At 71.3% G+C, this 57,671-nt stretch carries 47 protein-coding genes (2 of these 47 running past the window's edge); 16 read left to right on the plus strand and 31 right to left on the minus strand.

All coding sequences use genetic code 11. From position 1 onward, the window contains the following. The 12 genes in view from INQ48_42285 to INQ48_42340 are tightly spaced (at most 57 nt apart) and all read left to right on the plus strand, a layout consistent with a single transcriptional unit that may run on beyond the window. Positions 1–49, plus strand: partial view of a polysaccharide biosynthesis tyrosine autokinase gene (locus INQ48_42285; protein ID QRF61986.1) — the 3' end only. It extends 2,243 nt beyond the left edge of the window; the window shows 49 of its 2,292 coding nt (coding positions 2,244–2,292); its start codon lies beyond the left edge, outside the window; its stop codon occupies positions 47–49. After that, positions 46–705, plus strand: coding sequence for a sugar transferase (locus INQ48_42290; protein QRF61987.1), 660 nt, complete (start codon positions 46–48; stop codon positions 703–705). The genes INQ48_42285 and INQ48_42290 overlap by 4 nt, the downstream gene beginning before the upstream one ends. Positions 706–757: 52 nt before the next feature. Then, the gene (locus INQ48_42295) at positions 758–1,735 is read left to right on the plus strand and encodes a GDP-L-fucose synthase (GenBank protein ID QRF61988.1); all 978 of its coding nucleotides are present in this window, start codon (positions 758–760) and stop codon (positions 1,733–1,735) included. 42 nt (positions 1,736–1,777) lie between these two features. After that, entirely contained in the window at positions 1,778–3,088 is a 1,311-nt protein-coding gene (locus INQ48_42300) for a hypothetical protein (protein ID QRF61989.1), read from the plus strand. A gap of 8 nt (positions 3,089–3,096) precedes the next feature. After that, positions 3,097–4,176, plus strand: coding sequence for a glycosyltransferase (locus tag INQ48_42305; GenBank protein QRF63201.1), 1,080 nt, complete (start codon positions 3,097–3,099; stop codon positions 4,174–4,176). Further along, the gene (locus tag INQ48_42310) at positions 4,173–5,150 is read left to right on the plus strand and encodes a hypothetical protein (protein ID QRF61990.1); all 978 of its coding nucleotides are present in this window, start codon (positions 4,173–4,175) and stop codon (positions 5,148–5,150) included. The genes INQ48_42305 and INQ48_42310 overlap by 4 nt, the downstream gene beginning before the upstream one ends. Before the next feature lie 32 nt (positions 5,151–5,182). Continuing rightward, positions 5,183–6,115: a hypothetical protein gene (locus tag INQ48_42315; protein ID QRF61991.1), complete on the plus strand. Its 933-nt coding sequence runs from the start codon at positions 5,183–5,185 to the stop codon at positions 6,113–6,115. A gap of 28 nt (positions 6,116–6,143) precedes the next feature. Continuing rightward, on the plus strand, positions 6,144–7,418 hold the full coding sequence (locus tag INQ48_42320; GenBank protein QRF61992.1) for a polysaccharide biosynthesis protein: 1,275 nt from the start codon (positions 6,144–6,146) through the stop codon (positions 7,416–7,418). Continuing rightward, on the plus strand, positions 7,415–8,686 hold the full coding sequence (locus tag INQ48_42325; protein QRF61993.1) for a glycosyltransferase WbuB: 1,272 nt from the start codon (positions 7,415–7,417) through the stop codon (positions 8,684–8,686). Before INQ48_42320 ends, INQ48_42325 begins: the two co-directional genes overlap by 4 nt. Then, on the plus strand, positions 8,683–9,813 hold the full coding sequence (gene galE, locus INQ48_42330; protein QRF61994.1) for a UDP-glucose 4-epimerase GalE: 1,131 nt from the start codon (positions 8,683–8,685) through the stop codon (positions 9,811–9,813). Before INQ48_42325 ends, galE begins: the two co-directional genes overlap by 4 nt. Then, a complete protein-coding gene (locus INQ48_42335) occupies positions 9,786–10,571 on the plus strand; it encodes a response regulator transcription factor (GenBank protein ID QRF61995.1) in 786 nt (261 codons plus the stop codon). The genes galE and INQ48_42335 overlap by 28 nt, the downstream gene beginning before the upstream one ends. A gap of 57 nt (positions 10,572–10,628) precedes the next feature. After that, positions 10,629–12,161 carry a mannose-1-phosphate guanylyltransferase/mannose-6-phosphate isomerase gene (locus INQ48_42340; GenBank protein ID QRF61996.1) on the plus strand — a complete coding sequence of 511 codons (1,533 nt, stop codon included), beginning with the start codon at positions 10,629–10,631 and terminating at the stop codon, positions 12,159–12,161. Positions 12,162–12,174: 13 nt separating this feature from the next. On the opposite strand, the gene gmd is transcribed toward INQ48_42340, so the two are convergent. Beyond that, positions 12,175–13,215, minus strand: coding sequence for a GDP-mannose 4,6-dehydratase (gmd, locus tag INQ48_42345; GenBank protein ID QRF61997.1), 1,041 nt, complete (start codon positions 13,213–13,215; stop codon positions 12,175–12,177). Positions 13,216–13,424: 209 nt separating this feature from the next. On the opposite strand from gmd, the gene INQ48_42350 reads away from it, so the two are divergent. Next, positions 13,425–14,222, plus strand: a complete 798-nt coding sequence (locus INQ48_42350) for a response regulator transcription factor (GenBank protein QRF61998.1) — start codon at positions 13,425–13,427, stop codon at positions 14,220–14,222. A gap of 16 nt (positions 14,223–14,238) precedes the next feature. Here INQ48_42350 and INQ48_42355 read toward each other — a convergent pair whose 3' ends face one another. Next, positions 14,239–22,443, minus strand: a complete 8,205-nt coding sequence (locus INQ48_42355) for a hypothetical protein (protein ID QRF61999.1) — start codon at positions 22,441–22,443, stop codon at positions 14,239–14,241. After that, on the minus strand, positions 22,440–22,658 hold the full coding sequence (locus tag INQ48_42360) for a hypothetical protein (GenBank protein ID QRF62000.1): 219 nt from the start codon (positions 22,656–22,658) through the stop codon (positions 22,440–22,442). Before INQ48_42360 ends, INQ48_42355 begins: the two co-directional genes overlap by 4 nt. 280 nt (positions 22,659–22,938) lie before the next feature. On the opposite strand from INQ48_42360, the gene INQ48_42365 reads away from it, so the two are divergent. Both INQ48_42365 and INQ48_42370 read left to right on the plus strand, forming a co-directional pair. Next, positions 22,939–23,097, plus strand: coding sequence for a hypothetical protein (locus INQ48_42365; protein QRF62001.1), 159 nt, complete (start codon positions 22,939–22,941; stop codon positions 23,095–23,097). A 110-nt stretch (positions 23,098–23,207) separates the two neighbouring features. After that, the gene (locus tag INQ48_42370; protein QRF62002.1) at positions 23,208–23,462 is read left to right on the plus strand and encodes a DUF1488 family protein; all 255 of its coding nucleotides are present in this window, start codon (positions 23,208–23,210) and stop codon (positions 23,460–23,462) included. Between the two features lie 43 nt (positions 23,463–23,505). On the opposite strand, the gene acs is transcribed toward INQ48_42370, so the two are convergent. The 25 genes from acs to INQ48_42495 form a co-directional block, all read right to left on the minus strand. Then, entirely contained in the window at positions 23,506–25,527 is a 2,022-nt protein-coding gene (acs, locus tag INQ48_42375) for an acetate--CoA ligase (protein ID QRF62003.1), read from the minus strand. 38 nt (positions 25,528–25,565) lie between these two features. Then, a complete protein-coding gene (locus INQ48_42380) occupies positions 25,566–26,870 on the minus strand; it encodes an MgtC/SapB family protein (protein ID QRF62004.1) in 1,305 nt (434 codons plus the stop codon). Positions 26,871–26,873: 3 nt separating this feature from the next. Continuing rightward, positions 26,874–28,478 carry an alkaline phosphatase D family protein gene (locus tag INQ48_42385; GenBank protein QRF62005.1) on the minus strand — a complete coding sequence of 535 codons (1,605 nt, stop codon included), beginning with the start codon at positions 28,476–28,478 and terminating at the stop codon, positions 26,874–26,876. A gap of 50 nt (positions 28,479–28,528) precedes the next feature. Further along, positions 28,529–29,551, minus strand: coding sequence for a porin (locus tag INQ48_42390; GenBank protein ID QRF63202.1), 1,023 nt, complete (start codon positions 29,549–29,551; stop codon positions 28,529–28,531). A 157-nt stretch (positions 29,552–29,708) separates the two neighbouring features. Beyond that, positions 29,709–30,968 carry an alkaline phosphatase family protein gene (locus tag INQ48_42395; GenBank protein ID QRF62006.1) on the minus strand — a complete coding sequence of 420 codons (1,260 nt, stop codon included), beginning with the start codon at positions 30,966–30,968 and terminating at the stop codon, positions 29,709–29,711. Then, positions 30,965–31,765 carry a phosphodiesterase gene (locus INQ48_42400; protein QRF62007.1) on the minus strand — a complete coding sequence of 267 codons (801 nt, stop codon included), beginning with the start codon at positions 31,763–31,765 and terminating at the stop codon, positions 30,965–30,967. The genes INQ48_42395 and INQ48_42400 overlap by 4 nt, the downstream gene beginning before the upstream one ends. Further along, positions 31,762–33,468, minus strand: coding sequence for an ABC transporter ATP-binding protein (locus INQ48_42405; GenBank protein QRF62008.1), 1,707 nt, complete (start codon positions 33,466–33,468; stop codon positions 31,762–31,764). The genes INQ48_42400 and INQ48_42405 overlap by 4 nt, the downstream gene beginning before the upstream one ends. A gap of 14 nt (positions 33,469–33,482) precedes the next feature. Then, positions 33,483–34,328, minus strand: coding sequence for an ABC transporter permease (locus INQ48_42410; GenBank protein QRF62009.1), 846 nt, complete (start codon positions 34,326–34,328; stop codon positions 33,483–33,485). A 3-nt stretch (positions 34,329–34,331) separates the two neighbouring features. Beyond that, complete coding sequence (locus tag INQ48_42415) at positions 34,332–35,288, minus strand: ABC transporter permease (protein ID QRF62010.1); 957 nt, start codon at positions 35,286–35,288, stop codon at positions 34,332–34,334. Between the two features lie 49 nt (positions 35,289–35,337). After that, positions 35,338–36,903, minus strand: a complete 1,566-nt coding sequence (locus INQ48_42420; protein ID QRF62011.1) for a hypothetical protein — start codon at positions 36,901–36,903, stop codon at positions 35,338–35,340. Positions 36,904–37,012: 109 nt separating this feature from the next. Beyond that, on the minus strand, positions 37,013–38,458 hold the full coding sequence (gene phnY, locus INQ48_42425; protein ID QRF62012.1) for a phosphonoacetaldehyde dehydrogenase: 1,446 nt from the start codon (positions 38,456–38,458) through the stop codon (positions 37,013–37,015). Then, a complete protein-coding gene (locus INQ48_42430; protein ID QRF62013.1) occupies positions 38,455–39,552 on the minus strand; it encodes an iron-containing alcohol dehydrogenase in 1,098 nt (365 codons plus the stop codon). The genes phnY and INQ48_42430 overlap by 4 nt, the downstream gene beginning before the upstream one ends. Positions 39,553–39,562: 10 nt before the next feature. After that, the gene (gene phnA, locus INQ48_42435; GenBank protein QRF62014.1) at positions 39,563–40,801 is read right to left on the minus strand and encodes a phosphonoacetate hydrolase; all 1,239 of its coding nucleotides are present in this window, start codon (positions 40,799–40,801) and stop codon (positions 39,563–39,565) included. A gap of 172 nt (positions 40,802–40,973) precedes the next feature. Next, positions 40,974–42,515, minus strand: a complete 1,542-nt coding sequence (locus tag INQ48_42440; GenBank protein QRF62015.1) for an amidase — start codon at positions 42,513–42,515, stop codon at positions 40,974–40,976. A gap of 55 nt (positions 42,516–42,570) precedes the next feature. After that, positions 42,571–43,263, minus strand: coding sequence for an ATP-binding cassette domain-containing protein (locus INQ48_42445; GenBank protein ID QRF62016.1), 693 nt, complete (start codon positions 43,261–43,263; stop codon positions 42,571–42,573). Further along, a complete protein-coding gene (gene urtD / locus INQ48_42450) occupies positions 43,257–44,015 on the minus strand; it encodes an urea ABC transporter ATP-binding protein UrtD (protein ID QRF62017.1) in 759 nt (252 codons plus the stop codon). Before urtD ends, INQ48_42445 begins: the two co-directional genes overlap by 7 nt. Next, positions 44,012–45,127, minus strand: coding sequence for an urea ABC transporter permease subunit UrtC (gene urtC, locus INQ48_42455; GenBank protein ID QRF62018.1), 1,116 nt, complete (start codon positions 45,125–45,127; stop codon positions 44,012–44,014). The genes urtD and urtC overlap by 4 nt, the downstream gene beginning before the upstream one ends. Positions 45,128–45,132: 5 nt before the next feature. Continuing rightward, a complete protein-coding gene (gene urtB / locus INQ48_42460) occupies positions 45,133–46,026 on the minus strand; it encodes an urea ABC transporter permease subunit UrtB (GenBank protein QRF62019.1) in 894 nt (297 codons plus the stop codon). Positions 46,027–46,102: 76 nt separating this feature from the next. Then, positions 46,103–47,347 carry a transporter substrate-binding domain-containing protein gene (locus INQ48_42465; GenBank protein QRF63203.1) on the minus strand — a complete coding sequence of 415 codons (1,245 nt, stop codon included), beginning with the start codon at positions 47,345–47,347 and terminating at the stop codon, positions 46,103–46,105. 261 nt (positions 47,348–47,608) lie between these two features. Beyond that, the gene (locus tag INQ48_42470) at positions 47,609–48,208 is read right to left on the minus strand and encodes an ANTAR domain-containing protein (protein QRF62020.1); all 600 of its coding nucleotides are present in this window, start codon (positions 48,206–48,208) and stop codon (positions 47,609–47,611) included. A 16-nt stretch (positions 48,209–48,224) separates the two neighbouring features. Then, positions 48,225–49,334: a transporter substrate-binding domain-containing protein gene (locus INQ48_42475; GenBank protein ID QRF62021.1), complete on the minus strand. Its 1,110-nt coding sequence runs from the start codon at positions 49,332–49,334 to the stop codon at positions 48,225–48,227. A gap of 192 nt (positions 49,335–49,526) precedes the next feature. Next, positions 49,527–50,780 carry a cation:proton antiporter gene (locus tag INQ48_42480; GenBank protein ID QRF62022.1) on the minus strand — a complete coding sequence of 418 codons (1,254 nt, stop codon included), beginning with the start codon at positions 50,778–50,780 and terminating at the stop codon, positions 49,527–49,529. 20 nt (positions 50,781–50,800) lie between these two features. Beyond that, positions 50,801–51,463 (minus strand): prepilin-type N-terminal cleavage/methylation domain-containing protein, encoded by a 663-nt coding sequence (locus INQ48_42485; GenBank protein QRF62023.1) that lies wholly within the window; start codon positions 51,461–51,463, stop codon positions 50,801–50,803. After that, the gene (gene gspI / locus INQ48_42490) at positions 51,464–51,844 is read right to left on the minus strand and encodes a type II secretion system minor pseudopilin GspI (protein ID QRF62024.1); all 381 of its coding nucleotides are present in this window, start codon (positions 51,842–51,844) and stop codon (positions 51,464–51,466) included. A 3-nt stretch (positions 51,845–51,847) separates the two neighbouring features. After that, positions 51,848–52,363: a prepilin-type N-terminal cleavage/methylation domain-containing protein gene (locus INQ48_42495; GenBank protein QRF62025.1), complete on the minus strand. Its 516-nt coding sequence runs from the start codon at positions 52,361–52,363 to the stop codon at positions 51,848–51,850. A gap of 144 nt (positions 52,364–52,507) precedes the next feature. On the opposite strand from INQ48_42495, the gene INQ48_42500 reads away from it, so the two are divergent. Then, the gene (locus tag INQ48_42500; protein ID QRF62026.1) at positions 52,508–52,945 is read left to right on the plus strand and encodes a hypothetical protein; all 438 of its coding nucleotides are present in this window, start codon (positions 52,508–52,510) and stop codon (positions 52,943–52,945) included. Positions 52,946–52,947: 2 nt separating this feature from the next. On the opposite strand, the gene INQ48_42505 is transcribed toward INQ48_42500, so the two are convergent. From INQ48_42505 to INQ48_42515, 3 genes are all read right to left on the minus strand, one after another. Next, on the minus strand, positions 52,948–53,580 hold the full coding sequence (locus INQ48_42505; GenBank protein ID QRF62027.1) for a transposase: 633 nt from the start codon (positions 53,578–53,580) through the stop codon (positions 52,948–52,950). A gap of 114 nt (positions 53,581–53,694) precedes the next feature. Beyond that, positions 53,695–54,336: a sigma-70 family RNA polymerase sigma factor gene (locus INQ48_42510; GenBank protein QRF62028.1), complete on the minus strand. Its 642-nt coding sequence runs from the start codon at positions 54,334–54,336 to the stop codon at positions 53,695–53,697. Positions 54,337–54,457: 121 nt separating this feature from the next. Next, a protein-coding gene (locus INQ48_42515) for a filamentous hemagglutinin family protein (GenBank protein ID QRF62029.1) crosses the window boundary here: on the minus strand, positions 54,458–57,671 show its 3' end. 9,641 nt of this gene lie beyond the right edge of the window; the window shows 3,214 of its 12,855 coding nt (coding positions 9,642–12,855); the start codon falls outside the window, past its right edge — the gene reads right to left on this strand; its stop codon occupies positions 54,458–54,460.

Here is a 57,671-nt window from a genome sequence, read left to right on the forward strand (position 1 = left end):
CCTCGCGCCGCCGCTGGCCGCGCCGGGCACCGCGGGAGCGGCCGCATGAGCCTGCTGCAGACCGCGCCGGCCGCGCCTTCGCTCGAGGGGCGCGCGCTGATGGCCGCCAAGCGCGGTGTCGACATCGCCATGGCGGGCAGCTTCTTCCTGCTGTTCGGCTGGGCCTATGCGCTGGTGTGGATCGGCGTGCTGCTGAGCTCGGGCCGGCCCGCGATCTACATGCAGCCGCGCTACGGCAAGAACGGCCGCGTGTTCCGCTTCTACAAGTTCCGCTCGATGGTGGCCGACGCCGACGGGGTGCTGGCGCGCCACCTGCGCGAGGACGCGGCGGCGCGGCTGCAGTGGGCCAAGTACCAGAAGCTGGACCGCGACCCGCGCATCACGCCCTTCGGCGCGATCCTGCGCAAGTACAGCATCGACGAGCTGCCGCAGTTCTGGAACGTGCTCAAGGGCGACATGAGCATGGTCGGCCCGCGTCCCTGCATGTTCTCGCAGAAGGACCTGTACGGCGGCTACTGGGGCCACTACTGCGCGGTGCGCCCCGGCATCACGGGCCTGTGGCAGATCAGCGGCCGCAGCGAGGTGAGCTACCGCCGCCGCGCCGCGATGGACGCCGACTACGTCGCCACGCTGTCGCTGCGCCACGACGTCGCCATCCTGTTCAAGACCTTCGCCGTGGTGGCCGGCGCGCGCGGCTCGGGCTAGCGAAGCTGCCGCATCGATCGATCCCGGATTTTTGAACTTCACGAAAGAACCTATGCGTATCTACGTTGCAGGCCATCGCGGCATGGTGGGCCAATCGCTCTCGAGGCGCTTGCGCGCCCTGGGCCACGAGGTCGTCACGCGCGACCGCGAGGCGCTCGACCTGCTCGACCAGGAGGCGGTGCGCCGCTTCTTCGCGAGCGAACGCATCGACCAGGTCTACCTGGCCGCGGCCAAGGTCGGCGGCATCCACGCCAACATGAGCTACCCGGCCGAGTTCATCTACCAGAACCTCATGATCGCGGCCAACGTGACGCACCAGGCCTTCCTCGCGAACGTCACGCGGCTGCTGTTCCTCGGATCGAGCTGCATCTACCCGCGCCTGGCCGACCAACCGATCGCCGAGGAGGCGCTGCTCGGCGGCCGGCTCGAGCCGACCAACGAGCCCTACGCGATCGCCAAGATCGCCGGCATCAAGCTGTGCGAGAGCTACAACCGGCAGTACGGCGCCTCGCACGGCATCGACTACCGCAGCGTGATGCCGAGCAACCTCTACGGGCCCGGCGACAACTACCACCTCGAGAACAGCCACGTGGTACCGGCGCTGATCCGGCGCTTCCACCTCGCCAAGTCCACCGCCGCGCCGAGCGTGCTGATCTGGGGCACGGGCCGCGCGCGCCGCGAGTTCCTCTACGTCGACGACATGGTCGACGGCTGCATCGCGGTGATGAACCTCCCGCGCGCCGTCTACGACACGCACACCGAGCCGATGCGCGCCCACATCAACCTCGGCACCGGGGACGACCTGTCGATCGCCGAGCTGGCCGATCACATCCGCGAGGTGGTCGGCTACCGCGGGCGGATCGAGTTCGACACCTCGCAGCCCGACGGCGCGCCGCGCAAGCTGCTCGAGGTGTCGCGCGCCGCCAGCATCGGCTGGCGCGCCACGATGCCGCTGACCGACGGCCTGCGGCGCACCTATGCCGACTACAGCCGCGCGGTGCGGCCGGTCGAGACTCTCGCGCCGGCCTGAGCGCCGCCGCCCGCGAACGAACGAACGAACGGCGAGACGCTCATGAGAATCCTGTGCTTCTGGTGCGGCCTCGCCGCGGCGATGCTGTGCGGCCTGCTCGACCCGGTGTGGGGCTACGTGGCGGTGTTCCTGCTGTCGCTGCTGCAGCTCGCGCTGCTCGGCGGCCCGGGCGCGAGCGTGTTCCTGCTCGTGCACTACACCACCCTGCTGACCTACTTCTCGCTCGCGCCGGCGATCCAGATCGCGCAGGACCTGAGCTTCTGGGAAGCCGGCGTGATCGGCACGGTGGCGCACACGCAGGCGCTGATGCTGCTGCTGCTGTACATGGCCGGCGTGGAAGCGGCGCGCTTCGGCGTCGTCGATCCGCCGTTGCGCCACGCCGCGGGCACCGCGCCGGCGCCCGGCGTGGCGCATCCGCTGCTGCTGCTGGGCCTGCTGGGCGCGGCCTTCGCGGTGCTGTTGGCGCGCGCCGACCTCAACTTCGTGGCGCGCGGCCTGCCCGGCGAGATCGAGAATGCGCCGCTGGACTTCATCGTCTATTCGACGCTGCCCAAGATGGTGGTGCTGATGTGCTTCGTCGCGCTGGCGATCCATGCGCTGCGCCAGCGCACGGCCGCCGCCTGGTGCCTGGCCGCGCTGGCGCTGGCCGCGGCCGCGATCGCGGCGAACCCGGTCAACACCGCGCGCCAGATCCTGCTGATCGGCCTGCTGCCGCTGTTGATCCATGGCCTCGGCCGCTCGCGGCGCTGGACCCTGGCGTTCGTCGTCTTCGCCGCCATCGCGGGCCTGGGCCCGGTGTTCAACCTGCTGTCGCGCGGCAGCATGTGGGGCGAGTCGCTCGCGACCTTTCCCTACAGCCCCGACTTCGATGCGATGTACGTGGTGGCCGGCGTGCTCGAGCGCGCGCCCGCGCCCGATCTCGGCTTCGGCCGCTACCTGCTGTCGGCCTTCTCGTTCGTGCTGCCGCGCGATTTGAAGCTGTTTCCCGACTTCGACCCGCTGGGCTGGCCCGCCATCCTCGGCAACTTCTCGCAGAGCAACCTGTCGCTGGCGCAGTTCGCCACCGTCTTCTTCGACTTCGGCCTGCCGGGCCCGCTGGTGTTCGGCTTCCTGCTGTCGAGCCTGTTCCGCCGCATCGACCGCGCGATCGACACCCACGGCCCCGTCTCGCGCGGCTATCTCGCGGCGCTGGTGCTGCTCGCGGCCTACGTGCCGTTCATGCGCGGGCCGATCCTGGGCTGGGGACCGTTCGCGGCCTCGGGGCTGATCGCGGCGCTGCTGGTCGGTGCCCTGTGCACCGGCTTCGGTCCCGCGCGCCGCGCGCTTGCCCCACGTCCCGCCGCCCACGCATGAGCTCCACGATGCCCGACTATCTCTTCTACGACACGCTGCGCCTCAACCGGGGCGCCGGCGGCGTGCTCAACGTCTCCGAGGTGCTGCTGCGCGGCATGCGGCTGTCGGCCGGCCAGGCGATCGCCTCGGCCAGCGAGCGGCATCCGCGGCTGTTCGAGCTCGCGCGCCGCAGCGGGCTCAGCCGCTTCGTGCTCGAAACCCTGCTCTACAACGCCCACCAGCTGCGCGCCTGGCTGTCGGGACGGCGGGTGTGGTCGCTGTTCCCGAACTACTTCCTGCCCTTCGCCCCGTTCGGCCGGCACCGCGACGCGATCGTGATCGTGCACGACCTGCAGTACAAGGCGCACCCCGAGCACTTCAGCCGCACCAAGCGGCTCTGGCTCGACTGGAACCTGCGCCGGCTCGCGCGCAGCCACGCGCAGGTGGTGTTCATCAGCCGCAGCAGCCAGCAGGACTTCGAGCGCCATTTCGGGCCTTGCCGGCACTCGACGGTGATCTTCAATCCGGTCGACGCGGTCGCCACGCCGGTCCCGCCCGACGCCCCGCCCGCCGGCGAGCGCTACCTGATCGCGGCCTACCACTACTACCCGCACAAGAACTTCGGCGGCACCTTGCGGCTGTTCGAGCGCATGAAGCGCGCGGGGCTGGTCGACCGGCTCGACATCACGGGCAACGGCGCGGCCGAGGTGGCGCGCATGGTGGCGGCCGAGGCGCCCGCGCTGCGCGGCTGCGTGCACCACCGCGGGCTGGTATCGCGCGAGGAACTGATCGGCCTGTACCGCGGCGCGCAGGCCTTCATCTCGCTGTCGCGCTTCGAGGGCTTCAACCTCTCCGCCGCCGAGGCGGCGACTCTGGGCGTGCCGCTGCTGCTGTCGGACATCCCGGTGCACCGGGAGCTGTTCGGCGGCTATGCCTTCCTCGTCGACGAGCGGCGCTGCGACCTGGAGGCGCTGTCGCGCTACCTCGCGTCGCACCGGCAGGCACGCCCGGCGTGGGCGAACGCGCCGGCCTGCACGCCCGCGGCGGTGGCGGCGCGATATCTCGGGCTGCAGCGCACGGCCGCTTCCTTCGAGGGCGCACTGCCATGACCCGCACGCTTCGTTCGTTCCTGGCTCGGACCCTGGCGGCGACGCTGCTCGCCGCGACGGCCGCGACCGCCCAGACCACCGTTCCCGCCGACCCGGCGCTCGCCGCCCCATGGCCCGCGCTGGCGCCGGCGGGCTTCGGCGTGATGGTCCACTACCTGCCCGACCGCCGTTCGATCGCCGACGTGGGGCGCTTCGACGTCGAGGCCTTCGCGACCCAGCTGGCCGAGATGCGCGCCTCGTACCTAGTGCTCACGCTGGGGCAGAACAGCGGCCAGTACATCGCGCCCAATGCCGCGCTCGAGGCGCTGTGCCCGGCCAGCGCGCGCGACCGCCCGCCGCGCGACCTGCCGCTGGAGATCGGTCGCGCGCTGCGCCGCCGCGGCATCGCGATGGTGCTGTACCTGCCGTTTCGCGCGCCGCAGGACGATCGCTACCTGATGGGCTGCCTCGGCGACATCTCCGAACAGCAGCCGCCGCCCGCGCGCTTCATCGCGGGCTGGTCGCAGGTGATCGCCGAGTGGTCGCAGCGCTACGGCACGCTGGCGCGCGGCTGGTGGTTCGACGGCACCTACAACACGCGCGACATGACGTCCTCCGAATGGAACGCGCTGTGCGGCGCCGCGCGCAGCGGCGCGGCCGACCGCTGGCTCGCCTTCAACGCGGGCGAAGGACCGCAGCGCTTCAGCCTCAAGGCCGCGCCGTGCCAGAACCTGATGGCCGGCGAGTTCATGGATCCCCCGGCGCAGCTCACGGCGCCGCCCTCGGACCTGATGTTCCACGTGCTGACGCCGCTGGCCGCCTCGTGGGGCCGCGAGGCGCCGCCGCGCTTCTCGGCGGCCCAGGTGCGCGCCTGGATCGCCGAGGCGCGCGCGCGCAAGGGGCTGCTCACGCTCGATCTTCCGCTCGACGCCGATTTCCACTTCCTGCCCGCGCATGTCGCGCTGGTGCGCAGCGCGACCGCGCCCGCTCCCTGAACCCACTGCCCCCGCTCCAAGGCTCGCCGACCATGACCCAACCGCTTCCCTTCATCGTGGTGGAAGACCGCCAGAACAAGACCCTGGCGCTGTGCCGCGCATCGGCGGCCCGCGCGCGGGAGAACCTGCTGGTGCTCGCGGGCACCGAGGCCGGCGCGGACTACGAGCGCCTGTGCCGCAGCTACGTGCACCTGTCGAGCAACACGCCCGCGTTCGAGAAGATCTGCTTCCGGCGCTACTTCCTGCTGGCCGCCCACCTCGAGGCGCGGCCCGAATGCCGCGAGTTCGTGCTGCTCGACAGCGACGTGCTGCTGTTCCACGGCCTCGGCGCGCACGTGCGCCGCCTGGTCGGCGAGGCCGACTTCTCGGGCTCGTTCATCGAGCCCATCGACGGCTGGGACCCGTGCCAGATATCGCCGCACGTGAGCTACTGGAGCGCCGCGGGGCTGGCCGGCTTCGTCGCCTTCGTGCTCGACACCTACACCACCCACGCGGGGCGCGCGACGCTGCGCGAGATCGCCGCGCGCTTCGCGGCCCGGGGCGAGCGCGGCGGCGTGTCCGACATGACGCTGCTGTACCTGTGGGCGCACGCCAGCGGCAATGCGCGGCCGATCAACCGCGTGTTCGGCGGCCGTGTCATCGACCACAACATCAGCAGCGCCCACAACCTGCGCGCCAACGAGTTCCGGCTGCTGGGCGGCGCCAAGCACCTGGCCTATCGCGACGGCCAGCCCTGCCTCACGACCCAGGCCGGCGAGTCGGTGCAGGCGCTGGCGCTGCATTTCCAGGGCCGCGCGAAGCTGGCCATGGGGCAGGCGCTGCGCGGTGGCACGCGCCGGGTCGCGCTGCTGACCTACGGGCTGCAGTTCGCGCGCCGGGCCAAGAACCGGGCCTTCGGCATGGGCCTGCTCGCGCGGCGCGTGCCCGCCGCCCATCGGCTCGGCGACCTGCCGGGCTCGAAATAGCGTGTCGCCGCAACGATCACGCCCCGCCATGCCGATCAGACCGCTCCGCCTGCCGTCCGCGCTGCCCCTGCAGGGGCTGGGCGCGCTGGCGTCGCGCTTCTACGTCTACCTCTCGGGCTTCCTCGCCGTCTTCCTGCTGGCCGCCAACGTGGCGCCCGCGCGTTTCGGCGCGTATTCGGTCTACCAGTCGGTGCTCGAGGCGGCGCTGGTGGTCGGCACGCTCGGCAGCGCGCTGCTGTTCTCGCGCCATGCGGCCGGACCGGGCCCGCGGATCCGGCGCGGCGACCTGGTGCGCACGCTCGCGATCGGGCTGCCGATCGCGCTGCTGCTGGCGCTCGGCATGCTGGCGCTGCAGCGCGTGCCCGCGTCCGCCATGGCGCTGGTGCTGATGGCCGCCACGCTTGCCGTGTTCTCGTTCAACAGCCTGCGTCTGGCCTACAGCCGCGGGCTCGGCCACGCGGGCCTGCTCAACCTCGAATCCGGCCTGCGCTCGAGCATCCTGGTGCTGGGCGTGGTCGGCTTCGCCGCGCTGGGCCACGCGGGCGACGCCCTCGACGTGCCGCAGCTGCTGGCCATCAACCTGTTCGCCTTCGTGCTGGTGGCCGCGGCCATCGTGCGCACGGGCCGCGCCGGCCGGCCGCCGCGCGGTGCCGCCACCCTGGCGCTCTCGGCGCAGGGCGGCGCGACCGTCTATTCGCTGCTGCTGTTCCTGCTGCGCAAGTCCGACCTGCTGGTGGTGGCCTTCTTCATGCCGCTGGGCTACGTGGGCGCCTTCAAGCTCGCGTTCCTGCTGGCCGAGGCGCCGTCGCAGTTCGTGCAGGCCTTCCTCTACACCCGCACGCCCGCGATGCGCACCGCCAGCGCCGGGCAGCTCGAGGCCTCGGCGTTCCGGCTCGCGCGGCAATCCTTCCTGCTGGGCTGCGGCCTGTTCGCGGGGCTGGCGGCGCTGATCGTGCTGGCCGCGCCGCTGCTGAAGGTCGGCCACGAGGCGCTCGAGATCTTCCTGTGCATCGCGCCCTACTTCCTGCTGCGCACCTACACCGTGCACCACGAGATGCTGCTCGCGCTGCGCGTGCCGGTGGCCTCGCTGGCGCGCTGGGCGCTGCTCGAGGTCGGGTTGCGGCTGCTGTCGTACGCGGTGGTGATCCGGGCCTTTCCGGGCCAGCCGCACTACGTGTTCCTGCTCGCCTGCGCCAGCGACTTCGTGCTCTACGAGCTGCGCATGCGGCTGGAGTTCGGCAGCTATCCCATCGTGCGCATCGCGCGCGGCCTGGCGCACGGCGCGCTGCGGAGCCGGCCATGAAGATCCTGCTGCACTCGATGAACTTCGCGCCCGAGCTGGCCGGCGTGGGCAAGTACTCGGGCGAGATGGCGCGCTGGCTGAGCGCGCGCGGCCACGCGGTGCGCGTGATCGCGGCGCCGCCCTTCTTTCCGCAGTGGCAGGTGGCCGAGGGCCATTCGGCCTGGGCCTACCGCCGCGGCGACTGGCACGGCGTCGATCTGTGGCGCGCGCCGACCTGGGTGCCCGCGCGTCCGCGCACGCCGGCCCGCCTCGCGCACCTGGCCTCGTTCATGCTGTCGAGCCTGCCGCTGCTGCTGGCGCAGGCACGCTGGCGGCCCGATGTGGTGATGGTGGTGGAGCCGCCGCTGTTCTGCGCGCCCGGCGTGCTGCTGCTGTCGAAGCTCGCGGGCAGCAGGTCGTGGCTGCACATCCAGGACTACGAGGTGGACGCGGCCTTCGGCCTGGGCCTGGTGCGCGGCGGCCGCGTGCGGCGCATGGCGCTGGCGGCCGAACGCTGGCTGATGGGGCGCTTCGACCGCGTCTCGACGATCTCGGCCGCGATGCTCGCCAAGGCCGCCGACAAGGGCGTGGCGCCCGAGCGGCTGGTGCTGTTCCCGAACGGCGTCGACCTGCGCGCGATCCGGCCCGCGCCTCCCCGCGATCCCGAGGCACCCAACCCCGCCGGCGGCTACCGCGCCGCGCTCGGCATCGCGCCCGACGCGGTGCTGGTGCTCTACGCGGGCAGCCTGGGCCACAAGCAGGGCATCGAGCTGCTGGCCGAGGCGGCCGCGCTGCTGGCGGATGCGCCGGCGCTGCACTTCGTCATCTGCGGCAACGGGCCGAGCCGCGCGTCGCTGATGGATGCCTGCCTGCGGCTGCGCCACGTGCACTTCCTCGACCTGCAGCCGGCCGAGCGGCTCGACGAGCTGCTCGGCAGCGCCGACATCCACGTGCTGCCGCAGCGCGCCGACGCGGCCGACCTGGTGATGCCCTCGAAGCTGACCGGCATGCTCGCGAGCGGCCGGGCCGTGATCGTGACCGCGCATCCCGACACCGAGCTCGGCCGCGCCGTGACGGGCCGCGGCGTGGTGGTGCCGCCGGGCGACGCACGCGCGCTGGCCGACGCGATCGCGCAGCTCGCGGCCTGCCGTTCGCGGCGCGAGGCCCTGGGCGCGGCCGGCCGCGCCTTCGCCGAGGCCGAGCTGGACCAGGACGCGATCTTCCAGCGCCTCGAGGCCGAGCTGCTGCGCTGCCTCGCGAAACCCGGCGAGCAGCCCGCATCGCCATGAACGCCGCCCTCTCCCCTCCCAGGATCCTCGTGACCGGCGGCGCGGGCTTCATCGGCAGCCACGCCTGCGTGGCACTGATCGCGGCCGGCTACCTGCCGGTGGTGCTCGACACGCTGGTCAACAGCAGCGCGCGCTCGCTGGAGCGGATCGCGGCCATCACGGGCGTGGCACCGGTCCTGGTGCGCGCCGACGTGCGCGATGCCGCGGCGCTCGAGCGGGTGTTCGCCGCGCATGCCTTCGGCGCGGTGCTGCACCTGGCGGGGCTGAAGGCGGTCGGCGACTCGGTGGACGACCCGCTCGGCTACTACGAGGTCAACGTGGCGGGCACGCTGGCGCTGGTGCGCGCCATGGACGGCGCGGGCGTGCGCCGGCTGGTGTTCTCCTCCTCGGCCACGGTGTACGGCGACACGGCGAGCTCGCCGATCCCCGAGAGCGCGCCGCACGCCGCCGTCAATCCTTACGGCCGCACCAAGGCCATGGTCGAGACGGTGCTGCTCGACCTGGCCCGTGCCGACGCGCGCTGGGGCATCGCCTGCCTGCGCTTCTTCAATCCCGTGGGCGCGCACGAGAGCGGCCTGATCGGCGAGCACCCGAACGGCCGCCCCAACAACCTCATGCCCTACATCTCGCAGGTGGCGGTGGGCACGCTCGCGCACCTGGTGGTGCACGGCACCGACTACGACACCGCCGACGGCACCGGCGTGCGCGACTACGTGCACGTGATGGACGTGGCCGAGGGCCACGTGGCCGCGCTGCGCCACGTGACGCGCGAGCCGGGGATCCTGATGGCCAACCTCGGCACGGGGCGCGGCGCCTCGGTGCTCGAGGTGGTCGCGGCCTTCGAGCGCGCCAGCGGCCGCGCGATCGCGCTGCGCCTCGGACCGCGGCGCCCCGGCGACGCACCGGCCTACTGGGCCGACGCGGCCAGCGCCCAGGCCCGCTTCGGCTGGCGCGCGCGCCGCAGCCTCGACGACATGTGCGCCGACAGCTGGCGCTGGCAGGTTGGCAATCCGCACGGCTTCGACGAGGCCGCGCCGCCACCCCCACCCCCACCGCTTCCGCTACCCCGAACGCCTTTCACTCAACCAGGGATCCCTTCATGTCCGATACCGTTACTTCCTCTCTAGAGACGCCGGAGTCCGGCCGGACCTTCGCGCGTCGCGCGAGCTACACCACGGGCGTCTGCCCGCCGGCCGAACCGCAGTGGCCGCACTTCCTGACCGGGCAGGAGAACGCGCCGGTGCGCGTGCTGCTGGTGGACGACGACGAGTTCATGCGGCGCGTGATCGCGCAGGAGCTGCTGTCGGACATGCGCATCCAGCTGCAGGCGCAGGCCGGCAGCGTGCGCGAGGGGCGGCGCCTGCTGGCATCGCAGGAATTCGACGTGCTGATGCTCGACCTGCACCTGGGCGACGGCACCGGCTTCGACCTGATCCGCGAGGCACGCAAGCAGCACAGCTACTGCGAGATCATCGTGGTCTCGGCGCTCGAGGACGACGCCCACGTGATGCGCGCCTTCGAGCTCGGCGCGACCGGCTACCTGCTGAAGAACGCCTGGCTGCAGAGCTTCGCGCAGGCGGTGCTGCAGGTGGTCAACGGCGGCGCGGCGATCACGCCGCGGCTGTCGCGCCGCCTGCTCGCGCGCCTGAGCCAGCAGGGCGGCGATGTGCCGCCGGACGCGCCGCAGCGCGAAGCCACGCTGACCGTGCGCGAGCGCGAGGTGCTGCGCTGCGTGGCGCGCGGCTGCGTCTCCAAGGAGATCAGCGAGCGGCTGGGCATCTCGGGCCAGACCGTCAATGCCCACATCAAGAACATCTACAAGAAGCTGCAGGTGCATTCGCGCGCGCAGGCCGTGAGCTTCGCGACGCACACCGGCCAGCTCTGAGCCGCCGCCCCTCCTCCCTCGCGCTTCTCCCCCCTTTTTCCTTCCATCGGACACCCCATGACCACCTCCATCATCCATCCCGTCGTCCTGTGCGGCGGCAGCGGCACGCGCCTGTGGCCGCTCTCGCGCAAGGCATTGCCCAAGCAGTTCGCGCCGCTGGTGGGAGGCAAGAGCCTGCTGCAGCTCACGCTGGAGCGGCTGCGCGGCCTGCATGGCGAGATCACCTGCATCGCTTCGGAGGAACATCGCTTCCTCGTGCGCGAGACCGTGGACGCCGCCGGCATCGGCGGGCGCCAGATCCTCGAGCCCGGGGGCCGCAACACCGCGGCCGCGATGGCGGTGGCGGCGCTGCAGGCCGGGGCCGACGACCTGCTGCTGTTCGCGCCCGCCGACCATCACATCCCCGATGCCGAACTGTTCGCGCGCACCGTGCGCGGCGGCGTCGAGGCGGCGCGCGCCGGCCGCATCGTGACCTTCGGCGTCACGCCGACCTTCGCGAGCACGGCCTACGGCTACATCGAGGTGGGTGCCGCCGCGGGCGACGGTTGCAGCCACGCGGTCTCGCGCTTCCTCGAGAAGCCCCAGGCCGAGGTGGCGGCGGCGCTGATCGCGCATGGCGGCTTCTGTTGGAACGCGGGCATCTTCCTCGTGCGCGCCGGCACGCTGGTCGCGGCCTTGCGCACGCATGCGCCCGACATCCTGCTGGCCTGCGAGCACGCGGTCGCGTCGTCGTCGGTCGACGGCAGCTTCCTTCGGCTCGGCGTCGAGGCCTTCCAGGCCTGCCGCAGCGAGAGCATCGACTACGCGGTGCTCGAGAAGCACCCCGACATCGCGATGGTGCGCTTCGAGGGCGCGTGGAGCGACGTGGGCAGCTGGAACGCGGTGGCGACCCTGCACCCCGCCGACGAGGCCGGCAACCGCACGAGCGGCAAGGGCCGCAGCCTGCGCGCGCGCAACACCTTCATCCATGCGCCGCATCGCCCGGTGGTGGCGCTGGGCACCGAGAACCTGATCATCGTCGACACGCCCGACGCGGTGCTGGTCGCGAGCGCGGACTGCGCGGAGCAGGTCGCGGAGGTGGTGCGCATGCTGGCGCTCGAGGGCCGGCCCGAGGCCACCGAGCACCGGCGCACGGTGCGGCCCTGGGGCGCGTACGACAGCGTCGACAACGGCGAGCGTTTCCAGGTCAAGCACATCACGGTCAAGCCCGGCGCCAAGCTGTCGCTGCAGATGCATCACCACCGCTCGGAACACTGGATCGTGGTGCAGGGCACGGCCAAGACCACCTGCGACGGCAAGGTCAGGCTGGTGCGCGAGAACGAATCGATCTACCTGCCGCTGGGTTGCGTGCACCGGCTCGAGAACCCGGGCAAGACGACGCTGGAGGTGATCGAGGTCCAGACCGGCAGCTACCTCGGCGAAGACGACATCGTGCGCTTCGACGACAGCTACGGGCGCTGCGGCATCGTGGCGGATCGCGGCGATGCGCAGAACCAGCCGTTGCTGTCGATCGCCGGCGAAGGCGCGGTCGCGGCGCCGGCAGTGGCGTGGAACAGTCCGCGTCCGCTGCCCGAACCGCAGCCCGCCTGAGGCGGCGCGGCGCTCAGAACGAGAAGCCGGCCTCGTTGCGACGCAGGTCGGCGTCCACCATCATCTGGCAGAGCTGCTCGAGCGTGGTGGTGGGCTCCCATCCCAGGTGCTCCCTGGCCTTGGCGGGGTCGCCGATCAGCAGGTCGACCTCGGCGGGACGGTGGAAGCGCGGGTTCACGCGCAGCACCGTCCGGCCCGTCGCCGTGTCGACGGCGGTTTCCGCCTCGTCCGCGCCCCTGAATTCCACCTCGATCCCCGCGCCCCGGAACGCCAGGCGGACGAAGTCGCGCACGGTCACGGTGCGGTTCGTCGCCAGCACGTAGGTATCGGGCTCGCTGGTCTGCAGCATGCGCCACATGCCTTCCACGTACTCCTGCGCGAAGCCCCAATCGCGCTGCGCGTTGAGGTTGCCGAGCTCCAGCACGTCGAGCTTGCCGAGCTTGATCCGGGCCACGGCGTCGGTGATCTTGCGCGTCACGAACTCGCGCCCGCGCAGCGGACTCTCGTGGTTGAACAGGATGCCGCAGCTGCCGAAGATGCCGTAGCTCTCGCGGTAGTTGACGGTCATCCAGTGCGCATAGAGCTTGGCCACGCCGTAGGGGCTGCGCGGATAGAACGGCGTGCTCTCGACCTGGGGCACGGCCTGCACCTTGCCGAACATCTCGGAGGTCGATGCCTGGTAGAAGCGGATCCGCCGGTCGATGAGCCTTATCGCCTCGAGCAGGTGCAGCGCCCCGATGCCGGTGATGTGCGCCGTGGCCACGGGCTGGTTGAAGCTGACGCCGACGAAGCTCTGGGCCGCGAGGTTGTAGATCTCGTCGGGCTGCGTCTGCTGGACCAGGCTGAGCGAGCTTCCCTGGTCGGTGAGGTCGTACTCGACCAGATGCAGATCGGGATGGTCCTGGATGCCGAGTTCCTGGATGCGCCAGAAATTGACCGAGCTGGTGCGGCGGTAGGTGCCGTGCACCACATAGCCCTTGGCCAGCAGCAGTTGCGCCAGATAGGCGCCGTCCTGGCCACTGATGCCCGTGACGATCGCGATCTTCTTCTTCATCACGGTTCCTTGGTTGAGGTGGATGCAGCGTACAGGAGTTCCACCCTCGCGGTTGGCAACTTGGGCCTTTCGACTACGTACCCTACAACCCGAGGGTCGCGCGCCGACGGCGCCCCTGCCTACATTTAAAGCAAGCAGAAAGTACTCCATTCGTGGATTCCGCGATAACCTGGGACACCCAGGTCGCTTCGACAAAAGGGGAGTCATTCATGTCCGACGAATCAACGTCCATCCGCAAGAGCTTCGCCGAGTCCAACGGCGGTCAGGTCTATCGCCTCCGGCCGCGCGAGGCCGGCGGGGCCTGTCGACCGGGCGAGCCGCAGTGGCCGCATTTCATGACCGGGCAGGACGATGCCCCGGTGCGCGTGCTGCTGGTGGACGGCGACGAGGGCATGCGCCGCGTCATCGCGCAGGAGCTGCTGTCGGACCTGCGCATCCGGCTCCAGGGCCAGGCCGGCAGCGCGCGCGACGCGCGGCGCCTGCTCGCGTCGGAAGAGTTCGACGTGCTGATGCTCGACCTGCGCCTGGCCGACGGCTCGGGCTTCGAGCTGATCCGGGATGCGCGCAAGCAGCAGAGCCACTGCGAGATCATCGTGGTCTCCGCCCTCGAGGACGACGCCCACGTGCTGCGCGCCTTCGAGGTCGGCGCCACCGGCTACCTGCTGAAGAACGCATGGCAACAGAGCTTCGCGCAGGCCGTGCTGCAGGTGGTGAACGGCGGCGCGGCCATCACGCCCAGGCTGTCGCGACGGCTCCTGGCACGCATGGGCCAGCATTCGGTCGAGCGGCCCACGCCCGATGCCCATCCGCTGGACATCGTGCTGACGACGCGGGAGCGCGAGGTGCTCGACTGCGTGGCACGCGGCCAGGCGACGCGCACGGTGAGCGAGGCGCTCGGCATCTCGATGCAGACCGTCAATGCCCACATGAAGAACATCTACAAGAAGCTCAACGTGCATTCGCGCGCGCAGGCCGTGAGCCGCGCGACCCTGACCGGGCTGCTGTGAGCCGGGCGCCGGCGGTTCAGGCGCCCGAGCGCCTGCCGATCCGCACCACCGCCTTCGCGGGCAGCGCCCGCCAGTCGATCCAGTCGCCCTCCCCCGCATGGTGGGTGGCGGCGGCGGCGCCTTGCGGCGCGCCCCATTGCAGCGTGAATTCGCGCTCCCCGAGCCGCAGTTCGATCTCGAAGGCCGGCCAGTGCGCCGGCACGCGCGGCGCGAGCGACAGCGCGTCGCCCTTCACCGAGAGGCCCAGCAGGGTCTCGACCGCCGCGCGGTGCAGCCACGCGGCCGAGCCCGTGTACCAGCTCCAGCCGCCGCGTCCCACGTAGGGCGCGGCGCCGTAGATGTCGCCGGCCATCACGTAGGGCTCGAGCTCGTAGGCCGGCCCGCGCCGCGGATCGCTGGCGCGATGGGCCGGGCTCAGGCCCTCGAAGCTCGCCCAGGCCGCTTCGCGGTCGCCCAGCAGCGCCTGCGCCATCATTCCCCACACGGCGCCGTGCGCGTACTGTCCGCCGTTCTCGCGCACGCCCGGCGGGTAGGCCTGGATGTAGCCCGGGTTGTTGGCCGACTGCACGAAGGGCGGCGCCAGCAGGCGCAGCAGCCCGGCCGTGTCGTCGTGCAGATGCGCCTTCGCGGCGGCCATCGCGGCCTGGGTATGGCCCTCGTCCGACGCGCCCGACAGCACCGACCAGGCCTGCGCGATCAGGTCGATGCGGCACTCGTCGTTGGCGGCCGAGCCCAGCGGCGCGCCGTTGTCGAAGAAGGCGCGGCGGAACCAGGCGCCGTCCCAGCCCGCGTCGTGCAGCGCGGCGATCCAGCCTTCGCGCGCGCGCAGCCAGCGCGCGCCGCGTTCGGTCTCGCCGCGCGCCTGCGCGATCGGCGCATAGCGCTCGACCACGCTGCAGAGGAACCACGCGAGCCAGACCGATTCGCCGCGGCCCTCGTGGCCGACGCGGTTCATGCCGTCGTTCCAGTCGCCCGTGCCCATCAGCGGCAGGCCATGCGCGCCGATCGCGAGGCTGCGGTCGATGGCCAGCGCGCCGTGTTCGTAGAGGCTGGCGACGCGGCCGGCATGCTGCGGCGTGTAGTAGGCGTCCTCGGCGCCGGCCCGGATCGCCGCGCCCTCGATGAAGCCCACGCTCTCGTCGAACAGCGTGCCGTCGCCGGTCACCTGCGCATAGTGCGCGGCCGCGAACGGCAGCCACAGCAGGTCGTCGGCGAAATGCGTGCGCACGCCGGCGCCGCCGGGCATGTGCCACCAGTGCTGCACGTCGCCCTCGGGAAACTGCCGCGCCGCGTTGACCAGGATCTGCGCGCGCAGCCGCTGCGGGTCGGTGAGCGCGAAGGCCATCGCGTCCTGCAGCTGGTCGCGGAAGCCGAAGGCGCCGCCGGCCTGGTAGAAGCCGGCCTTCGACCACAGCCGGCAGGCCAGGGTCTGGTAGACCAGCCAGCGATTGACCATCGCGTCGAACAGCGGATCGGGCGTGCGCACCCGCAGCCGGCCCAGCAGCTCGTCCCAGAAGCCGTCGACCTGCGCGAGCGCGGCCGGCACGTCGCGTTCGCGCCAGCGCCGCGCGAGCGCGATGGCGGCCTCGGCGCTGTCGGCATGGCCCAGCACGAAGGTGAAGCTCGCGCCCTCGCCCGCGGCCAGCCTGAATTCGCCGTCGACGGCCGCGCACGCATCGAGCCCGCTGCCGCCGCGGCCCCCGAGGCTGTCGGGCACCTCGACGATGCCGCGGCCACGGAAGAATTCGTTGCGGTCGCAGGTCCACTGGGTGGCGCCCGGCAGGCCCGCGAGCATCAGGAAGGCGGTGCCGCCGCCGAAGCCGCCGCTCGATTCACGCTGTTCGCCGAACACGGCCGCCAGATCGTCCTGCTTCCAGGTCCGCACGCTGCGGCGCTCGCCGCGCGCCGCGCCCAGCTGCCACTCGGCCATCGCGAGCGCGCGCAGCCGGCGCGTGCCGCCGCCGTCGTTGCGCAGCTGCACATGCACCAGCTTCACGGCATCGTCGCGGTCGGCCAGGAAGGTGGTGCTCAGCGACAGCCCGCCCACTCGGCATTCGAAGACCGTGTAGCCCTGGCCATGGCGAACGCGGTGCAGCAGATCGTCGGGGGCGCCCACGCTGGCGCCGCGCCCCGCCGGCGTGAGCGGCAGCAGTTCGCGCGACGCCAGGTCCTGCAGCAGGTAGTGCTCGAAGGCCGGGTCCTGCACCGGGTCGTTCGACCACGGCGTGAGCTGGTGCATGCGGCTGTTGCCGGCCCAGGTGAAGCCGTTGCCCCACTCGGAGACCTGGAAGCCGAAGCCCGCGTTGGCGATCACGTTGATCCATGGCCGCGGCGTGCGGCGCGCGAGGCCGACCTCGAAGCGGAACTCGCCGCTCGCGGCATCGAACTCGCCCGCGACGGTCTCGGATGGCAGGCTCGGCGCGGCCCCGCTTGCCAGCGGCACCGCCGGCGGCAGCACGGCCTCGGGCGCCCACGGCCCCATGCCGCGCGCCTCGCGCAGCGCGGCCACCTGCACGTCGAGCGCGCGCCCGTCGGCGGTGAACACCACGCGCGCCATGCTCGACAGCGCCGCGCGCTCGGCGGCCGACACCTCCTGCTCGTGCAGCAGGTAGAAGCCGGCCGTGTCGTTGCGCGGAAAGCTGTTGCGCGTCTGTTGCAGCACGCGCTGGCGCAAGGTCTCGATCTCGCGCTGCAGCGACAGCAGGTAGGAAGCGGGCTCGCCGTTGATCACCACCAGGTCGCAGGCCACGCCGCCGAAGCCCCACCACGGCTGCGCGCGCAGCAGCGCGTTGACCAGGCCCATGCCGCTCATCGAGTGGATCAGCACCAGCACGATCGGCTTGTCGCCCGAGATGCCGAAGCGCCAGATCTGCCGCAGGTCGAACAGGCCGCGCTCGCCCATCGGGCGCGGCGTGGTGTAGGTGAGGATGGTGGTGAGGTCCTGCAGCGCCACGTTCTGCGCGGGCGTGATCGTCAGGTCGCGCAGCCGCACCTGCGCCAGCGTGGCGGCCATGCGCTTCGTGCGCTCCACGTGCATCGGCTCGAGGTAGCGGTCGATGGTGGGCATCAGCGCCTCGATGCTGTCGTCGGCCGCGGTGGCGAAGCCCAGCCGCGCGGTGGCGCCCGGCGCGATCGACAGCCGCACGCGCAGGCAGGCGATGGGATCGAGGCCGTTCACGGGCGCGCCGGCGGCATCGAGCGGCTGCATGTCGATCGCCGGCGCCGCTAGCGTGCGGTTGCGGCCGACGAAGGCGCGCCGATCGGTCATGCAGTCGATGGCGATCACGTGCGCATCGACCGAGGCCACGAAATGCACCGCCGCCACCGCCGGATCGCCCTGCAGCCGCGGCCGGCGCGACATCAGCAGCGCGCGCAGGTCCGGGCGCCAGCGCGACTCGACGAACAGGTTGGCGAAGGCCGGATGGGCCTCGTCGGCCTTCGGATTCGAGAGCACCGGCTCGAAGTACGAGAACAGCTCGAGCGTGCGCGTGCGCTCGCCGGTGTTGTGCAGGCTGATGCTGCGCAGTTCGGTGTCGTCCTCGGGGCTGATCAGCACCGTGGTGCGCACCTGCAGGCCCGGTCCGCTGGCATCGAACTGCACCTGGTCGGCGAGGAAGCGGGTGCGGTACTCCCAGTCGATGCCGGGCGCGGGCAATGCGGTCAGCGAAACCGGCGTGTCGCGCGCGTCGTCGCGCAGGTAGAAGAAGGTGCCGTAGCCGTCGCGCAGCGGGTCGTCGCGCCAGCGCGTGACGTTGAACGAACGCCAGCGGCTCACGCCCGCGCCGCTGGCGCGCAGCGCCACCGTGTAGCGGCCGTTCGACAGCAGGTGCGTGGGCTGCGGGCCCGGCGCCAGCGGATCGACCAGCCGCGGCTGGAACATCGGCGGCAGCTCGCCGCGGCTGGGCTCGGGCGGCGAGCGCGGGTCGGCGCTGCCGATGATCTGGCGCGGCGTGCGCTCGTGCAGCAGCGAGAGATGCGCCTCCACCACGGCCGCGCTGCCGAACCAGCGGCGCGGCGCGTCGTCGCGCAGCACGTTGCACAGCGCCACCAGGGTCATGCCCTGGTGGTGCGCCATGAAGTTGCGCACGACCGTGAAGTCCTGCCCTTCGTGCTGGCGCGAGGCGGTGAAGTCGACCGCGTCGTGGAAGCCGTAGGCGCCGCGCGCCCCCAGCGATTCGAGCAGCCGCAGGTTGTCGACCGCCGCTGCCGGCGCGAGCACCCCGGCCAGCGCGCTCGCATAGGGCGCCACCACGCGGTCGGTGGGCGGCGTGCGGCGCAGCGCGAGGCGCGGCACGCCGAAGGGCGCGTACTGGTAGGCCAGCGAATGGTCGCGCCCGTGATAGGCCGACTCCGACACGCCCCAGGGCAGCTGCTGCGTGCGCGCGAAGGCCCGGTGCTCGGCGATGGCGGCGGCATTGGCCACCTGCAGCAGGCCGTCGTCGGGTTCGGGCATCACCAGCGAGGGCATCAGGTACTCGAACATCGAGCCCGACCACGACTTGAGGCCGGGCCGGGAGCCCACCAGCAGGAAGGGCCGGCCCAGCGCCATCCAGTGGCGCCGCGGCACGTCGGCCTTGGCGATCGCGAGGAAGCTCAGCAGCCGCGACTCCGAGGCCATCAGGTCGTAGTAGCTGGCGTCGAGCACGTCGTCGTCCACGCGCAGCCCGATGTGGAACAGGTGCCGCTTGGGGTCGTAGAGCCCGCGGAAGTCCATGCCGTCGCACAGCGCCTCGCAGCGCCTGGCGAGCGCCTCGAGCGCCTCGCCGTTGGGCGCGCCGGCCGCGTCCTGCGCCGCGAAGGCGCGGCAGGCCTGCGCCACCGCGATCAGGTGGCCGGCGAGGTTGCCGCTGTCCACGCTCGAGACGTAGGCCGGCGCCAGCCGCTCGAGCGTGCGCGTGTCGTACCAGTTGCACAGGTGGCCCTGGTGCTTGTGCAGCCGGTCGACGCTCGCGAGCGTGGCCGAAAGCCGCGCCACCAGCTCGGTGCTGCCGATCCAGCCGAACTCGCGCGCGCATGCGGCCGCCAGCAGGTACATGCCGATATTGGTCGGCGAGGTGCGGTGCGCCAGCGCGGGCTCGGGATCGGTCTGCAGGTTGTCGGGCGGCAGGTGGTTGTCCTGCGCGCCCACCACGTGCTCGAAGAAGCGCCAGGTGTCGCGCGCCAGCGCCTCGAGGTAGTCGCGCTGGCCGGTGTCGAGCGCGTCGGGACGCCCGGTCTCGACGCGGCTGCCCCACCAGGCCGCGACCGGCGCCAGCGCCCACAGCACGAACAGCAGCGGCGCCAGCACCGGCCAGTCGCTGCGGTACGCGGCCACGGCCAGCAGCAGGCAGGCCAGGCCGACCGCGCCGCCGCCGCGCACGAACACGGCCAGACGCTGGCTCGACTGCGCCTGCGATTGCGCGGCGGTGGTCCATTGCAGCAGGCCGCGCCGGCTCACCAGCAGCCGCCACAGCGCGCGCGCCATCGCATCGAGCAGCATGCGCGCCTGCGCGGCGAGCTGCACGAACTGCCAGGCCGCGCCGGCCAGGGCGCGCAGCAGCTCGACCGCGCCGACGTCGAAGAAATGGCGCAGCTCGATCGCGCGCCGCGTCGGCACCAGCCCGGCCAGCGCGCCGAGCACCGGGCCGATGGTCAGCCCCGCGGCCACGGCCAGCAAGGTCCAGCCCAGCGGCAGCGCATGCGTGAACACCACCAGCACCAGCAGCGCGAACGAGGCCGGCACCACCAGCGAGCGGCGCAGGTTGTCACCCATCTTCCAGAGGCCCACGGCATCGATGCCGTAGTGGCCGGCGCGCCGCATCAGCGGCAGCAGCTGCCAGTCGCCGCGCACCCAGCGGTGCACGCGCGAGGCGAACACGCCCGCGTGGTGCGGGAAGTCCTCCACCAGCACGATGTCGTTGACCACCGCGCAGCGCGCCATCGATCCTTCGAGCAGGTCGTGGCTCAGCACCGCGCCGTCGGGCAGGCGGCGATCGAGCACCGCGTGCACGGCGCGCACGTTGAGCAGGCCCTTGCCGGTGAACGAACCGCTGCCGAACACGTCCTGGTACACGTCGGAGGCGCCGTTGCTGTAGGGATCGAGCCCGCAGGCGCCCGCGAAGATCCAGCGGAACATCGAGCGCTCCTCGCGCGGGCCGAAGGGCGTGACGATGCGCGGCTGCAGGATGCCGTAGCCGCCGACCACGCGGCGGCGCGCGGCATCGACGCGCGGCGCATTGAGCGGATGCGCGGCGACCGCGACCAGCTCGCGCAGCGCGCCGGGCGGCAACACGGTGTCGCTGTCGAGCGTGAGCACGTAGGGCGTGCGGCCGGTCGCGAAGCTGCCGGGCGCCAGCGGCAGGAAGCCGTCGGCCTCGCCCTGCGCCAGCAGGCGCAGCAGCATCTCGAGCTTGCCGCGCTTGCGCTCCCAGCCGATCCAGCGCCGCTCGGTGTCGCTCCAGCTGCGCGGGCGGTGCAGCAGCACGAAGCGCGGCAACGCGCCCTCGGCCGCGGGATGGCGCGCGTTGAGCGCCGCGATGCGCGCGAGCGCGTCCTCGAGCAGCGGTGCATCGCCGGGCAGCGTCGCGAGCGGCGCGTCGGCCCAGTCGGTCAACAGCGCGAACTGGGCCTGTTCCTCGCGGTTGGCGAGCCAGTGCAGCTCGAGCCGGTGCGCGAGCTGCGCGTTGCCCTCGGCCGAGACCAGCATCGCCGGCACGGCCACCAGCACCCGGTGGCGCGCGGGAATGCCGGCCGCGAAATCGAGCCGCGGCAGCGGCTGCACGCGCACCGACTCCGCGACGATGCGCTGCACCAGCGCGGTCACGGCCTCCGACAGCGGCCAGGCGAGCAGCGCGAGCGCCAGCACCGACAGCCAGCCGCCGCGATGCGGCAATCCGTGCGCGACGGCCAGCAGCAGCAGGCCGGTGAACAGCACGACGGCGAAGGCATAGAGCGGCAGCCGCCACGAGCGCGTGCCGTGCCGCGCGGCGCGGCGCGCGCGCTGGCCCGCGGCCTCCGGGTTCGGGCGCAGCAGCGCGTCGAGCGCGGGCAGGCCCTGGCCGAACAGGTAGTAACCGGCGGTCTCGTCCGCCGGGTCGACATCGGGCTCGCGCGTATCGATGCCGTCGTGCGCGGCCGCGATGGCGAGTCGCACCACCGCCTGCGCCACCTCGCGCTCGGAGCGCCGGCTCTGGCGCGCCACCTGCTCCATCGCGTGCGTGATCTGCTGGCGCGTGGACTCGCTCTCGGCCGCGAAGCTCGGCAGCTCGCGCAGCACGCGCAGCGAACGGCTCACGGGTTCGATCAGGTCGTTCCACTCCACCTGCCCGACCATGCGCAGCGTGGTGATGATGTTGCCGACGGTCAGGTTGGCGGCCACCTGCGCGTCCTGCGCATCGCGGATCAGCGCCGCGCCGTTCGGGCAATGCTGCTCGGTCCAGCGCACCAGCGCGGGCATGTTCTCGCCATGCTCGCCCGGCAGGCGCTGCCACAGCTGCGTGAGGTAGCTGTGCTGCAGGCCGTGGCTGTGCAGCGCGCGGAACAGCACGTCGAGCTCGGCCGCGTCGAGCCGCGCGGCCGCGTCCCAGGCCGCATGCGCGATCTCGCCCGCCACCTTGTGCTCGGCGATGCTCTCGGCCACGCGGCGCAGGTTCTCGAGCAGCACCACGCGCAAGGTGGTGGGCAGCGCCCAGAGTTCGCCGAGCGTGAGCTCGTCGACGTCCTGGTAGGCCTCGAGGAAGGCGGTGAACAGCGCCGGGTTGAGCACGCTGTCGGTGTGGGCCACGTAGGCCCAGGCGATGCCGTAGACGCGCGGCAGGCCGGCCAGCGGCGCGCGCGCGAGCTTGGGCAGGCGCGCGTAATAGCTGCGCGGCACGCCGTCCTGGATCTGCTGCAGCTGCGCCTCGACCAGGTGGAAGTTGTCGAGCAGCCATTCCGCGGCCGGCGACACGTAGCGCCCGCTCTGCGAGATCAGCGCGATGTAGTCGAAGGCGCCGCGCAGCGACTCGAGGTTCTCGTGCACGCGCGGGAAGAACGGCGCGCGCTCGCGCGCGTGGCGAGGCCGGTCGTCGTCCTCCACCAGCGCCTGCGCGCGCGCGAGGCTGCGCCCGTGCTGCTCGAAACGCTGCGCACCGAACAGCTCCGCGCGGATCGGCGGTGCCACCGGATCGTGCGGGTCGAGCAGCAGCTTGCGCGCATAGGCGCTCAGTCCGTCGAGCCTGTGGACGATGGCCGCGGCGCTCAAGCCGCGAGGAACAGGCCGATGCCGAGCACCACGGCGGCGCAAGCCAGGGTGACGATGCGGCCGGCCGCGAGCGCGTGCAGCTGCTGCAGGCGGCCGCGCAGCGAGGACCAGCGTCCGTGCGCGCGCGCGCAGTGGCGCATGTGGGAGGCGAGGGAGTCGACGTCGCTGCCGATGAGGTCGGCGTGCGAATGGGGGGACGAGAGGGGGGCGGACATGGCTACGGCTCCTTGTGACGGATCAAGAGCTGCCGCGCGATCGCGATAACTGTGAACGTCTGCCGACCGTACTCTCTTTCCGGCCCCCGCGCTCACTTATTCGGCCTGCGCGCGAGAAAGGCCTGTTGGCCTACAAGGCCCCGCACGGCTGCGCGGCCGCGAGGCGCGAGAAAGTCGAGCGCTGTCGCTCGAACAGGCGTAGCGTGGGCCGACTGCCTGGCTGCGGTCGCCCGAACCGGGCGCGCCGCTCGACGCCATGGCTCGCAACGAAAGCGCTCCCATGAAAAAGCCCTTCCCCGCCCTTCCCCCCGCCCTGGCCCCGCCGGTCATCGTGCCCTCGGTCCCCGAGATGGGGTCGCTGCGCACCGCACTGATCCTCGCCGGCGTCCTCTACGCCGCCGTGCTGCTCGTGCTCTGGGCAATCGATGCGTCCTTCTAGGCATCGAAGCGCGGCCGCGGCGAACGCCTCGAAGGCTCTGCATGACACAGCGGTCGCGTCCTCTTCTCACATTGCGCGGGTCGCGATCGCGGCCCGCGGGAACTAGCGCCATGTCCGACACCCCTTTCTTCCACGACGCCTCGAACGCGGTCCGCTTCCTCGTGACGGTCGACGGCCGCAGCGTGGACGCCAGCATCGGCAAGACGACCCTGCACTACCACTTCCGCACCGGCGACAACGCCGATCCGCTCGAGACCTACGCATCGCATGCCGAGGAGATCGATGCCGCCGTGCGGCGCCGGCTGGCGCAGGGATCGACGCCGCCCGTGATGCTGCGGGAGCACGATCTGCGAACCACGGGTTAGCGGCGCGCGCCTTCCGGCGATCGGGCGGTGCCGCCCGGGGGAATCAGTTCGCCCGCGACAGTTGATCCAGGATCGCCGGGTTCTCGAGCGTCGACGTGTCCTGCGTGATCGCCTCGCCCTTGGCGATGCTGCGCAGCAGCCGCCGCATGATCTTCCCGCTGCGCGTCTTCGGCAGGTTGTCGCCGAAGCGGATGTCCTTGGGCTTGGCGATCGGCCCGATCTCCTTGGCCACCCAGTTGCGCAACTCGGTGGCGATCTGCCTGGCCTCCTCGCCGGTCGGCCGCGCGCGCTTGAGCACCACGAAGGCGCACACCGCCTCGCCCGTCACGTCGTCGGGACGCCCCACCACCGCGGCCTCGGCCACGAGGTCGGTCCTGGACACCAGCGCCGATTCGATCTCCATCGTGCCCAGCCGGTGGCCCGAGACGTTGAGCACGTCGTCGATGCGGCCCGTGATGCGGAAGTAGCCGCGGTCGGCGCCGGACCCGGAGGGTCCGCCAGCGGACCGTACCGCACCGTCGCCCGCCAGGTAGATCGTCCCGCCCATCTCCTCGGGGAAATAGCTCTTCTTGAAGCGCTCGGGATCGTTCCAGATCGTGCGGATCATCGAGGGCCAGGGCCGCTTGATCACCAGCATGCCGCCCGCGCCGTTGGGCAGGTCCTTGCCGGTCTCGTCCACGATCGCGGCCATGATGCCCGGCAGCGGCAGGGTGCACGAACCCGGCACCAGCGGCGTGGCGCCCGGCAGCGGCGTGATCACGTGGCCGCCGGTCTCGGTCTGCCAGAAGGTGTCGACGATCGGGCAGCGCTCGCCGCCGATATTGCGGTGGTACCACATCCACGCTTCGGGATTGATCGGCTCGCCGACCGAACCGAGGATGCGCAGGCTCGTGAGGTCCCAGTTCTTCGGATGCACCTTCTCGTCGCCCTCGGCCGCCTTGATCAGCGAGCGGATCGCGGTGGGCGCGGTGTAGAACACGCTGACCTTGTGCTTCTCGATCATCTGCCAGAAGCGCCCCGCGTGCGGGAAGGTCGGGATGCCTTCGAACACCACCTGCGTGGCGCCGGCCGCGAGCGGGCCGTAGGCGACGTAGGTGTGGCCGGTGATCCAGCCGATGTCGGCGGTGCACCAGAACACGTCCTCGGGACGGATGTCGAAGGTCCAGTCCATCGTCATCTTGGCCCACAGCAGGTAGCCGCCGGTGGCGTGCTGCACGCCCTTGGGCTTGCCGGTGGAGCCCGAGGTGTAGAGGATGAACAGCGGGTGCTCGGCATTCACCGGCTCGGGCGCGCACTCGGTGCTCTGGCCCTTGAGCGCTTCGGCGAAGGTCTTGTCGCGACCTTCGACGCGATTCCAGGCCGAGGGCGTGCGCTCGTAGACGAACACGGTCTTGATCGACTCGCAGCCGCCGAGCGCGATGCCGTCGTCGACGATGGCCTTGAGCGGCAGTTCCTTGCCGCCGCGCAGCTGGAAGTTGGCCGTGATGACCGCGACCGCGCCGGCGTCGATGATGCGTTCCTGCAGCGCCTTGGCCGAGAAGCCGCCGAACACCACGCTGTGGGTGGCGCCGATGCGCGCGCAGGCCTGCATCGCGATCACGCCCTCGACCGTCATCGGCATGTAGACGATGACCCGGTCGCCCTTCTGGATGCCGGAGGCTTTCAGCGCATTGGCGAACTGGCTCACGCGTGCGAGCAGTTCCTTGTAGGTGACCTGGGTGACGGTGCCGTCGTCGGCCTCGAAGACGATAGCGGTCTTGTTCTCGACCGGCGTGCCGATGTGGCGGTCGAGGCAGTTGGCGCTGGCATTGAGCTCGCCGTCGCCGAACCATTGGTAGAACGGCGCGTTCGATTCGTCGAGGATCCTGCTGAAGGGCTTCGTCCACTGCAGGTGGGTCGTGGCCTGGCGGCTCCAGAAGCCTTCGAAGTCCTGTTCCGCTTCCTTGCACAGGGCCTCGTAGGCGGCCATGCCGGAAATGCGTGCGCCTTGCGTGGCGCGGGCATCGGGCGGGAACACGCGGTTCTCAACCAGGACGGATTCGATGTTCTTCGAGGGATGGCTCATGGGGTCGGGTTCGAAAAGGAAATGGACGGATGCGGCGCTCAACCGGCGCTCGGCAGGATCAGCGGCAGCACCAGGTGCCGGCCGGCCAGCCCGATGGCGCCGGCGACGGCGATGCACAGCATGGCCGTGCACAGCTTCGTGGTGAGGCTGCGCTCGCGCGTGCGCAGCACGAAGGACATGCTGAAGGCGATGCTCGTGAGCGAGGCCAGCACCGCGCCCGTGCCCGCCGTGGTGGCCAACAGGCTGCCCTGCGACGCGAGCGCGGCGGCCGCGGCCACGGCGCTCGCGCTCGACATCAGGCCGCCGACCACGCTCACGAAGTAGAAGCCCGCATCGCCGAACTGCCGCTGCGTGAGCCCGCCGACGATGTGCAGCACCAGGAACACCACGCCGTACTTGAGCGCCAGCGGCAGCGAGAACGGCAGGTCGAGCTTGATCTCGGGCACGTCGGGCACGGGGCCGCGCGTGGCGCGCCGGTAGCTCCACAGCACCAGCACCGCGCTCGCGAGCATCATCAGCGCGAAGGCGCCCGAGGCACCGAGCAGCGCCAGCGGCGCCAGGATCAGCAGCAGCCCGGCATTACGCACCACCATCGCGGTGGTCGCCAGCAGGATGCCGCGGTAGGCCGTGCCCACGTAGGCGCCGCGCGTGGCGACCACGCGCGAGGCCATCTCGATCACCGTGAAGTTGCTGTTCACCAGCCCGCCGAGAAAGCCCGAGAGCTCGGTGCCGCGCGTGCCGTAGAGCTTCCAGAGGATGTAGTTCACGAAGCCGATGCCCGCGATCAGGATCACGGTGACCCAGGCGGCGCGCGGCTCCACCAGGTGCCACGGGCCCACGGCCCCGGCCGGCAGCGCCGGATAGATCACGATCGCGAGGATGGCCAGCAGCAGCGCCGAGCGCATCTCGCTCTCGGTCAGTCCGGCCGAGAAGCCGGCCAGCCGTTCCTTCCACGCCAGCAGCGCGGTGGCCAGCACCATCACGGCCGCGGGCGAGATGGTGTGGCCCTGGCCGCACAGCACGCCGGCCAGGCAGGTCACGAGCATGGCGGCCGAAGTCGTGAGTTCGGCGCCCTGCCCGGCGCGCAGCGTCTGCACGTTGAGCAGCACCGCGAGCACGCCGACCAGCGCCAGGCACAGCAGCGCCACCGGCATGCCGAGCAGGCCGCCGAGCGCGCCCAGCAGGCAGATGAAGCCGAAGGTGCGCAGGCCTGCTTCCTTGCCGCGGCGCTCGCGCTCCAGCCCGATCAGCAGGCCGAGCGCCAGGCTCAGCGCCAGCCGCACCAGGATCTCGAGGTAGGGCCACTCGGCCCCGGTGGTCATGGGGATGGTCTTGTCGGGCATGGGTCAGACCGCCCGCGGACCCGGCACGCAGTCGTCGACCGCGAAGCGCGCCAGCGTCGAGATGCCGCTGTCGGGCTGCGCCACGTCGTCGAGCACGCGCAGCGAGGTGAGCCAGCGCCCGGGCGTCACGTCGGCCACCGCATAGCCGCGCTTGTCGGAACGCGCGAGCAGGATGTGCGGGTTGTTGTCGGCGATCTCCTGCGCGCGGCTCTGCGCCGTGCCGCTGGCCGAGGCGATCGAGGTGCCGCAGAACTCGCTCGCGATGACCGGCGACTGCGGCCGCGAGAAGTCGGCCAGCACGCGGCTCACGTAATTCTGGTGGATGTCGCCGCCGAGGAAGACGGTGTTGCGCGCGCCCGCGCCCTGCACCGCGTCGAGCACGCGCTGGCGGCTCGCGGGATAGCCGTCCCAGGTGCTCGGGTGGTAGCTCTCGGCCGGCAGCGGCTTGTAGTTGCGCTGCGCGAAGATGGTCTGCTGCGCCACCACGCTCCAGCGTTCGCCCAGCGCGGCGTCCTGCGCCAGGCCCTGCTCGAGCCAGCGCTCCTGGTCGCTGCCGAGGATCGAGCGCGCGGGGTCGCGCAGCTCGGGGCAACCGGTGGGCGTCACCGAGCTCGGCGATTCCGCGCCGGGCACGCGGCAGGGCTGGCGGTCGCGGTACTGGCGCGTGTCGAGCAGGTGGAAGCGCAGCAGCCGGCCCCAGGCATGCCGCTCGTGGATGCGCAGGCCGTCGAGCGTGCCGAGCCCGCCGAGGCCCTGCGTGAGCACCGAGGCGCGCAGCGGCATGTTCTCGTAGAAGGGCTGGTAGCCGGCGCCGCGCCGCGCGAGGAAGTCGCCCGCCGCGCCGGTGCCTTCGAGGCCCGCGTAGTCGTTCTGCACCTCGTGGTCGTCCCAGGTCACGAGCCACGGGCAGGCGCGGTGCGCGGCCTGCAGCTGAACGTCGGTCTTGTAGAGCGCGTAGCGGTCGCGGAAGTCGGCGAGCGTCTTCGCGGCCGGCAGCGTGTGCGTGCGCACCAGCTGGTAGCTCGGCGGCTTCTTCGGCATCGCGTATTCGTAGACGTAGTCGCCGAGAAACACGATCAGGTCGAGGTTCTCGTCGAGCATGTGGCGGTAGCCCGCGTAGTGGCCCTGCTCCCAGCGCTGGCACGAGACGAAGGCGAAGCGCGTGCGCCCGGGCATGGCGTGCAAGGCCGGCGCGGTGCGCGTGCGCGCCGTCTGCGTGACCGCGTCGCCGTGCATGAAGCGATAGAAGTACCAGCGATCCGGCCGCAGGCCCGACACCTCCACGTGCACCGCGTGCCCGAGCTCGGCCAGCGCGTTCGCCTGGCCCGCGCGCACGATGCGGCGGAAGGCCTCGTCCTCGGCCACCTCCCAGCGCACCGTCAGCGCGGCGGGCAGCGGCAGGCGCGGCGTGTCGAAGGGCACGGTGCCGGGCACCGGGCCGTCGAGCAGCCGGGTCCACAGCACGAAGCCGTCGGGGGTCGGCGACCCGCTGGCGACGCCGAGCGGGAACAGGTCGCGCTGGGCCAGCGTGTTCGACCAGCTCCAGCGCGGCAGGGAGCTGGCGGCCGCGGCGGCCGAGGCCAGGCGGATGAGATCGCGACGGTGCATGCTTGTCTCCAATCGTGGATTGTGGGGGTGGTTGCGCGGGGCGGGCGCGCTCAGAACGCGTGGCGGATGCCGAAGTTCTGGCCGCTGGCCGCGTGGTCGGCGAGGCCCGCGACGTCGCCGCCGACGGTCAGCGCGGCGCCGCGCCGGTTGCGCACATGGGCAACGGTCGCATAGAGCGCGGTGCGCTTCGACAGGTGGTGCACGTAGCCCAGCGCGATCTTGCTGGCGCGCGAGCGGTCGCCCGGGTAGCGGAACGCCACCTGTCCATAGCTCGCGCGGATCTCGCCGGGGCCGACCGGCACCGTCACGCCGACGGTCGCGCCTTCGAAGCGCTTGGCGCCCAGCGGCATCTGCACGCGGTCCTGCGCGTACAGCGCCTCGACCGATGCCACGCCGAAGTCGTAGGCGATGCCGATGCTGGCCGAGCGGATGTCGCGCGGGCGCGTGGTCGGCGCCTTCGGCCCGCCCAGGGTCCGGCTGTAGGCCGCGCCCACACGGAACGCGCCCTGCCGGTAGCCGAGGCGCCCGCCGAGGTAGCGCTCCGCGTCGCCGCCGTCGACCGCCTCGGGCAGGCCGTACTGGAACTGGCCCGAGAAGCCGCCGAGGTCGCGCGGCAGGAAGTAGCCGACCGAGTTGCTCACGCGCACGTGCGAGCTCTGCCCCGCGTTGGCGCTGCCGTAGAGGATGGCGCGGCCGCGGTAGACGATGCTCTCGCCGACGCCGCTGGTGACCCAGGGCCCCGAGAAGTCCGACTGGATCAGGTAGGTCGGCGTGTAGTCGCGGCCCAGCCGCAGCTCGCCCCAGGGGCCGGCCAGGCTCACGGTCGAGCGCCGCGCGAGGTCGAAGGACGTCGGGTTGTCGACGGCGAGCGAGCCCTCGAGCCAGAAGCCCGCGCTCAGGCCGCCGCCGAGGTCCTCCTGGCCGCGAAAACCCAGGCGGCTGCTCGCGAGCCCGTCGGAGGCCAGCGCGGTCTGGCTGCCCTTGCCGTGCACGCGGTAGTGGGCGACGCCGGTGTCGATCAGCCCGAACAAGGTGACGCTCGACTGGGCATGGCAGGCGCCGATGGCGAGCATGGCGCCGCCGGCGATGACGGGGGTGAATCTTCTTTGTCTCTTCATCTTTTTCTTCGAGTGGTGGGGGTGACCCGGGGATGGCGACGCGCAGGCAGGCCCCTCACGCGCATGCGTGACGAATCCATCCGGCGTCGGGGGAACGAAAGACGCGGCGCGTCTACTGCAATGCGCGTCCCTGCATGCCGTCCGCTGCCACGCCGAGGTGGCGCAGCACGGTCGGCGCGATGTCGATCAGCGACGCGGGTTGGCGTCGCTCGCCGGGACGCAGCCCTCCCCCTCTCAGGCAGAGAAAGGGATGCTGTTCGTGCTCGCCCAGTCCGCCGTGCTGTGCGCAGCCGACGGGCGATGAATCGCTGAACGGGCTCAGCAGCGAGACGCTGCGGCCCGGCACGCCATGGGGATTGGCGCGCGCGTCATGGCGCAGCGCGAGCGCCAGGCCGAGCGGGCCTTCCGTCGGCAGGCCGATCTCTGCCAGGGCCTGGCCGGCGAACACGCGTCCCGTGAAGTCCTGGTCCTGCAGCCACCGCACGACGGCCGGGATGGCGTCGCGCGCCTCGTCGGCGAAGTACAGCAGCGCGGCATTGCCGTTGGGCGCCATCACCACCTCCTGCGATTCGCGCGACTGCTTCCAGCCGGCCTCGACCAGCAGCGCGTCGAGGTCGATCTTGCGCTCCACCGTCTCCATGCCGTGGTCGGAACAGGCGACCAGCAGGATCTCGTCGCCGGCCGGATCGAGCGCCTCCACGGTGCGCCGCACCTGGTCGACGCAGGCATCGGCGTGGGCGATCATCGCCAGGTGCTCGCTCGAGCCGAGCGGCACGCCGTGCGCCGTGTGGTCGGGCTCCGAGAGCCACAGCACGGCCAGCGCGGGCGCGCGTTCGCGCAGCACCTCGCGGCAGAAGCGATCGGTCATCGCCCGGTCGCCCGCGGCGCCCACTTCGATGGCCAGCCCGTCCGCCAATGCGGCACCGCCCGGCCCGCGCGAGCCTGCACGGTGGTAGACATGGCCGAAGCCGTCGGGGTCCTGCAGGTAGGCCGCGCCCGGCGACACGTTCGACATGACGATCGCGCCGCCCTGCAGCGCCAGTCGCTCGGCCCAGGTCGGGCGCCGCAGGGTGCGGCCCGTGGCGCGGCGCAGGCGTTCGAGGAAGTCGGGCTTGCCCACCGACAGCCGCACCAGCGCGCCCTGCTCGCGCAGCACCATGGTGTTGCCCAGCAGGCCGTGGGCGGCCGGCAGGCAGCCGGTGGCCATCGAGGCCGAGCTGGTGCGCGTGGTCGAGGGAAAGACGCCGCGCGCCGAAACGAAGTCGGCACCCTGCGCGCGCAGCGCCGCGAGCGCGGGAGCCACGTCGGGCGTGACCAGGTCCGCGCACAGGCTGTCGCAGACCACCACGACGGCGCGCCGCCGGCTGCTCATTTCGAAGCGTCCCGGGGCGCCGGGAGCGTGGACTTGTCGAGGTAGTCGTGGAAGTGGACCGTGACCTGGTCCGCCGCGAGGAACACCACCGCATAGGCCGGCGGCTCGTGGCTCTTGGGCACCGGCGAGATGGTGTGCAGGTCGAACGGCACCTGGTGGTTGAGGCCGCGCAGGGTCGAGAACGGGATGCCGCGCCAGCTGCCGCAGACCGGCCGGTGCACGTGGCCGAAGAACAGGTGGCGCAGGTTGCGCCGGCCCGCCACCAGCCGCGCGAAGGGCTCGGGGTTCGCAAGGCCGATGCGGTCGAGGCACGGAATGCCGATGTCGAACGGCGGGTGGTGCATGAACAGGTAGGCTGGCCGCTCGCCGAGCCGGTCGAGCTCGGCCGCGAGCCAGGCCAGCCGCTGCTCGCAATAGAGGCCGCCGTTGCGGCCCTCGTCGAGCGTGTCGAGCAGCAGGAAGCTCGCGTCGGCCAGGTCGAAGCGGCCCTGCACGAAGCCGTTGCCGTCGCTCGGCCCGCCCGGGCATTGCGCCGCCAGCAGCGCGCGGATGTCGTGGTTGCCCACGAGCGGGAAGCACGGCATGGGCAGCCGCGCGAGCTGGGTGCGCAGCGCCGCGTAGGCGGCGCTCTCGCCGCGGTGCGCAAGGTCGCCCGTGATCACGCAGCAGGCCGCGTCGCGGTGGTGCTCGAGGATGTCGTCGATGCAGGCGGCGAGCCGCGCGTACGGGTCCAGGCCGTGCAGGATCTCGCCGGGCGCGACGAGGTGGGGATCGGTGATGTGGATGAACTTGGTCATGCGGCAAGGGTTTCGGGTGAGGCGGTCACGGAATGCAGGGCGGTGGCCTGCAGCAGCAGGCGCGTGTAGTCGTCGGCCGGGGCGTCGAAGACCTGGCGCGTGGCGCCGGCCTCGCGGACCTCGCCATGGCGCAGCACCACGACGCGGTCGGCCATGCGCCGGACCACGCCGAGGTCGTGGCTGATGAACAGGTAGGCCGTGCCGGTCTTGCGCTGCAGCTCGAGCAGCAGCTCCAGCACCTGGGCCTGCACCGACACGTCGAGCGCCGAGGTGATCTCGTCGCAGACGATCAGGTCGGGCTCGGCGGCGAAGGCGCGCGCAATGGCGACGCGCTGCTGCTGCCCGCCCGAGAGTTGGCGCGGGTAGCACTCGAGCAGCGCCGGATCGAGGTGCATCGCCCGCATCAGCGCCTGCGCGCGCTCGCGCAGCGCCGGGCCGCGCAACCCGGTGAACAGGGTCAGCGGCCGCTCGAGGATGGCGGCGATGCGCTGGCGCGGATTGAGCGAGGACAGCGGGTCCTGGAACACGATCTGCACCCGCCGCCGCAGCGTCGGCGAGCGGTCGGTGGCCTTCGCGGCCAGCGGCTGGCCGTCGAAGTGCAGCGAGCCGCCCGAGGGCGCCATCAACCCCGCGACCAGCGAGGCCGCGGTGGACTTCCCGCTGCCCGATTCGCCGACCAGGCCCAAGGTCTCGCCGCGACCGATCGCGAACGACAGGCCGGCCAGCGCGGGCCGCGGCGTGGCTGGCGGCGGCTGGAACCAGGCGCGGCGGCGCGACGGGTACGAGAACGCGAGGTCCTTCGCCACCAGCAGCGCGCCCTGCGCCTGTTGTTGCTGCGGTTCGCGCGCCGGCGGCTCGGCATCGACGCGCGGAATGGCCGCGATCAGCTGCCGCGTATAGACATGCGCGGGCGCGCCGAAGATGCGCGCGGCTGGCCCCTGCTCGACGATGCGGCCCTGGTGCATCACGATCACCTGGTCGCACATGCGCGAGATCACGCCGAGGTCGTGGCTCACGTAGATCAGCGAGGTGCCGAAGCGCTCGCGCAGGGTGCGCACCAGCTCGAGCACCTGGACCTCGGTGGTCTTGTCGAGCGCGGTGGTCGGCTCGTCGAGCACCAGCACGCCGGGGTCGCCGGCCAGCGCGGCGGCGATCACCACGCGCTGGCGCTGGCCGCCCGAGAGCTCGTGCGGAAAGCGCGCGCAGATGCCCTTCGGATCGGGCAGGTTGGTGGCTTCGAACAGCTCGAGCGTGCGCGCCCGCGCCTCGGCGGTGCCGCAGCCGCGCAGGTGGCGCACGGCCTCGTCGACCTGGTCGCCGATGCGCATGTGCGGCGTCAGCGAGCTCAGCGGGTTCTGCGGCACGAAGGCGATGTGCCGGCCGCGCAGCCGGCGCCGCGCCGGTTCGTCCAGGCGCAGGATGTCCTCGCCCGCGATGCGCACCGCCCCCGCGGTGATCACGCCGCCGGGCCGGCAATGGCCCAGCAGCGCGCGCGCCACGGTCGACTTGCCCGAGCCGCTCTCGCCGACGATGCCCAGGCTGCTGCCGGCCTCGACCGTGAACTCGACGCCGCGTACCGCGCCGACGATCTCTCCGTCGGCGCGCCGGTAGCCGATGCCCAGGCCCTGGACCTCGAGCCGTCCGCCGATGCGGCGCGCCGCCTGCTGGCGCCGTGCCAGCGCGTTGGATTCGGGATGCTTCATCGTTGCCTGTTCCTTCATGCCGCGTCCTGGCCGCGCGTGGCGTCCAGTCCCAGGGCCCGTGCCAGCGCCTCGGCGCCGAAGTTGAGTCCCACCACCAGCGTGGAGATGAAGACCGCCGGCGCCAGCACCAGCCAGGGTGCGAACGCGAGCTGGCTCACGCCCTCGGCGACCATCAGCCCCCAGTCGGGCGTGGGCGGCGAGATGCCCATGCCCAGGAAGGACAGCGAGCTCAAGAGCAGGATCGCGTGCGACATGCGGATCGCGAACTCGACGTAGACCACGTCGAGCGTGTTGGGCAGCAGCTCGCGCAGGATGATCGACACCGTGCCCTCGCCGCGCAGCTGCGCGGCCTTCACGTAACCGAGTTGCACCTGCGTCAGCGCCTGGGCCCGCACGATGCGGATCACGCCCGGGAAATACACCATCCCGATGAGCACGATCAGCACCGGCAGCGATTCGCCGAAGCCGACCGCGAACAGCGCGACGAACAGGATGCCCGGCAGCGCCAGCTTGAGGTCGACGATGCGCATCATCACGTCGTCGAACAGCCCGCCGAGGTAGGCGGCCGTCACGCCGAGAATGCTGCCGACACTGACCGCGACGACCACGCCCGTGAAGGCGGCCAGCAGCGCCGTGCGTCCGCCCCACAGCAGGCGCGACAGGTAGTCGCGGCCCAGCACGTCGGTGCCGAGCCAGAACTCGGCGCTCGGCGGCTCGGCGCGGCCGCCGTTGAGCGACATCGGGTCGTAGGGCGCGATCCAGGGCGCGGCCAGCGCGATGGCCAGGTGCAGCACGACGATGCCGATGCCGAACAGGGCCACGGGCCGCAGCAGCGCGTGGTGGTTGATCTTGAACATCATGATTCAGCGGCTCCTGGCGCGGGGGTCGAGGGCGGCCACCGCGAGGTCGGCCAGCAGGTTCATCGAGACGACGGCCAGGGCCGCCAGCAGGCTGATGGCCTGCACGATCGGCACCTCGCGCTTGTCGACGGCCTGCAGCAGGATCATTCCGAGCCCGGGGTAGCCGAACACCTTCTCGACCACCACGATGCCGCTGAGCAGGCCGGCCACGTAGAGCGCGGCCGAGTTGAGCGCCGGGATCACCGAGGCCGGCAACGCATGGCGCAGGATCAGCCGCAGCTCGCCCAGGCCGGTGAAGCGGGCGCGCTCGACGTAGTCGCTGGCCAGCGACTCGATCAGCCCGGTGCGGATCAGCTGCACCAGGTGGGCGATGGAGCCGAACACGATGGTCGCGACCGGCAGCACCGACACGGCCAGCAGCGCGGACGGCGGCGCGTCGGCGAAGGCCAGGATCACGGCCGGGAAGACCGGGATCCAGATCGCGAACACCAGCACCAGCAGGTTGCCCGAGGCGAACTCGGGGATCGAGTAGCCGATCACCGCGCCCATCGAGGCCAGCGTGTCGGGCAGCCGGCCGCGCCAGAAGGCCGCGACGATGCCCAGCAGCAGCGACACCGGAATGGCCACGAGTGCCGTCACGGCCGCGAGCAGCAGCGAGTTCTTCACCGGCTCGCGGATGATCTCGACCACCGGCGTGCCGCCGAGGATGGTCTTGCCGAAGTCACCGCGCATGGCGCCCGTGAGCCACTCGAAATAGCGCACCGGCGCCGGCCGGTCGAGGCCGAGGTCGTGGCGCTTTCGCGCCAGGTCCTCGGGATTCATCATCGCGATCTCGTCGGCCGTGAGGCTGACTTCGAGCGCGTCGCCGGGCAGCACCTCGGTCGCGACGAACACCAGCATCGAGGCCAGCAGCAGGGTCAGCGCATAGAGGCCCACACGCCGCAGGAAGGTCATGAGCATGATGGGTCGCCGTTCGCGCGCGGGTCGGTGAAGGGGATGCGGGGCCGGCTCACGATTTCCAGACCTCGTCGAAGCGCATCGACCAGAATTGCGAGTGGTTGCGCAGGTCGTGCACGTTGGGCTTGTGGATCAGCAAGTTGCGCCGTCCGCCCGCGGACAGGGTCGGCACCTCGTCGCGCAGGATCTCCTGCATGCGCACGTAGTTCGCGCGCCGCTTCTCGGCGGAGGGCTCGGCCAGCGACTTCTGGTAGAGCGCCATGTACTCGTCGCAGCCCGCGCCACGCCAGTAGCCGCTCTCGTTGTTGTCGGGCCGCAGCCGGTACAGGCTCACGCCGGGATTGCGCGGGCCGGCCGGCGTGTAGGCGAAGCGGTGCTTGCGCGTCTTCTCGGCATCCTCGACGCGCCACTGGCGATAGCCGTCGCTCGGCCGCTGCTCGATCGGCAGCACGATGCCGGCCTCCTTGACCGATTCGGCCAGCACCTGGAACACGCGCGGCACCTCGGGCCAGGTGGGTGCGAAGTAGAAGGTCGGCAGCTTCACGCCGTTGGGGTGGCCGGCCTCGGCCAGCAGTGCGCGTGCGCGTGCCACGTCGTGCATGCGCTGCAGCGGCTGGAAGGCGGCATTGGCCGGCGTCAGGTGCGAGTCGTTGCCGACCCAGCCGGCCTTCTTGCCGTAGACGATGCGGATGATCTTCTCGCGGTCGGCCGCCAGCGCCAGGGCCTGCCGCACGCGCTTGTCGTCGAGCGGCGATCCCGCCACCTTGGGGATCACCATCAGCGCCTGGTCGCCGCTGCTCGACAGGCTGTACTTGAGGTCGGGCGTGCGCTCGAGGTCGGGCAGCAGGCCGGGGTCGACGCCGATCACGGCATCGAACAGGCCGCCGCGGAATCCGTTCAGCGCGCCTTCCATTCGGCCGGGCGAGCTCACGACCTCGAGGCGGTCGAGATAGGGGAAGCCGGCGCGCCAGTACTTCTCGTTGCGCTCGAGGATGATGCGGCGCTTGGGATCGAGGCTCGCGATCCGGAACGGCCCGGTGCCGATGCCCGAGAGGCCGATCGCGTCCTTCTCGGCCGCCGGCATGATCATCAGGTGGTATTCGGCGAGCACGTAGGGGAACTCGCTGTTCGGCGCGTCCAGCGTCATGCGCACCTTCCTGCCGACCTTCTCGACCTTGACGATCTGCTTGGCGTAGCCGGTCGCGGTCTGGTGGAAGCGGTAGGACGACACCACGTCGTCGGCCATCATCTCGCGGCCGTCGTGGAACAGCACGCCCTCGCGCAGCGTGATGTCCCAGACCTTGAGGTCGGCGCTCGGCTCCCAGGCCGTGGCGAGCTCGGGTTGCACCTCGAGGTTCTCGTCGACCCAGGTCAGCGCGTTGTAGGCGCTGCGGTTGTTGAGGTCGAGCCAGTGCTGGGGATGACGGCCGGTGCGCGCATCGCCCATCCGGTTGTTCGGGTAGGTGTTGGTGTAGACGAAGGTGCCGCCGCGCTTGGGGGCGGCCTGGGCCGCCCGCGGAAAGAGCAGCTCGCCGAGCGAAAGCGCGGCGCCGGCGCCGGCGCCCGTCAGCAATCGGCGGCGCATGGCGTCGATCGGGCAGTTGTCGTTGGGTCTCATCGTGTCTCCTGGCAGTCATCGGGCGCCTGGTCGGCGCTCTTCGGTTCGCGCTGCCTCGCATCGCATGTCGATGCGAGGCGGCGCGCCGTTCAATCCATTGTCGGTGGGCTCACCATGGCAGCGAGAGCGTCTTGCAGTTGGTGAACGACTTGATCGCCTCCTGCACCCCTTCCTTGTAGCCAAGGCCCGAGTCCTTGATGCCGCCGAAGGGCGTGAGCTCGATCCGGTAGCCCGGCACCTCCCAGAGGTTGACGGTGCCGACCTTGAGTTCCTTGGCGAAGCGCATCACGTCGTCCATGCGGTTGGTGCAGATGCCCGACGAGAGGCCGAAGGCGGTGCCGTTCGACATCGCGATGGCCTCGTCGATGTTGGCGAAGCGCAGGATCGGCGACACCGGGCCGAAGGTCTCCTCGCGCACCACGGTCATCTCGGGTCGCACCCGGTCGAGCACCGTCGGCGCGTACAGCGCGCCCTCGCGCTCGTTGCCGGCCAGCAGCCGCGCGCCCTGCGCGACCGCCTCGTCCACCACCGCCTGGAAGCGGCGGGCCGCGGCCTCGTCGATCACCGTGCCCATGTCGTTGCCCGCGTCCATCGGATCACCGAACTTCCAGGCACGGGTCTTGGCCACCACGCGCTCGGTGAATTCGGCGGCCACCTTCTCGTGCACCAGCATGCGCTTGACGGCGGTGCAGCGCTGGCCCGAATTCTTGTAGGAGCCCTGCACGGCGAGGTCGCTGGCGCGGTCGAGGTCGGCGTCGTCCATCACGATCAGCGGATCGTTGCCGCCGAGCTCGAGCACGATGCGCCGGTAGCCGGCCTTGTTCGCGATGTATTTGCCGATCTCGACGCCGCCGGTGAAGGTGATGAGCTCCACGTGGCGGTGGGTCAGCAGCTCGTCGGCGATCTCGCGCGGGTCGCCCGTGATCACCTGCAGCATCTCGGGCGGCAGGCCGGCCTCGTACAGCAGGTCCGCGAAGTACAGCGCCGACAGCGGCACCTTCTCCGAGGGCTTGAGCACCATGCGGTTGTTGGTCGCGACCGAGGGCACCACCTTGTGCGCCACCTGGTTCATCGGGTGGTTGAAGGGCGTGATGGCGGTGATCACGCCCAGGAGCGGCTCGCGCGTGGTGATCACCTTGCGCTGCTTGCCGTGCGGCGTGAGGTCGCACGAGAACACCTGGCCGTCGTCGCGCAGCGCCTCGTTGGCGCCGAAGTTCAGCACGTCGGCCACGCGGCCGATCTCGTAGATGCTGTCCTTCTTCGACAGGCCCGACTCGCTGGTGATCAGCGTGGAGGCCTCGTCGGTGCGCGCGCGCAGCAGCAGCGCGGCACGGTTGAGGATCGCGGAGCGCTCGTAGCGCGACAGGCGCGGCACGTAGGCGTGCGCGATCTCGTAGGCACGCCGCACGTCCTCCAGCGTGGCCATGGCGACGGTGCCCACCGTCTCGCCGGTGTAGGGGTTGCGCACGGCGATCGTGCGCGGCGTGTGGACCTTCTCGCCGCCGATGCGCAGCGCTTCGGCGCGGATGTCCTGTCTGTCGAGAATGGCGTTCATGCCGCCTCCTTCTGTGGGGTGCCGATGAAGTTCTTGCCGCGCGCGCCGGTCAGCGCATGCGCGACCATGCGGTCGGCCTGCTCGCTCGACACGCCGTAGTCCGAGAAATGCGTCTTGACGCCCAGGCGCTCGATGAAGTCCGAGAGCCGTTGCGGTGCGCGGTCCAGCGGGCCGAGCGCGCGCTCGAGCACCGCGTCGCGGCCGGCGTCCTGCCCGATCGCGCGCCGCAGCACCATCGGCAGCGGGAACGAGCAGGCGATGCCGTGCGGCAGGCCGTAGCGCAGGGTCATCTCGTAGGAGATGGAATGCGCGAGCGCGGTGCGGGTGTTCGAGAACGCCATGCCGGCCTGCAGCGCGGCCAGCGCCATGCGGGCGCGCAGCTCGAGGTCGTCGAGCTTCTCCATCAGGAGCGGCAGGGTCTCGAAGATCTGCTGCACCGCCGCGACCGCGAAGGTGTCGGACAGCGCGTTCGCATTCACGTTCCAGATCGCCTCGAGCGCATGCGACAGCGCGTCGAGCCCGCTTTGCAGCGTCACCGAGGCCGGCAGCGAGAGCATCAGCTCAGGGTCGACGATCGCGATGCTGGGCCAGGTCTCGGCAAGGTGCAGCGAATGCTTGCGCTGCGCCTCGCGGTCCCAGATCGTGGCCCAGGGCGTGACCTCGCTGCCGGTGCCCGCGGTCGTCGGCACCGCGATCAGCGTCTTCACGCGCGCCGGAACGAAGGGCCCGCCCGCGGCCAGGGCCGCCACCAGGTCGTCGAAGCGGCCGCTCTGTGTGCCGACCATCAGCGCCTTGGCGGTGTCGATCGCGCTGCCGCCGCCGACCGCGACCAGCACCTCGGCCTGCTGCGCCTCACTCCAGAACGCCTCGTAGAGCGCCCGCAGTTCGGCCACGTCGGGGTTCGGCAGCACGGCGTCGATCACGCCGGCCAGGCCGTCGCCGAGCAGGGCCTGCAGCCGGTCGACGAGCCCGAAGCGGCGCGCCTCCGGAAAGGTCACGACCACGGCCTTGCGGCCGGCCAGCAGCTTCGGCAGGGACGACAGGGCCCCTGCCCCGTACACGCTGCGCACGGGATTGAAGAATTCCTGGGACATCTGGGCCTCTTCAGTGGGCGGCGCCCGCGTGGTTCAGGGCCAGGTCGAAGACGTCGAAGTTGCGCAGCCGGCGGCGCGGATCGACGCCCTGCAGTGCGCGGTTGAACAGCAGCGGCACCTTCTGCTCCGAGATACCGCCGTGCGAGCGCAGCGGCACCGTGAGGCCGCTGAGGTCGTGCCGCGCCGCGCTGGTGCCCAGCACCGTCAGGTGGTCGCCGACCACGACCAGGTCGCCGATGCGGTCGCCCGCGAGCTCGAACTGCCGCACCGCCTGGTCGCGCGTGAGCACCTGCTCGACACCTGGCAGGCCGGCCAGCGCCTCGTGCACCTGCTCCAGCGGCGCGCGGTTCACGTACACCGTCGCGAACGAGCCGAGCGCGCCGTGGTGCACCACGTAGGGATCGGTGATCGGCAGGATCACGCGCGTGCTGGCCTCGCCGAGCCGCGCATCGAGTTCCTGCTGCAGGTAGAGCACGCGCGGATGGCCGGCGGCGTCGGTCTTGGGGCTCATGCCGTGGTCGGCCGTGAGGCCGATCACCGCGCCCAGTGCGTCGAGCCGCGCGAGGTAGCCGTCCATCATCGCGTAGAAGGCATTGGCCTCGGGCGTGCCGGGCGCGCACTTGTGCTGCACGTAGTCGGTGGTCGAAAGATACATCAGGTCGGGCTTGCGCGTCTCGAGCAGGCGCACGCCGGCGGCGAAGACGAACTCGCTGAGGTCGGCGCTGTAGACCGAGGGCACGGGCTTGCCGACCAGCTCGAGCACGCGGTCGATGCCGCATTCGGCGACGGTCGCCTTGTCGGCCTTCTCGGCCGAGAAGCAGATGCCGCGCAGGCCGTGGCCGAGCATGGTGCGCAGCTTGTCCTTGGCGGTCACGGCCGCCACCAGCGCGCCGGCATCGGAGAAGGCCGACAGCAGCGTGGGCGCGCGCAGGTACTCGGGGTCGTTCATCATGACCTCCTTGTCCGCCGCGACGTCGTAGAAGAAGTTGCCGCAGATGCCGTGCACCGAGGGCGGCACGCCGGTCACGATCGACACGTTGTTCGGGTTCGTGAAGCTCGGGACCACGCAGTCGCCGATCAGCGAGCTGCCCTGCTTGAGCATGCGCTGCAGGAACGGCGCCGCACCGGCCTGGATCGCCTGCGTGATGTAGTCGGGCTCGCAGCCATCGACGCACACCACGACCACCGGCGCGCGCGGCTTCGCGTAATGCCGTCCATTGGCCAGGACGGTCTCGGCTTGAAATGTCATCGGGAAGCTCCTTTGGAAGTCAGTGCGTTGTCTCGGAGACCTTGTCGTCTCTCGTTGGGTGCACTGTCCGCTCGAAGCTTCTATTCGTCCAATTCAAGTTTTTCGGGCAATGTATTGAGCAGAGCTATACATGGCCCGGGAAAGTACGGAGGCGCCGCTCCGTACGCTGCCCTCAGTCGACCGCGAGCCGCGGCGCCTTGCGATGCCGCGTCGCCGTCTCGTAGTCGTGCGCCAGCGCGAGCAGGGTTGCCTCGCTCCACAGCGGCCCGACGAACAGCAGCCCGAACGGCGCGCCCGAGGCGTAGTAGCCCGCGGGCACCGTCACGGCCGGCAGGCCCGCGATGTTGAGCTCGCCCACCGTGGTCTCCTGGATCGTGCCGCCGCGCGTGACCGGCAGCTCCTCGCGCATCTGCGGGAACACCAGCGCGTCGAGCTTCTCGCGCGCGAACACCGCATCGACGATGCGCAAGTAGGCCTCCTTGAGCGCGATGAAGTCCGACAGGTCGGGCGGCGTGGTCGGCGACTTCAGCGCGGCCGCGAACTGCGGCAGGTTGTGCAGGTAGCTCAGCACGCCGCCGGGCGCGAAGGCGGACTCCTTCTCGGTCGCCTTCGCGAAATCGGCGAAGGACTTGAGCGCCGCGTCGGGGCCCAGCCGCTCGAGGTATTTCTGCAGGTCGTAGGGCACCGACTCCATGCCGCGCGCATCGAAGTTCGTGAGCGGCAGCGTGGGCTGGCGCAGCTGCGCGAAGCCGGTGCCGGCGAAGGGATCGTCGACCAGCACCGCGCCGCGCTGCACGAGCTCCTTCGCGGCACGCGCATAGAGCTCGCCCGCCTCGGCCGACAGCGGCTGGGTGCGCCAGCCCGGGCCGTACAGGCCGATGCGCGCACCCGCGAGGCTGCGGCTGCCGAACTGCGCGGTATAGCCGCCCACCGGCTTCTTGCCGACGCCGGCCAAGGTCTTCGGATCTTCCGGCGAATAGCCCGCGAGCACGTCGAGGCACAGCGCCGCGTCCTTCACGGTGCGCGCGATCGGGCCCACCACGTCGCGGTTGCCCGACAGCGGCATCACGCCGGCATTGGGCACCAGGCCAATGGTGGGCTTGATGCCGACCAGGTCCTGCGCCGAGGCCGGGTTCTGGATCGAGCCGCCGGTCTCCTCGGCCAGGCCCAGCACGGCCATGCTGGCGCCGACCGCGGTGGCCGTGCCCGCGCTGCTGCCGCCGGGCACGCGATCGGGCAGCACCACGTTGAGCGTGGGGCCGGCCCAGCTGTCGTCGGCATGCGTGCCGGTGTGGCTCAGCACCGGCACGTTGGTCTTGCCGAGGATGACGGCGCCGGCCGCGCGCATGCGCGCCACCACGGGCGCGTCGGTGGCGGGCATCAGGTCGACGCCGCCGCTCTTGCCGTGCAGCAGCGACCAGCCGGCCGTGGTCGGGAAGCCGACCATGTCCATCGGGTCCTTGACGACCACGGGCACGCCCGCGAGCGGGCCGAGCGCCTCGCCGGCCGCGCGCCGGCGGTCGATGGCGCGTGCATCGTCGATGGCCTCGTCGTTGAGGAAGATGATGGCGTTGTAGCGCCCGTTCCAGGTCTCGATCTGCGCGAGGCAGGCGCGGGCGAGCGACTCGGCCGTGAAACTGCCGTTGCGAAAGCCTTCCTGCACGGTGTCGACGGTCAGCGTGGCGAGGTCGATGGTGGGGGGGGTCTGGCTCATGGCGAAGAAACTCCTCGTGAATGCGGTGGATGAAGAGGGAGACAAAAAGGGGAAGTCAGAAGGTCATGTGGCGATCGATGATCTCGTCGCTCAGCTGCTCGATGGGACCGCTCTCGACGATGGTTCCCTTCTCGAACATGGCGAAGCCGCTGGCCACGCGGCGCACGAAGTCGATGTTCTGCTCGACCAGCACCATCGTCAGCCCGAGCTCGCGGTTCATGCGCGCGATCGCGGCCTCGATCTCCTGCACCACCGAGGGCTGGATGCCCTCGTTGGGTTCGTCGAGCAGCATCACGCTCGGTTGCGCCGCGAGTGCGCGCGCGAGTGCGAGCTGCTGCTGCTGGCCGCCCGACAGCACGCCGCCCGGGCGGTCGAGGTTGGCCGCCAGGTACGGGAACAGCTCGAGCGCCAGCGGCGGGATCGCGCGCGGCCCGCGGCCCGAGAAGGCGCCCATCAGGATGTTCTGGCGCACGCTGAAGTCCGGGATGATCTCGCGCCCCTGCGGCACGTAGGCGATGCCGCCGCGCGCGCGCAGGTGCGTGGGCAGCCCGTCGATGCGCAGGCCGTCGAGTTCGATGCGGCCCGTGGCGCGCACCATGCTGCCCATCAGGGTGCGCAGCAGCGTGGTCTTGCCCATGCCGTTGCGCCCGAGGATGGCGGTGATCTTCCCCTTCGGGATGGAGAGGCTCACGTCCTGCAGCGCGTGGCTGCGGCCGTAGTAGCTGTCGACGTTGGCGAGTGTCAGCATGTTGATGCGATTCCGTGGGATCCGAGGTAGGCCTGCCGGACGCGCGCATCGCGTTCGATCTCGGCGACGCTGCCCTCGGCCAGCACGCGGCCCAGGTGCAGCACGGTGATGCGCTCGGCGATGTCGCGCACGAAGGCCATGTCGTGCTCCACCACCAGGATGGTGTGGCGCCCGCGCAGGCTCTTGAGGATCTGCGCGGTCTTGCGCGTCTCGCCGGCCGTCATGCCGGCCGTGGGTTCGTCGAGCAGGATCACCTTCGGCTGCTGCGCGATCAGAAGGCCCAGCTCCAGCCACTGCGTCTGGCCATGGCTCAGGTCGCCGGCCTGCTGCTGCTGCACCTCCTCGAGGCCGGCCAGCGCCAGGATCTCGTCGACGCGGCGGTCGGTCTCGCGCCCGAAACCCCAGCGCAGGTTGCGCAGGATCGAGGGCTCGCGGCTCGCGGCCACGCACAGGTTGTGGCGCACCGTGAGCTCGCGGAACACGCTCGGGATCTGGAACTTGCGGCCGATGCCCGCGCGCGCGATCCGGTACTCAGGCCAGTTCGTGAGGTCGCGGCCGTGCAACTCGACCCGGCCCTCGGTGCTGCGCGTCTTGCCCGAGACCAGGTCCATCAGCGTGGTCTTGCCGGCGCCGTTGGCGCCCAGCAGCACGCGCAGCTCGCCCTCGGCCACGCGCAGCGACACGCCGTCCACCGCCTTGAAGCCGCCGAAGCTCACGCCCAGCGCATGCAGTTCGAGTGCGATGTCGCTCATGGCGCACCTCCGCCAGCACGGCGCTGGCCGATGCGCTCGAGCAGCTCGTGCGCCCAGCCCGCCATGCCCTTGGGCAGGTACAGCACCACCAGCACGAAGGTCAGCCCCACGATCACGCGCCAGGCCTCGACCAGCGACTGGGTCTCGCTCGCCGTGGCCTCGAGCATGTTGATCAGGATCGCGCCGATGCAGGCGCCCAGCAGCGAGGCGCGCCCGCCCACCGCGGCCCACACCACCATGGTGATCGAGAAGCTCAGGTCCATGAAGGTGGGCGAGGCGAACTCGGCCACCACCACGTAGAGCATCCCGGCCACCGCGGCGATGGCCGCCGACAGCGCGAAGAAGAAGGTCTGGTAGTGCGCCACGTCGAAGCCCAGGTAGCGTGCGCGCTGCGGATCGCCCGAGGTGGCGCGCAGGATCACGCCGGCGCGGGTGGCGAGCAGTGCGCGCGCACCGACCAGCACCACGGCGAGCACGCCCGCGACCAGGTAGTAGGTCGACACGCCGTAGGGATCGAGCTCGTGCCCCGCGATGCGCAGCCAGGCCAGGTCCGACAGCCCGTTGAAGCCGTTGGTGATCGGCTGCGCGTCGACCAGCAGCAGGCGCACCAGCAGCACCAGGGCGAGCGTGACGATCGACACGAACACGCCCGCGATGCGCTTGCGGAACAGCAGCGCGCCGAGCACGAAGGCCACCAGCGCCGGCAGCAGCAGGCCCATGGCGAGGCCGAACCCCTGCGACTGGAACGGCTGCCACAGGAAGGCGCCCGGGTTGATGCAGCACAGGTCGACGGTGGCGCCGGGCTGCGCGTTCGACAGCATGAAGTCCGGCACCGGGTTGGCACCGCCATGCTGCAGGCTGGTGGGGCTGGCCATCTTCAGCGACATGGCCAGCATGTAGGCGCCGAGGCCGAAGAACAGCCCCTGCCCGAGGTTGAGGATGCCGGCATAGCCCCAGCTCATGGCGACGGCGATGCCGAGCATGCCGAACACCAGGTACTTGGCGAGCCGGTTGAGCCAGAAGCCGTCGAGCACCAGCGGTGCCAGCGCGACCAGGGCCAGGAACAGTGCGTAGGCGGCGAAGGTCGCGCGCCGGTCCAGAGGAGTGCCCATGCCGTTCACCGCCCCTTGAACGAGATGAGGCCCTGCGGTCGCACCACGATCAGCAGGATCACCAGGCCGAACACCACCGCGCGCGCGAGGATGTCGTTGCTGACCGCCGCCACCACGCCCGTGACCTCGCCGAGGCCGATCGAGGTGACGACCGCGCCGAGCAGGCTGCCGACGCCGCCCGACACCACCACCAGGAAGCTGTCGACCACCAGGGCCGTGCCCATGTCGGGCGAGACGGTCTTGAAGCCCGCCACCAGCACGCCGGTGATGCCGGCCAGGCCGGCGCCGAAGGCGAAGGTCCAGGCGTTGACGCGCTGCACGTCGATGCCGCAGGCCGCGGCCATGCGCGGGTTGCGGATGATGGCGCGCACCTGCATGCCGATGCGCGTGCGGTAGAGCAGCAGCCAGGTCGCGAAGGTCAGCACCACGGTGCAGGCCACGATGAAGGCGCGGTAGGCATTGATCGGCGTGTCGCCGACCATCACCGCGCCCTGCAGCACGGCGGGGATCGGCATGTTCTGCAGCCCCGGCCCCAGCCCTTCGATGTGGATGCCGAAGAAGGCCAGGCCGCCTTCGAGCCGCACCGCCTGCTGCACCAGGATCGCCACGCCCCAGGTGGCGAGCAGCGTGTCGCCGAGCCGGCCGTAGAGGCGCCGCACCACGCAGCGTTCGATCAGCAGGCCCAGCGCGGCCGCGACCACGAAGGCGATCGGGATCGCGGCGAACAGCCCGAGCCCGAGCCAGATCTGCGCCAGCACCGCGGCATAGGCACCGACCATGATCATCTCGCCGTGCGCCATGTTCACCACGCCCATCGCGCCGTAGATGATGACCAGGCCGAGCGCGGCCAGCAGAAGAATCGAGCCCATGCTGAGCCCGATCAGGAGTACGTCCAACATCGGAAGTCTTTCTCTCGAGGGTGACTGCGGGCGCGGCACATGCCGCCGCGCCCGCGGACGGCTGTTCAGGCCTTTTTCAGGCCTTCACCGGCGCGGCGCCGTTGCGCTTGCAGATCAGGTTGGCGTCGGTCTCGCCGTAGGCGAAGTAAGGCAGCGGCCGCACCGGTTGCGGGCTCGCGTCGACCACCTTGCTCTGGCCGTCGGCCTGCCACTGGCCGATGCGCGGCGTGACCCAGGCATGCAGGCTCTCGGGATCGATGCGCACCTTGCCGCCGGGCGCGTCGTAGCTCTGGCCGCCGATGTTGGCGCGGATGGCGTCGGCCGTGGTGGCCTTGCCGGCCTCCACCGCCTGCTTCCAGAGGAAGACCTGGAAGTACGCGGCCTCGAGCGAGTGGTAGGTCACGGCCTTGGGGTCGTTGACGAACTTGCGGTAGCGCTCGATGAAGGACTTGTTGGCCGGCGTGTCGATCGACATGAAGTACGGCACCGAGGTGTAGCTGCCGGCCGCGTACTCGCCGCCCATGGCAGCGATCTCGATCTCGCTGATCACGGTGGCGCAGATCGGCACCGCGGCCTGCGACATGCCCTGGTTCTTGTACTCGCGGTAGAAGGCCACGAGCGAATCGCCCACCACGTGCGAGAGCACCACGTCGGCGCCCGACTCCTTGATCTTGCGCACCACCGAGGCCCATTCCGAATGGCCGAGCTCGAGGTACTCGTCGGCCACCCACTTGGCGCCCGACTGCTCGATCAGCTTCTTGCTGACCTTCGACATCTCGCGCGGATAGACGTAGTTGGAACCGACGATGAAGAACTTCTTCTTGCCGAGCTTCTCGACGATCCACGGCACGTAGTTGGCCAGCTGCTGGTTGGCGACCGCGCCGCTGTAGACCACGTTCTTCGAGCACTCGAAGCCTTCGTAGTGGGTTTGATAGAACAGCATCGCGTTGCGGCGCTCGAACACCGGCAGCACCGCCTTGCGGCTGGCCGAGGTGTGGCAGCCGAACACGGTCTCGATGCGGTCGCGCGTGATCAGCTTCGAGGCCTTCTCGTTGAAGGTCTTCGGGTCGGAGGCGCCGTCCTCGAGCACCACCTCGACCTGGCGGCCCATCACGCCGCCCGCGGCGTTGATCTCGGCCACGGCCATGCGCACGCCGTTGGCGAGCATCTTCTCGACGATCGAGAGGCCGCCGGTCTGCGAGTAGAGCGCGCCGACCTTGATGGTGTCGGCCGCGTAAGCGCTGCGCATCAGCGCGGGCGACGCGAGGGCAGCCGCGGAAGCAGCCGAGGAAACGAGGAAGTGGCGACGGTTGGTTGTCAACATGATGGACCTCAGGACGTGACGCAGCGACCATGCGCTGACGAATGGTTGAAGAGCTCGATGGGTGGAACCAGCCGACAGCACTGTCGGGCGCAGGCGAAAAAAAACCCACAACGCGGTGGGGACCGCGGCGTGGGCTTCATTGCCAGGTGGACCGGAGAACACACATGGTTCCCGGTGCCGGCTGCATCGGCGCCTGACGAATCAAGGGGATGCAGCCACCGAGCCGGAGGACCGACTCGATGCAGTCATGCTAGCGAGTTAGGGCGCCGGGTGCAACAGGGTTTCCATGTTGATGATCGAACTCGCGATCTGTTCCATCGACAGGCGCTTGGCCATCGCCTGCGCGCGGATCGCCTGGTAGGCCTCGCCCTCGCTGATGCCCTTGGACGCCATGAGGATCGTCTTCGCTCGGCTCATGGCCTGGTCGCTCGTGATCTTGCGGCGCAGCTTGCGGTTCTCCTTGAGCATCGCCTGGCGCTCGGCCCACAGGCTGCGCGCGGTCACCAGGTGCGCGAGCAGGCCGAAGGGCTTGATCGGCTTCTGCACCACCGCGAAGGCCGCGCTCTCGAGCACCAGCTGCAGGGTGGTCGGGTCCTCGTAGTTGACGATCGCGATCACCGTCGGCTCGGGCCGCGGCATCGACTTGAGCAGGGTCTCGGTGGCCTGGCGCGACTCGCCCTCCACCAGCAGGAACAGCACGTCGACATTGGGCGGCACGGTGGCCGGCATGGGCCAGGCCATGCTGACCATGCAGCCCACGCGGCGCAGGTGGCTGACGAGGGCGTCGCCCTCCTCGTCCGGCGGATGGACGACGACGATCTTGAGCTCGGGCAGTTCGCGCAGCAGCGAAATGGTCATGGCGCCTCCGCTTCCCTCAGGCCGGCCGTCCAGCGAGCGGATCGAACCGGTTCTCGTACATGTAGGGATCGGGCTTCACGCGCAGGCCCGGATCGTCCACCACCTGGAACGTGCCCTGCGCATCGACGCGCGCCACGCGCGGCCAGAGGTAGGTGTGGTGGTTCTCCTGGTCGATGCGCACCCGGCCCTGCGGCGCGTCGAACTCGTGCTCGTGCAGGTGCGGCAGCATCGCCTCGAGCCGGTCGCTGCCCGCGCGCTCGAGCGTCTGTGCATAGAGCATCACCTGGAAGTAGGCCGACTCCGCGCAGGCCGTGATCGGCAGGCCGCTGCCGAAGCGCTTGCGCCAGGCCGCGACGAACCGGAGGTTGGCCGGCGTCTGCAGGGTCGAGAAGTACGGTGCCGCCGTGATGCTGCCCGCGGCGGCGCGCGCCGACATCTGCGCGATCTCGGCCTCCTGCGTCGACTGGCTCGCGATCGGATGCGTCCGCTGGTCGAAGCCCGCCTCGCCGTAGGCCTCGTAGAAGCGCGCGATGCCGTCGCCGACCACGGTCGAGTAGACGACGTCGGGCTGCGCGGCCTCGATGCGCCGGATCACCTTGGGCATGTCGATGTCGGCCACGCGCAGCGGCACGTACATCTCGTCGAGCACCTCGCCGCCGGCCTGGCGGAACAGGTCCGCGATGATCCGGTTGGACTCGTAGGGGTAGACGTAGTCCGAGCCGATCAGGAACAGCCGCTTGCCGAAATGGCTCGTGAGGTAGCGCACCAGCTGCACCGAGTTCTGGTTCGGCGCCGCGCCCGTGTAGACGCAGTTCGGCGAATACTCGAAGCCTTCGTAGAGCGTGGGATAGAACAGCAGCGCGCGATGCGCCTCGACCACCGGCAGCACCGCCTTGCGCGTGCTCGACATGTAGCAGCCGAAGATCACCGCCACGCCCGCCTGGTCGCACAGCTGCTTGGCCAGCTCGCGGTAGCGCGGCGGCCGCGAGGCCGGGTCGAGCACCACCGGCTCGATCGGCCGCCCGAGCACCCCGCCGCTCGCGTTGACCTCCTCGATCGCGAGCAGGGTCGCGGCCTGCTGCGTGCGCTCGACGGCCGCGGTCACGCCCGTCGATGAGAAAAGCACCCCGACCCGCCAGGGGGTTTGTGATTTGGATCCGGTCACGTCTGGACTCCCAATGAAAAAAGCCCCCAGCAGCCCTTGCGGCCGCTGGGAGCTTCACTGCTCCGTGTCAATGTCGAGGCCTCGCGGCGTCGTCCGCCCTACTGTAGCAGTCCCGCGTGCACGGCAGGCAAGTCTTTCGAGAAGCCCCGCGCTTCAGTGGGAGGCCGGACGGCCGTTGGCGTGCTTCATCGGCGCCACGCGCCGCACGATCCAGCGGAAGGCCGGCCCGGTCAGCAGGGTCGACAGCACGGCGAGCGTGACCAGGGCCGCGAAGGCATGCTCCGACAGCAGGCCCTTGTCGCGCAGGATGGTCGCGGCCACGATCTCCATCAGCCCCTTGCATTGCAGCAACGTGCCCACCGCGAGCGCCTCGCGCCGCGACAGCCATCGGGCCGGCGAGCATGCCAGCACCGCCACCAGCTTGGCTCCGACCGCGAGCACCAGCAAGGTGACCGAGGCCTGCAGCGAGGCCCAGCCCAGCACGCTGCCGTCGATCTTGAGTCCGCTGTGGCCGAAGAACACAGGCGCCAGGCCGATCAGCGCGAACTTGCCGAGCCGCTCCGCAGGCAGCCGCCGCGACCAGGCCGCCGGCACGATCGCGCCCGCGAAGTAGGCACCGAGCAGCTCGTGCAGCCCCAGCTGCGAGCTCGACCACGCGCCGGCCGCGAGGAACAGCGGCATCGCGAGCCAGATCGCCCAGGCCGGCGGCTCGCGCGTCGCCTTGCGCGCAACCGCGGCAATGCCCGCGAGCGCCGCGGCCAGCGCGATCGCGGCGGCCGGCTTGACCCACGAGCCCGCGAGCAGCGCCTGCCCTTCGGCCGCGAGCAACAGCAGCGCCAGGCCGATCCAGAGCACCGCATCGTCGAGCACCGCGATGCGCAGCGCGATGCGCGTCAGCGGCCGGTGCAGCGGCCCGAGCTCGCGCACGATGCCGATCAGCACCGGCAGCGCACTCACGGCGAGGCACAGGCCGATCGCCAGCGCGCCCCACCACTGCCCGCCATGCGGCGCGGCCCAGCCCGGCAGGTGGTTGAACCAGAGCTTGGCGGCCAGCGTGCCCACCGCGAACGGCAGCAGCAGCGCCATCACCGCGCTGGCGACGAAGCGCAGCGTCTCGCCGGGCCGAGCGGGCGGCAGGTCGGTCGCGCCCGGCAGGTGCACCGTCTGCCGCGTTTCGAGTCCGGCCGTGAAGGCCAGCAGCAGCACGCCGATCCAGCCGATGAAGTCGCCACCCGCCGACGGGATGCCGGCGGCCTTGGGCAGCACGCCGGTGGCCGCGAGCAGCAGGCCGATGATGATCGGCAGCACCGCGATCGGCACCGAGCGGCCGAGGGCGCGCCAGATGGCCCAGGACAGGCCCATGAAGAGGATCAGGTCGGCGAAGGTCGATAGCAGGCTGTGAGGCATGGGTGGATGCTACCGTGGCATCAGCCGGGCGAATTTCCCTCGAGCACGAACACGCGCCTGAAGCGCCGTGCCGGTCCGTCGCCGGCCGGCAGCACCGCCAGTTCGGCTTCGAGGCCGCTGGCGGGCACGCGTGCGGGCGCGACGGCCGGGAGGTTGCGCCACCCCTGGCCCGGTTCCCAGGCCCGCAGCCCGAACGATGCGACGTCGCCCAGCACCTCGACCCGGTCGGCGGCGTCCGGCGCGGGCAGCGGGAACTCCCGGCGCGCCTCGCCCGCGGCGCGGTACAGCGAGCTGCCGCGTTGCCACCACTGCACGCGCTGCCATTGACCGGGGGCTGCCGGCGCGGCACGCACGATCTCGATCAGCAACGGCAGCGCGGCCTGGCTGCGCACCTGCAGTGCGGTCGGCAGCAACTGCGCGCTCGCGTGCGCGGCGGTGGCCGCCGCCGGCAACGGCAGCTCGGTGGTCGCACGCAGGGCCAGGTCGGTCTCGAGCTGGCCCAGCGCCCGCAGCAGCCGCGCGGCATCGTCGCTGCGTCGCTCGAGCTGGCTGTCGGTCCGCGTCACGCTCTCGAGTCCGCGCCATGCCATGACGCTGACCACCGCCATCAGCGCGATGGCGATCATCACTTCGACCAGCGTGAAGCCCCGGCCGCGAACTTTCGACGAGCCGCCGCGGCGCATCTAGCGCACCTCGATCCGGGTCTGCAGCGAGGCGAGCGAATGCGCGTCGCCCGCGAGGTACACCTCGACCGTCGCGTTGCGCAGTCCGCCGACCGCCGCGCCCACCTCCAGCCGGCACAGCAGCGGCACCTCGCCCTGCGGGCACGGCGTGCGCAGCACGCCTGGCGACGCCGGTGCGCTGCCGATGCGCAACTCCGCCAGCCGGTTCTCGGCCGAGAGCATGGCGATCGACTGCTTCTCCAGCAGTCCGAGATGGGTGATCGACTGGCTCGAGGCGCGCACGATCGCCGCCAGCGCGATGCTGACGATCGTGAGCGCCATCAGCACCTCGATCAGCGTGAAGCCCGACGGCCTCGCCGTGGCACGGCAACGGAGGGACATGGTTCAGCGCAGCAGGTAGGCGCCCGACGGGTCGCGCACGATCACGACCGTGGCATCGGCGTGGCGCAGCGCGAGCTGCCAGGGCGCGCCCATGGGCTCGGCGGTCAGCAGCACCGGGCGCGAAGGCACGACCTCCACCGGGCCGGCGCGCCAGGCGACGGGGCCGAGCACGTCGTCGCGCTCGAAGCGGTCGAGCGCGCCCAGGGTCGTGACCGTGGGGATGGTGCTGCCGGGTTGCGGGCGCCAGGTGCCGCGGCTGAACCGGTAGCCATCGGCATCGGCCTCCCAGGCGATCACGCGTCCGTCGACGCGCACTTCGTTCTGCGCGGCCGCGAGCCGCCGGGCGAGTTCGCGCGCATCGCGCCGCAGCTCGCGCGCCGGATCCGGCGCCACGCTCAGGCTGATCGCCGCGGTGGCGATCCCGACGATCACCATCACCACCATCAACTCGATCAACGAGAAGCCGCGCGGCCGCCGCCAGGCGCGCGGCGCGGGGGCATGGAGCGGTGCGAGGTTCATCGGAGGGCGGCGGTGTGCCGCGGCGATGCTAGGCCGCGCATGTGATGGTGCGATGAAGGTCGCGCGGCATGCACACCCGAGTTTCCGACACACGAAGCCAACACCGCGGTGATAGACAGGAACCCGACACCGGAAGCACCGACCATGAATCCTTTCGCCAAACGACTCCCCCGATATGCCGTGCATGCGGCCGGCCTGCTGCTGGTGGCCGCGGGCATTGCCGTCTGGGCGCGCCTGCCCGCCGCCGACACCGTGGTGGCCGTGGCGGCGCCGACGCCGGCGCCCGCGCCCGATCCCGCCGCCGGCACCATCGCCGGCTGGCTCGGCCCGGGCGAGATCCGGGCCAACGTGGTGGTCAACGGGCTGATCAAGGGTGAATGGCAGGGAGTGGCCGTGCTGGCCGTCAACGGTGCGGCCCCTCGTGCCTTCCGCCTCGGGGAAGCGCTCGCGCCCTCGGTCAGGCTGTCGGCGATCGAGCCCGGCGCGGTCGTGATCGACATCGCGGGCCGCACCGAACGCATCGCCGCGCCGGCGATGCCATCGCTGGCAAGCCCTGGCATCGTGCGCGTGGGTACGCCCTAGCCTCAGACGCCGCGCGCCCCGTGCGGCTTGGGCTGTGGCACGGAGGCATCGGCCACCCAGTTCGACAGCGCATGCAGCAGGCCACGGTTCACGCGGAAATCGCCCTCGCCCGATTCGGGCAGGTGGGTGCTCGACAGGCAGCGCGTCACGATGCGCACCGCGCGCGGATCGGTGCCCACGGCCTGCAGCTCGCGCGTGAACTCGGCATGGCCCGGCAGCTCGTCGGCGAACTTCTCGAAGCCCGCGAACCAGCGGAACAGCATGTTGTAGACCAGGCTCTCGTGCACCCTCTCCGCATCCTCGATCGAATAGATGATCTGCAGCACCAGGCAGCGCAGCAGGATCGGCAGGCCGACGGCACTGCCGTGCTCGCGCGCCAGTTCGGCCAGCAGCGCGCGCTCGTAGCGCAGCGCATCGTCGACCAGGTCGCGCAGCGGCACCAGCGGGTGGCTCCTGGGCACCAGCGCGCGCAGGTTGTCGGCCTGCACCCAGGCGCGGTGACTCACGATCCAGACCCAGGGCGAGCCATAGCGATTGACGGCCACCGGCTCCTCGCGTGCGTGTTCGACGATCTTCGATAGCCTGGCGTCGAGTTCCTGCATCGTGACCCGCAGGGGCGCCGTCCACTTCAACATCTTGCGATCCTCCTTCCCCGAAAAATCATGCGACAGGATCCGTGATGACCGTGAAGGGCCGGCGTCGATCCCGGCGCTCGGCGACGAATGGGCGTGCATCGCGGGCCTCGCCGATCAACGCAGGCCGCCGAGCGCCTGCCGCAGCGCGGTGTCGATCTTGCGCACCGACACCCCGTGGCGCCGCGCCACCTCCTGGCGCGACATCTCGTGCCAGCGCAAGGCGAGCAGCACCGACTGGTGGCGCCGCGGCAGGCGCTGCATCGCGCGGTCCACGGCCGCGACCTCCGAGCGCGCCTCGGCGATCAGTTCCGGGCCGGGCTGGCCATCGGCGATGACCTCGACATCCGCGTTCGCCTCGGCATCGTCGGCGCCGAGCCAGCGCCGGCGTGCCCGCAGGCTGTCCATCGCCAGGTTGCAGGCCACGCGGTAGACGTAGGCATCCGGGTTCGAGAGCTCCGCCCGCGGCTGGCGCTCGCCGAGCCGCAACCAGGCGTCGTGCAGGCATTCGCTGGCCAGGTCGGCGCAGCCGAGGTGCCGCTCGAGCCGCCGATGCAGCCGCGCGTAGTGCGCCTCGAGGTAGGCCTGCAGGTCGATCGCCGCTGGCGGCTTCGGCGCGGGCTCGGCCTGCGGCACGCGCAGGTCGGGCAGCAACAGTCCCTGGCGCTCCGGCGGCAGGCGCCAGAGCGAGGGCGGGGGCATCCGCGTGAACCGATCCGATGCTCTGCTGCGGCCGAGGGCCTCGATGTCTGGGGTCATGATGGTTTTCGATGGATGCCCCGGCTCGCCGGTCTCCGGAGGCTTTCCGGAGCCGGCACGCGGCGGGACCTGTGGCGGGAGGAAACGGGATGCGCCCGCCGGCCGGGGCGCGCGGCACGGCTCAGCGTTGCAGGTTGGCGCGCTCCTCGTCCGTCAGTTGGCGACTCGCCGCGGGCGGCAGGCTGGCGCCGCCGCCGAGCACGCGGATCACGCTACGCGGGTTGTAGGCATCGGTGCCGGCCGGCGCCGCGCCCCTGCCGCCGGCCGGCGGCGCTTCGCTGCCCTCGGCGGGTTCGTTGCCGAAGCCCAGCACGCGCACCGTGAACACCGAGGGCAGCGCCTGGCGTGCCGCACTGCGTTCGCGCTGTACCGTGTCCTGCGCCGCCATCGAGGCCTGCGCGGCCGCGGCGCTGGCATTCGTGAGCGCGCTCACGTTCACCGCCGCGAGCACCGGCAGGCCGCTGGACTCGCCCTTGGCCTGGATGTTGGCCGCGTTCACGACCTGCAGCGCCGCCACGTTGACATTGCCCGACACGCGAATGCCCGCTTCGCCCGCGTCGATGGTGCCCAGCGGCGCGATCAGGTCCACGTCGCCCGGCGGCACCTCGGCGATCGGCGCCAGCGTGGCGATGCCGGCGCCCGAACTCGGCACCTGCGGCGACACCTTCACGTTGCCCAGGTCGTCGTACACGCGCTTGGGCGGCGTGAACAGCACCGTGGTCTTGCTGCCGCGGCCGGCGTTGATGTCGCCTTGCGCCGACCAGGCGAGGATGTCGCCGCCGAAGGTGGTCATGATGCGCGACAGCCCGAGCAGCACGCTGCCCTGGCTGTAGAGCCGGATGTCGCCCTCGCCCTGCGTCATCACGCCCGAGCCGGCCGGCGGCACCGCGCCCTGCACGCCGGCGATGATCTGCCCGCCCGGCGCCAGCATCTCGATCTCGCCGCCGAAATCGGTGCGCACGCCCGAGCCGCCGAACATCGTGATGTCGCCGCCGCGCGCGATGGCCTGGCCCGCGGCGTCGCGTGCCGGGAACAGCGTGGCGATCATCTCGCGTCCGCGCAGGTAGGAGCCCGAGCGGCTGCTCGCGGCGTCGTTGTACTCGCGCCCGCCCGCGCGCAGCTCGGCGTAGTAGACCTCGCGCAGGAAGATGCGCTGCTGCTCGGGCGCGAGCGCATCGAAGTAGGCCAGCGAGCGCGCCGTGTCGCCCTCGAAGCCGTAGCGCGTCTTCAGCCAGTCGGCGAGTTCGCGTTCGTAGGTCGTCACGGCCTTGCCCGGCTGCTCGGCCAGCGGCGTGCCGGCCTCGGCGCGGTTCGCCGGGTCGAGGTAGCGCGCGCGGATGGCCGACATGTCGAGCCCGCGCGTGGCGGCTTCGGCGCCGATGCCCGCCATCAGCGCGATCGAGGCGCCACGGCGCGTGTCGCCGGTGGCGACGGGGCCGACCGAGACGATGCCGCCGCGGTCCTCCTGCAGCAGGTTGCGCCCGGCCGAGACCTCGAGCGTGCCGGGACCGGCGATGTCGAAGTTGGCGTAGAGGATGTCGCGCCCGGCCGAGACGATGGAGACGTCGTTCAGGTGGGTGTGGACGATCAGGTTGCCGCGCAGCGCCGCGCCGCCCAGTTCGGTCGCTCCGCCGGTGGCGCTGCCTGGCGCGTCGCCGGTATTGACGATGTCGCGCGCGGCCCGGATCCGGACCGGCCGGGCGGCATTGAACCAGGTGTCGCTGCCACCGCCGAATGTCACGGTCTCGCCGGTCTTCAGCGCGACGATGTCGCCCCCCGCGGCATAGATGCGGATCGGCGGTGCGTCCGGCGCGCGCTCCAGCGGGATGCTCGCGCTGTTGGGCCCGAAGGCGAAGAGCGTCGGCACGCCGCTCGTGGCGAGTGCGTTCGCCGCCAGGTTGCTGGCGATGACCTCGCCGGAGCCCGCGATGTCCGTTCCGGCGAAGGCGGGATCGAAGGGCGTCGGCAATGCCGCCCCCGAGCCCGACATGCCGATGGCGAGCCGGCCGGCATGGATCGATCCGCCCGCCAGCAGCTCCAGCTCGCCCGTGGCCGAGGGTGCGAGGACGAGGCCGACGTTCATCGCCTCGGGACGGTCGATGGCCCTCGGTTGCGCCGCGGACCCGTAGTAGAGGCTGCCGCTCAGCGCTGCCACGCGGAATATCGAGGGGTAGACGATCCAGCCGTCCCGAACCACGGTCTGAACCGCGCTGTCGTTGATGCCGCGCAATGCCGTGAGGGGGGTCAGGTCTCCACCGGCCGCCACGAGATCGATCGCGCTTCGCCCGCTCCAGAGGCTGAACCAGGCGTTGCCACCGCCCTCGGGCTGGAGGCCGCCTGCCGCGAAGGCCGAGGTGTTGGGCGTCGCGGCGCGTCCGGGATCGGTCACGCCGCCAAGGACGAGGTCACCGAGCGTACTCAGGCGGATCGTCGTATCCCCGGGCGCCAGATTGATGCCGCCGCGCGCATTGGCGTAGGAGGCGGCGAACAGGTCGACGCCGCGTGGATCGTTGCGCTCGATGAACGACCCGCCCGGCACTTGGTAGCGCGGCGCGACGCTGCCGATCGATGCCGCATCGACCTCGGTCGCGCCGCGCAGGTTGGCGATGACACCGGTGAACACGAGGTTCTCGGCACTGTCGGCGAGCCCGCGCTGCGGATTGAGCGCTCCGGCCACCCGCATGTCGATGTCGCCGCCGCCCGTGAGCGCAAGGCTGCCGTCGGCCGCGACCCGGCCGCTGCTGCCGACGGCGACCACCAGCCCCTGGCTGCGTCCCTCGGTGCTCGTGCCGGCCGCCTGGGCTCCGCGCGGATCGATGGCGCCGGCATCGCCGCCGACGCGGATGCGGATGTCGCCGCCGCCGAGCGCGCCGATGCCGGTGAAGCCGGCGAGCGCCGGCGCCATCGTGCTGCCGTTGCCACCGCGCACATAGGCACCGAAGTTGATCCACCACGCGGTGGGTATCGGCGCATCGACGGCCGCCGTGCCCGAGCCTTGCCGCCACAGCCAGTTGCCGGGTATCACGCTCGAGTTGGTTCCATCCGCGATGTCTCCGACCAGGTTGCCGCCCGCGAAGATCGAGACGTTGCCGCCCTGGTCGGGATACCAGGCGCGATAGGTGGCCAGGCTGCTCGCATAGTCGAGCGCCGCGTCCTGCGGACCGATCAGCGTCCCGTCGGCCAGCCTGCCGCGCGGCCGGTCGTAGGCCGCGTCCACCGCCGTGGCCGTGCCCGCGGTGTAGATGCCGAACAGCGAGTCGCTGCGGATGTCGCCCGCGGCCGCGAGATCGAGGTCGCCCGTGCCGGTGCGCAGCACGCTGAAGGCCGGCGAGTCG

It is taken from the genome of Variovorax paradoxus, from assembly GCA_016806145.1.
GTDB lineage: Bacteria > Pseudomonadota > Gammaproteobacteria > Burkholderiales > Burkholderiaceae_C > Variovorax.

Coding starts and splice junctions, on each gene's coding strand:
- INQ48_42290 (QRF61987.1), top strand. CDS start 46: ATGAGCCTGCTGCAGACCGCGCCGGCCGCGCCTTCGCTCGAGGGGCGC.
- INQ48_42295 (QRF61988.1), top strand. CDS start 758: ATGCGTATCTACGTTGCAGGCCATCGCGGCATGGTGGGCCAATCGCTC.
- INQ48_42300 (QRF61989.1), top strand. CDS start 1,778: ATGAGAATCCTGTGCTTCTGGTGCGGCCTCGCCGCGGCGATGCTGTGC.
- INQ48_42305 (QRF63201.1), top strand. CDS start 3,097: ATGCCCGACTATCTCTTCTACGACACGCTGCGCCTCAACCGGGGCGCC.
- INQ48_42310 (QRF61990.1), top strand. CDS start 4,173: ATGACCCGCACGCTTCGTTCGTTCCTGGCTCGGACCCTGGCGGCGACG.
- INQ48_42315 (QRF61991.1), top strand. CDS start 5,183: ATGACCCAACCGCTTCCCTTCATCGTGGTGGAAGACCGCCAGAACAAG.
- INQ48_42320 (QRF61992.1), top strand. CDS start 6,144: ATGCCGATCAGACCGCTCCGCCTGCCGTCCGCGCTGCCCCTGCAGGGG.
- INQ48_42325 (QRF61993.1), top strand. CDS start 7,415: ATGAAGATCCTGCTGCACTCGATGAACTTCGCGCCCGAGCTGGCCGGC.
- galE (QRF61994.1), top strand. CDS start 8,683: ATGAACGCCGCCCTCTCCCCTCCCAGGATCCTCGTGACCGGCGGCGCG.
- INQ48_42335 (QRF61995.1), top strand. CDS start 9,786: ATGTCCGATACCGTTACTTCCTCTCTAGAGACGCCGGAGTCCGGCCGG.
- INQ48_42340 (QRF61996.1), top strand. CDS start 10,629: ATGACCACCTCCATCATCCATCCCGTCGTCCTGTGCGGCGGCAGCGGC.
- gmd (QRF61997.1), bottom strand. CDS start 13,215: ATGAAGAAGAAGATCGCGATCGTCACGGGCATCAGTGGCCAGGACGGC.
- INQ48_42350 (QRF61998.1), top strand. CDS start 13,425: ATGTCCGACGAATCAACGTCCATCCGCAAGAGCTTCGCCGAGTCCAAC.
- INQ48_42360 (QRF62000.1), bottom strand. CDS start 22,658: ATGTCCGCCCCCCTCTCGTCCCCCCATTCGCACGCCGACCTCATCGGC.
- INQ48_42365 (QRF62001.1), top strand. CDS start 22,939: ATGAAAAAGCCCTTCCCCGCCCTTCCCCCCGCCCTGGCCCCGCCGGTC.
- INQ48_42370 (QRF62002.1), top strand. CDS start 23,208: ATGTCCGACACCCCTTTCTTCCACGACGCCTCGAACGCGGTCCGCTTC.
- acs (QRF62003.1), bottom strand. CDS start 25,527: ATGAGCCATCCCTCGAAGAACATCGAATCCGTCCTGGTTGAGAACCGC.
- INQ48_42380 (QRF62004.1), bottom strand. CDS start 26,870: ATGCCCGACAAGACCATCCCCATGACCACCGGGGCCGAGTGGCCCTAC.
- INQ48_42385 (QRF62005.1), bottom strand. CDS start 28,478: ATGCACCGTCGCGATCTCATCCGCCTGGCCTCGGCCGCCGCGGCCGCC.
- INQ48_42390 (QRF63202.1), bottom strand. CDS start 29,551: ATGCTCGCCATCGGCGCCTGCCATGCCCAGTCGAGCGTCACCTTGTTC.
- INQ48_42395 (QRF62006.1), bottom strand. CDS start 30,968: ATGAGCAGCCGGCGGCGCGCCGTCGTGGTGGTCTGCGACAGCCTGTGC.
- INQ48_42400 (QRF62007.1), bottom strand. CDS start 31,765: ATGACCAAGTTCATCCACATCACCGATCCCCACCTCGTCGCGCCCGGC.
- INQ48_42405 (QRF62008.1), bottom strand. CDS start 33,468: ATGAAGCATCCCGAATCCAACGCGCTGGCACGGCGCCAGCAGGCGGCG.
- INQ48_42410 (QRF62009.1), bottom strand. CDS start 34,328: ATGATGTTCAAGATCAACCACCACGCGCTGCTGCGGCCCGTGGCCCTG.
- INQ48_42415 (QRF62010.1), bottom strand. CDS start 35,288: ATGCTCATGACCTTCCTGCGGCGTGTGGGCCTCTATGCGCTGACCCTG.
- INQ48_42420 (QRF62011.1), bottom strand. CDS start 36,903: ATGAGACCCAACGACAACTGCCCGATCGACGCCATGCGCCGCCGATTG.
- phnY (QRF62012.1), bottom strand. CDS start 38,458: ATGAACGCCATTCTCGACAGACAGGACATCCGCGCCGAAGCGCTGCGC.
- INQ48_42430 (QRF62013.1), bottom strand. CDS start 39,552: ATGTCCCAGGAATTCTTCAATCCCGTGCGCAGCGTGTACGGGGCAGGG.
- phnA (QRF62014.1), bottom strand. CDS start 40,801: ATGACATTTCAAGCCGAGACCGTCCTGGCCAATGGACGGCATTACGCG.
- INQ48_42440 (QRF62015.1), bottom strand. CDS start 42,515: ATGAGCCAGACCCCCCCCACCATCGACCTCGCCACGCTGACCGTCGAC.
- INQ48_42445 (QRF62016.1), bottom strand. CDS start 43,263: ATGCTGACACTCGCCAACGTCGACAGCTACTACGGCCGCAGCCACGCG.
- urtD (QRF62017.1), bottom strand. CDS start 44,015: ATGAGCGACATCGCACTCGAACTGCATGCGCTGGGCGTGAGCTTCGGC.
- urtC (QRF62018.1), bottom strand. CDS start 45,127: ATGGGCACTCCTCTGGACCGGCGCGCGACCTTCGCCGCCTACGCACTG.
- urtB (QRF62019.1), bottom strand. CDS start 46,026: ATGTTGGACGTACTCCTGATCGGGCTCAGCATGGGCTCGATTCTTCTG.
- INQ48_42470 (QRF62020.1), bottom strand. CDS start 48,208: ATGACCATTTCGCTGCTGCGCGAACTGCCCGAGCTCAAGATCGTCGTC.
- INQ48_42480 (QRF62022.1), bottom strand. CDS start 50,780: ATGCCTCACAGCCTGCTATCGACCTTCGCCGACCTGATCCTCTTCATG.
- INQ48_42485 (QRF62023.1), bottom strand. CDS start 51,463: ATGCGCCGCGGCGGCTCGTCGAAAGTTCGCGGCCGGGGCTTCACGCTG.
- gspI (QRF62024.1), bottom strand. CDS start 51,844: ATGTCCCTCCGTTGCCGTGCCACGGCGAGGCCGTCGGGCTTCACGCTG.
- INQ48_42495 (QRF62025.1), bottom strand. CDS start 52,363: ATGAACCTCGCACCGCTCCATGCCCCCGCGCCGCGCGCCTGGCGGCGG.
- INQ48_42500 (QRF62026.1), top strand. CDS start 52,508: ATGAATCCTTTCGCCAAACGACTCCCCCGATATGCCGTGCATGCGGCC.
- INQ48_42505 (QRF62027.1), bottom strand. CDS start 53,580: ATGTTGAAGTGGACGGCGCCCCTGCGGGTCACGATGCAGGAACTCGAC.
- INQ48_42510 (QRF62028.1), bottom strand. CDS start 54,336: ATGACCCCAGACATCGAGGCCCTCGGCCGCAGCAGAGCATCGGATCGG.